This window comes from Bacillus sp. DE0042 (genome assembly GCF_007680225.1).
Classification (GTDB): domain Bacteria; phylum Bacillota; class Bacilli; order Bacillales; family Bacillaceae_G; genus Bacillus_A; species Bacillus_A wiedmannii.
This window is the reverse complement of record NZ_VEJP01000001.1, coordinates 1,007,322-1,064,992: the sequence shown is the minus strand read 5'-3', so window position 1 is coordinate 1,064,992 and position 57,671 is coordinate 1,007,322. Positions and strand designations below refer to the sequence as shown.

Here is a 57,671-nt window from a genome sequence, read left to right as displayed (position 1 = left end):
AAATCGCAATTAAGGAAGTTAAAACATTTTTCGAGGATCAATTAGCAAAACGTCTTGAACTATTCCGCGTATCTGCACCATTATTCGTAACAAAAAAATCAGGATTAAACGATCACTTAAACGGTGTAGAACGTCCAATTGAATTTGATATGTTACATTCAGGAGAAGAATTAGAAATTGTTCACTCACTAGCGAAGTGGAAAAGATTCGCATTACATGAATACGGATATGAAGCTGGTGAAGGTTTATATACAAACATGAACGCGATTCGTCGTGATGAAGAACTTGATGCAACACATTCCATTTACGTTGACCAATGGGATTGGGAAAAAATCGTTCAAAAAGAATGGCGTACTGTAGATTACTTACAAGAAACAGTACAAACAATTTATGGAATATTCAAAGATTTAGAAGACCACTTATTTGAAAAGTATCCGTTCCTTGGAAAGTATTTACCAGAAGAAATTGTTTTCATCACTTCCCAAGAACTAGAAGATAAATATCCAGAATTAACACCGAAAGATCGTGAACATGCAATTGCGAAAGAGCATGGTGCAGTATTCATTATCGGAATTGGTGATGCACTTCGTTCAGGTGAAAAGCATGATGGACGCGCAGCTGATTATGATGATTGGAAATTAAACGGTGACATTTTATTCTGGCACCCAGTATTACAATCTTCATTCGAATTATCATCAATGGGAATTCGTGTTGATAGTAAATCACTTGATGAGCAGTTAACGAAAACAGGTGAAGACTTCAAACGTGAGTACGATTTCCATAAAGGCATTTTAGAAGAAGTACTACCATTAACAATTGGCGGTGGTATTGGACAATCAAGAATGTGCATGTACTTCTTACGTAAAGCACATATTGGTGAAGTTCAATCTTCTGTATGGCCTGACGATTTACGTGAAGCTTGCAAGAAGGAAAACATTCATCTGTTTTAATAGAAGAGAGAGGATAACTCAAAGAGTTATTCTCTCTTTTTTATTGTGTAAACGAATGGTTTACAGTGAATTTTACCAATAGTTTCTTTCTTTTTTATCTCCTAATATGTAATAATTTGTTAAAGGAGGGGACGTTATGAGCTTAGGACAACAACTTAAAAAATTAAGAGAATCAAAAGGATTTTCACAAGAAGATGTTGCTAAAAAGATTGGTATAACGAGGCAAGCAGTGTATAAAGTGAAACTTTAATCAGTGGGCGATTTATCCTACTTATTATTAGTTGAACCAATCGGGCTTTTATAGGCAGTTAATCGCATCTGGCTGCCTTGATTGTGCTTAAAAGCTTTGATGAGATTTACTGCCTGTTAAAGCGGGGTAAGTGGGAAAATAATAAAAGTTGCCCTGATATTGAAAATTTAATTTTATTGAGCGAAATGTATAATGTTACGCTCGATGAGTTAATAAAAGGGAACCAAAATTTAAAAGAGAAAATACATATTGATGAAGATGAGGATTTTGAAAAAGAGAATGAGTTTGGTTTGCTAATTGTGATTGCTTTCATTGATTATGAAGGAATGCAAGAGATTTTATTAGGAATTGCACTATTCATGATGGTTTTTTACTCTGACGTGAAGAAAGTTATTTTGAATGAGTTCAGATCGTTTTTTAAAAGAAAAGATATATATGATAAGAAGTGAGAAGGGTCCGTTATATTTCCTAGGAAAGAGTATAACAAGTAATTGAATTGTTTTATAATGATTTCGGGATGTTGATAGTATGTTAAAAAGTTTAAACAAGCATAACCCCGTTCTAAAGCTAGGACGGGGTTCAAAATCTAAGTTTTATTAAGCGTAAAGTTCTTTCAAATATTTTTACTTCAGTAAAGACGTCTAATAAAACATTACTTATTTGTTACCGAGTTCTTCCGCTAAACCGATTAAAATTCCTTCGGTTCCACGAATGTAGCAGAGTCGATACGAGTTCTCATACTGAACTACTTCACCAACGAGCTGAGCACCATGCTTAGTCAGTCTGGATACCATTTCGTCAATGTCTTCAACGGTGAACATGACGCGCAAATAACCGAGGGCGTTTACAGGAGCTGTCCGATGGTCTGCTATAGTAGGTGAGGTGAGAAATCGAGAAAGTTCAATTCGGCTGTGGCCATCTGGCGTAACCATCATAGCAATCTCTACGCACTGAGAACCGAGTCCAGTTACGCGACCAGCCCATTCACCTTCAACAGTAGCTCGCCCTTCGAGATTCAAGCCAATCTCCTCGAAGAAAGAGATTGCGTTATCAAGTGATTCTACAACGATGCTGACATTGTCCATTCGTAGTAATCGGTTGTTTGCCATAGTTTTTATCTCCTTTTATGTATAAATTTATTATTTAATTATCCTCATAATTATACTAAAATCTTTTCTAAACAAAAAACATCTTGTCACAGTGTAGGAAAATGTGACAAGGTGTTTTCGGGCATAGTATATAAAATCTTGTTAACGAATAACACTTCGTAAACCCTTTACTATTGAAATATGCGCGAACTTTATTTCGTGAATGCTATCATTTCAAGAATTTGATACTGTAATTGCTATTCGATAGAATAACTTCGACTTTCCCACAAAACAGTCCTACCCTGTTTCTATTTATATAGGAAGGAAATAGATTCATATATTTTTTAAAGTTTTACCGGTGGAAATTAACTCATCTGCACTAAAGGCTCAATTTTTGCCATAAATGATTGATGCAGCGCCTCAACACCTGTTACTAAATGAAGGCGGTCAATAACGACAGATACTTTAATTTCTGATGTACTTACCATTTTAATATGAATATCTTCTTCTTTTAAAGTAGTGAACATATTCGCAGCAACTCCTGGATTAGAGACCATACCAGATCCTACAATGGATACTTTTGCTAAATGATTTTCATATTCTACAGATTCATAGTGAAGTGTTTCTTGATTTTGTTCTAATACCTCTAATGTTTCTTTTAAATCATTAGAATGGATTGAGAAGGAGAGGTGAACAGTTCCTTCATTTGTAATACTTTGAATGATGATATCTACATTAATATGTGCTGTTGCCAATGTAGAGAAAACTGTTGAGAGTGCACCTTGTTCTAATCCTTTCATTGTGACGCGTGTAATATTATCTTCAAATGCAATACCTTTAACGATTGATTGTTGTTCCATGTTACATTCTCCTTTTACAATTGTTCCGTTTTCTTGTTCCATACTTGAGCGAACTTCTAACATGACATTATGATTTTTAGCAAACTCAACAGCACGCGGGTGTAATACACCAGCACCGAGGTTTGCAAGTTCTAGCATTTCGTCATAAGAAATTTCATCTAATTTATAAGCATCTTTTACAACTCGTGGGTCCGTCGTATATACACCGGTCACATCCGTGTAAATATCACATTTTTTTGCTTTCAGTGCAGCAGCTAATGCAACAGCAGTTGTATCAGAACCACCGCGTCCAAGCGTTGTAATTTCATGTTCTTCACTGGCTCCTTGGAAGCCAGCTACAATAACAATCGTACCTTCAGTAAGATAAGATTGAATTCGATCTGTATGAATGTCAGTAATCCGTGCACTACTATGTACAGATTCTGTCGTAATACCAGCTTGCCATCCTGTTAATGAAATCGCGTTATAACCTTTTGCTTGTAGTGCCATCGTTAATAATGAAATAGTAACTTGCTCTCCTGTTGATAGAAGCATATCCATTTCGCGTTTACTCGGATTTTCTGAAATCGCGTTAGCAAGTGCTACGAGTTCATCTGTGCTTTTTCCCATTGCTGAAACGACAGAGACGATACTATGTCCTCGTTCATATTCTTCAATAATTAAATTTGCTACATGTTGGATGCGCTCAACGCTTCCAACAGAAGTGCCACCAAATTTTTGTACAATCGTTTCCATTACGAATTCCTTCTTTCATCCATTTTTAAGAATAGATTAGGACATATATAGATCCCAATATTCCTGTAGTTACCAGAGAAAAACAAAAAACACCATCTCAAATAAGTGAGGATGGTGCTGTTACAGGAAAAGGGAAACAGAAAACGGAGCTAATAAAAAAACCGCCAAAAAAGGAATACCATAAAAATGATATCTCTTTTTTGTAGATAGCTCTTCATACATACACTTCTGTACATATGACAGTTCTGTTTCTATTCGAAAACAGCCCCAATCGATAAATGCAGAGAAAATTATCGATTTCGGCAATACTTCCTTTCATCTAATTTCATAGACATCTCTGTGTCTCCATTAGAATAATCATAAGTATCGCAACCTCTATCTCACGTTTTAGGCGAGAGTGTTTGATTTATGAAGTTGTTGGTAACATTTGTTTTATAATAATTTAAATTTTTCGGGGAATCAAGTGTTTTGTATAAATTTTAAAAATTCTTTCTTTTCTTGAAGGAGTTTGTGAAAACTGTAGCAAAATAAATTCATAGCATGTACATTAAATTTATAGTGCATAGGAGGTGGAAGAATGAAGGGGAAAAAGCCTATTTATGTTTCGGCAGAAATGAACACAACAATGGAAAAATTATGGGTATATACACAGGAACCAGATATACATACAGAATGGGATGCTCGCTTTACTGAAATTTCGTATTTAAAGAAAAAAGAAGGAGAACCGCAGAAGTTTTTATATAAAACTAAAATTGGATTAGGACTTGAAATAGCTGGTGAAGGGGAATCGATAGGAGAAATAAGAAAAGAAACGGGTGAACGGATTTCTTCTTTAAAATTTTGGACAGATAATAAATTATCACTTATTCAAATAGGGCGTGGTTATTGGAAGTATACACCGCGTAAAGAACACATTCATTTTGAGACGCAATATGATTACGATACGAGGTTTGGTCGTATAGGAAATGTAATAGATTTCTATATGTTTCGTCCGTTATTAGGCTGGGCGACTGCTTGGAGTTTTGATGCTTTAAAATTATGGTTAGAAAAGGGACTTCATCCGAGATTACTAATTAGAAGAACAATGACATATTGGCTTGTATGTTTTTTATTTGCTTTTGTATGGATGTATCAAGGAATAGTGCCGAAACTAGTGTTTACTCATTCAGAAGAAGTAAAAATGCTATCTGTGATAATTGGTTCAACGGAATATAGTATTTTTGTACTTAAAATAATTGGATTATTAGAAATTATTTTTGGTGCCATATGGCTGTTGCCATTTCCAAAACGAAAAGTATTTATCGTACATATTTTTATGTTAATAGCCTTAACGATAGCGGCGGGTTTTACGAATATCGTAAGCTTTACAGAGCCGTTTAATCCAATTACATTAAACGTTCTACTTATGGGGTTATCGATTGTCGGTTATATAAATAGTTCTGATTTACCGAGTGCAAAAAATTGCAAGAGGAAGAGAAAGGAATAATGTATGGCTAATATGTATGAAAGACTATTAGGGGATTCTTATAAAAAACTTCATCCGAAATTACAGAAACGCTATGAGATCACGGAAGAAAATAGCTTTATTGGAGAAGGGGAAATGGATGAAATTTACGGAGGTTCTTTTTTCGTAAAATTAATATTAAAAATTGCATCGAAGTTTAGAATGTTTTTCTCTGAGCGGGGGAAGGAAGTGCCATTTACAATACATAATACCGCTGAGCGAGATGAACATGGAAATGAACTTGTGCGGTGGAATCGTACTTTTTATTTTCATAATAAGAAAAGATACTTTAACGCCATTATGCAGATGGATGAAGAGAATAATGAAATTTTAGATTATTTTGGTGAACCGCAAATACTTGTTTCTACATTGAATTTTCATATTGATGAGGTGGGGGCAATGCATATTTCTTCAAAGAAACAATGGTTTTACATGTTTGGAAGGAAAGTCCCGTTACCTAGGTTTTTATACGGAGAGGCCAACATTGTAGAAAGTTATGATGAAACACTACAATGCTTTCGAATTCATGTACAAGTAAGCAATCCGTTAATTGGTTCATTATTTTCATATAAGGGAACATTTGTAGAGAGGAAATAAATGATATGAAAAATATAATAGTTGGGTTTGCTTGTTATATTATTTTTCTAATATATGAGTGGTCAAATATAAACCCGGTGGAAGCAATTATTTTATTATCTATTTTGTTATTTATACCGATGTCATTTTGCATCATTGATAAGAAAACAAGAAATGGATCGTATGTATTCTTTTATAAATTTGTATCGCCGCTATATCCAATTGCAGCAATTAGTGCAACGTTAGCTTTCGTAACAAATCATTATTTCTTTGCGTTACTTTGGTTTGTATATACAGGAATTGTTGCGTTATTTGGTATAAGTAGATTGCTAGAAAGAGGATGGAAACCGTTAGAGGAGACAGCTATCGATAGTGCGTTTATGTATTTGTTTTTAGGTGGTTTCTGGTTTTTTGCTTCTGTAGCAAAGCTTTCCATTATGCACTTTAGTTCCGACATTGTTTTGCTTACAGCTGCACACTTTCATTATTCGGCATTTCTATTGCCGTTATCAGCTGGTTTAATTGGGAGGAAAAGAGAAAAGAGAAGTAAAGTATATGATGCTATTATGTTTGTCATCGTCATTTCACCTATGACAGTTGCAATAGGAATTACGTACTCGAGGGTATTTGAATTTTTTGCAGTGTTCCTATATTTATGTGCTATTTATAGTTATGGGATTTATGTTTGGCGTACGAAATTTAATGCTGTTAGTGCAAAAGTTCTCCTAATCATATCTTCTAGCACACTCATGGTAACAATTATGTTTTCACTTGTATATTCATATGGGAATTTGAAACATGTAATGACGATTACAATTGCTCAAATGGTTTGGATTCACGGTGTTGTCAATGGAATTGGAGTAGCGTTACCCGCATTTGTCGGCTGGATGATTGAAAAGAGTGCTCCGAATCATAAATATTACGGGAAACCAATGAGCAGGTTAATAGGAAATACGACAGTTGGTGAAGCATTTTTACATAACAGAAGTTTAATAGATAGCAAGGAATACAAAGGTTTAGTTGATAATATGAACGATTTTCATAGTGAGGGATTTGACATGGCGAAGATTCCTTTAAGTATTACTCGTTTTTATGAAAATACAAAAGAGTATGAGTTACAATCGCATATTAAGTGGGCTCGTTGGTTTCGTCCGGTTGCATTTTGCTATGAGAAAATGAGTAAGCGTGTAGGACAAATACATTTAGGAATGGGCGGTAAGTGGGAAACGATGCATGGCTCTATCGTCGGGATAATAGATGAGAAAGATGGAAGAGAGAATGTAAGGGCTTGGCTAAGAAAAAATGAAGCAGGAGAATCTATTTTTGTAGCTCTTTACTCAAAGCACACATATAAGAGCGAGACATATATGAATATTGCATTACCTTTACCATATTCGAATATGACGGGGGTTTTAAAATTATGTAATAAGAGTAATGATTTAATCATTACTAGTAAGCTGAGAAGAAATGGTAAAGGAGATGAGGGGATTTATTTACATACTCGTTTCTTTACAATTCGTTTACCGTTAGCAGAGACTTTTATTATAAAGGAGAACACGAATCACATATTAGAAGCTAACCATAGAATGTGGATATTTGGAGTTAAGTTTTTAGAAATTGATTATGAGATTAAGAAAATAGAAGGAAAGTGAAAAAAGCTTGGAGAGATACCAAGCTTTTTTTACGTATGCGTAATTGTCATAGCAACTTGTTTATCTAAGTCTTTGTCCCAAACACGTTGAATTTCAAACGTACCTATTTCAAAAAATAATGGGAATCTCTCTTTAAACCAATCTTGCATAGGAAGATGTAGTGCTGTATCGATTGCTACCCATGATAATTCGCCTTCAGGAGGATTCAAAAGGAGTTCACCTTCAAATGAATCTGTCCAATAGTTAAATACCATATATCGAACATTTTCTTTCGGATTTACGTATTCATCTAATCCCTTAAAAGTTAAATTTGAAACAAGTAATCCAGTTTCTTCTTTTACTTCTCGTTTAGCAGCTTGAACGATACTTTCTGGGAAATCTACTTTTCCGCCAGGAGCGATGTAGCCAGGAAAACCTCGATGATCGGGGCGTTTTATAAGTAAAACTTCATTATTTCGCTGGATCATACACATTGTATAGATGCGGTGCTCGATGTTATGAGAATTTTGAGGCATAATAATGTATTCTCCTTTATATTTATTTTGATAATTTTACCATAACATAATGGTTTCTTATATAATTGAAAAAGAATATTAGGAATTTTTAGTGATATATAATAAAGTCTATAATCATTTGAAAAAAAGGAGAGAGAAATGCAAGGGGAAGTACAAAGAGAAAAAGCTTTGGGGTATGCCGGCATTATCACCGTATTAATTCCATGGTTATTTAATGTTCATCATTTTGAAGCATATGTGTATGGATTAGGAATGGCATTCTCTGGTGTTGGAGCTGTAATTGCCGCCTAATATTTGGCGGGAGAGAACGGTGGCATAAGCGGGAATGACTTGCCTATGGTGGTGTATTAATAAGTGGTTATGCGCTTTTAATAATGCCGTTTATTGCTTGTGCACCTGCATTAATTGGATTAATGGCAATTGAAGGGTTCGGTATGATGATATTTGGACTCATTTGGGAAACAAGTTTACAAGAGCTTGTGCCAGAAGAAGCATTTGCAAGAGTGGCAAGCCTTGATATGCTAGGTTCATTTGCTTTATTGCCACTAGGTTATGTGGTTGTAGGATGGTTAGCTACTGTCATAGGTGGCGAGATAACGATTATAACACTAGCTATATTAGTACTTGTAACAATGGGAGTAGCATGATATGTACCAAGTATTCGACGATTTGATTGATGATATAAGGGAAAGGAGAATAACTTATATGATTATAGAAAACTTGAACGATATAGTAGCAAAGGAATTGGCCAGCCAATACACTTTGCAGGAAAAGGTTTTTGAAGCAAAAAATTTCACAGTCTATATCGCCACCCATAGAGAAAATAAGCTAACATATAATCAACTAGTATTAGTAAAACATCTTTGTAACGAAAAGCCTTCCGTACATATTTGGGACAAGAAAATTAGTACGGAAGCAACAGAACTAGAAATCACAGAAGAAGTAACGGAAGCGATTCAATCTGGTTTTGTAAATGAAGAATAAGCCCTAATCAAATTAGGGCTTATTCTTCATTAAACACAAATGTTTGTTTCATTTGTTCCTCCTCATTTACCGGATGACCGTTGTATGAGAAATTTTTTTCTTCCCAAGTAATGACGACTTTGAAATTATGGCTGTTAAAGTCTAATGGGAATACGATGTAGTCAAAGCTTGTCTGACTTTTTGAAACGTTGTTATGTAATGTAGTAGGATTAAAACTAGCTTTAAAGGTAGGAATGTTATCAACTATTTCTACAGCTACGTTTGACACATCATTGCCGATGTTTTTTACGAGTAAGCGATATGTATCGTATACACCTTGTTTTTGCTGCGCTGCTTGCTTGTTTACGTTATAGGATTTATCAATTTCGATATACCACTGTTTTGATTTTGATTCAATTGGTAGTGATTGGAATGTGTATGCACTAGCTTGTATTGGTAGTGCGAAACAGATTAGTGCAAAGAGAGAAAATATTATTCGTTTCATTTTTAGAGAGCTCCCATTCTGTAACGGATTTATTTATTAGTATCTTCTCTTTATGTGAGTATATACCATATAATGTAAGGTGGTATTTATGACACTCATGAATGTAATTTACATTTTAAATGCGAATACCAACTGCTGTATTCTTTATAAAAGCTGTGTAGAGATTTTTCTACACAGTTTTTTCTAATGTGAAAAAATTGCCAATAATATGTTAAAATAACATTGTCATACAACAAGGGGGATTTGTTTTATGGAAAATGGACACCTTGCTAAAGTAGATGTAACGAAAAGAATTGAATCGAAATCTAAGTACAATAAGAAACTTGAAAATTATCAAAGGCGCTTATTAGCGTTGCAGCAAATTGTAAAAGAGGAAAAAATCGCAGTTATGCTCGTTATGGAAGGCTGGGATGCGGCTGGAAAAGGCGGAGCGATTAAGCGAGTAACAGAACACCTTGATCCACGTGGGTTCCAAGTAAATCCAATTGGAGCACCAGCACCTCATGAAAAACGGCACCATTACTTGCAACGTTTCTGGCGGAAACTACCTCAGTACGGGCAAATTACTATTTTTGATCGCTCATGGTACGGCCGTGTGTTAGTTGAGCGTGTTGAAGGTTTTGCTACAAAGGAAGAGTGGACGAGAGCGTATGATGAGATTAATGATTTTGAAAAACTATTAACAGATGATCATTATATAGTCGGAAAGTTTTTCTATCATATTAGTAAAGATGAACAATTAAAGAGGTTTAAAGATAGAGAGAACAACCCTTTGAAAAAATGGAAAATTACAGACGAAGATTGGCGCAACCGTGAAAAATGAGATGAGTATGTTAAAGCGATGGAAGACATGTTTGAAAAAACAAATAAGCCAAATGCAAAATGGCAAATTATCGCGAGTAACGATAAATTATATGCTCGATTGAAAACGTTGAAAGTGATCATTTCATTAATTGAGGATTACCTTTTAGAACATAATATAGAATTACCTTCGTATTATTATGAAATGAAAGAGGGTAAGACAGAAGGTTTTGAAGCTAATCAAGATGAAGTTGTAAAATAGTACAAAGTTTGTATATGAAATATAAAGTAGAGCCACCCTGTAATTTTAGATAATAAAATTACAGGGTGTTTTTATTTAGAAACATTTTACAATTAACGGAATGAGGTATATAATCAATAATCATATTAACGTCGTTAATATGATTATTGATTATATATAGTATGGAGGTTTTATTTTGAAGGGAAGAGATGTTATTTTAGGCTTGTTAATGGGAAAAGAAATGTCTGGTTATGATATTAAAATTGTGTTCGAAGACGTATTTACTCATTTCTTTGATGGGAGTTTTGGAATGATTTACCCAACGTTACGACAGTTGGAAAAAGAGGGGAAAATAAAGAAAGAGGTTATTATGCAAGAAGGAAAACCGAATAAGAAAATGTACTTTATTACAGATGAAGGGCGTGAAGAGTTTTATCAGTACATGCAAACAGATGTAGAGAAAGATGTTTTACGTTCAGATTTTTTAATGAGGATGTATTTCGGTAATTATAGCGATGACAAGGCAATAAAAAAATGGATTGCGGAAGAAATTGAAAGGAAAGAAGCATATATTGCGGATCTTCGTTTGAAATATGAAAAGTGGAGAGAAGGTATTACTTTTGTTGAAGAAATTTCACTAGATGTAGGTATCGCATCGTATAGTGCTCAAGTAGAGACGTTGAAAAGAAAACTAGAGCAACTAGAAGTAAAAAAACACAATAAAACGGAAGAATGAAAAACACGTTCATAATAAATAAAGGGGTAGATGAACATGGAGCAATCAAAGGGTATTAAGATTGTCTTTTTAATGTGCTTAGGTATATTTCTTTGTATGATTGATACGACAATTATGAATATAGCTTTACCAGCCATACAAACGAGTGTAAATACTTCATTAGAAAAGATGTCTTGGATATTAAATGTTTATACGATGACGATTGCAGTACTAGCCATTCCACTAGGACGGATAGCTGATATTTTTGGGAAAGCAAAGATGTATATTCTTGGTTTGATAATTTTTGGTGGTGGATCAGTGCTTTGTGCTTTTGCCAATACGGGCGATTTTCTTATCTTTTCTCGTTTTATACAAAGTATTGGTGCAGCAATTTTATTTCCGACAAGTATGGTAATCGGCGTATCAGCAATGCCATTAGCAAAGAGGCATGTTGCACTTGCAATTTTAGGGGTAACACAAGGGCTATCAGCTGCAATGGGACCAGTAATAGGTGGAATTATTACACAAAATTTCGGTTGGAGATGGGTGTTCTTCGTAAATGTTCCAATTTGTATTCTTGGAATAATTTTATGCTGCATTATGCTGCAAATAAAAAATGAAGAACGTATTATCTCGAAAATAGATTGGGTAGGACTACTATTAAGTAGCGCAGCAATTTTTTCTTTTACTCTCATATTAGTAAAAGGCAATACATGGGGATGGCAAAGTAATATTGCTTTGTCTTGTTATGCAATTAGCACTATTTCTCTTATTCTATTTGTTTTAGTAGAACGAAAGATTCATAATCCAATGGTGAATTTAAAGTTATTTCAAGATCGAATGTTTGTCGGAGCGTCTATCGTTGTCATATTAAGTAATTTATTTTTAATTGGAGTAACTGTATTACTTCCAACGTTCTTGACGAAAATACAAGGTCGAACGGAAATTGAAGCAGCTTTTTTAGTGACACCTATTTCAGCAATGATATTTTTTGTCTCACCAGTTGCAGCAACTTTAATTAAAAAACTCGGAAAAGTAACTATTATTTTGTCAGGCTTTCTTGTTATGGGTTTCTCTTATTATTGGTTGCAAATGATTGATGTTAATTCAACAAATATAGAAATTATTATTCCATGTATGATATTAGGTGTTGGGTATGGTTTAGTAGTAGGTCCAATTACAGTTTTAAGTGCTTCTTCGTTTGAAGGAGAATTATTAACCGCTTCTCAAAGTGTTGTCTCGATGTTGCGGCAAGTAGGAATTGTATTAGCAGTTGCAATATTTGTATCTAACTTAACGCACAATTTAGCTGTAAATAAAGAGAATGTATATCGTTATGCAGAAGAAAAAGTGCATAATATTCATGTGGATAGCTCACAGCAAGCTGAAATACTACAAGTAACAAAAGAAAAAATAGAGAACCAAAGTATAGAACCAAGTGTAGAAAAGCATCAAAATAAAACATTTGTAGGGTTAAATAAAGAGAAAAAAGATGCATTAATTCACCAAAAAGTGGATGAAGTATTAAGAGAAATTCCAGTAGAATATAGAGATGTAAAAAGAGAAGAAGTTATGAATCAAGTGACAAATGAAGTTGAAAAACAAGAGGAAAGTATAAAGAAAGAAGTACGTGCATTTTCGAATGATGTGAATCATTATGCTAAGAATCAGATGGCTATGAGTTTTACAGATTTATATAAAGCAAGTGTGCCAATTATTTTAATTTGTGCTTTAGTAAGTTTGTTATTTTCGGAAAGAAAGGCTTTGAGTAAAAAGAGAAGGGAAAGAGTAGTAGAGGAAGTGTAAAGATAACAGGCTATTAGCAGCCTATTTTTTATTGTTTTCTCCTTGCATATTGTGAATAATAGTATTTTTAATATAGCATGGGAGAAGTCGAGTTTGGTTAGAAAGTTTTTTAGAATGAAAGAGATAAATGGAAAACAGCATTGAATATGTAACGTTAAACATAGTACATTAACAAGAGGATTTAATTTTAAAGGGAGGATGAGGAATTGTTAGATAGGGCGGGGGCTTTAAAAAGTAATCGTATGTATACAGAAGAAGAGCAACGAAAATTATACAAACGAACATTACTAATCGTAAGCATTTCACAAATGTTCGGCGGAGCAGGGTTGGCTGCTGGGATTACAGTAGGTGCACTCCTTGCGCAGCAAATGCTTGGGACAGATGCATATGCAGGATTGCCGGCAGCTATGTTTACAATGGGATCTGCGGTAGCAGCTTTCTTTGTTGGGAAGTTATCGCAAAAACATGGTCGCCGCATAGGGCTTGCAGGAGGTTTTATAGTAGGTGGACTAGGGGCTATTGGAGTTGTGGTGGCAGCTTTAACAAATAGTATTATTCTTTTACTAGTTTCTTTACTTATATATGGCGCGGGCACAGCTACGAATTTACAAGCGCGTTATGCTGGAACAGATTTAGCGAATAAGAAGCAAAGAGCAACCGCTATTAGTATTACGATGGTAATGACGACTTTTGGTGCAGTCGCAGGTCCAAATTTAGTAGGTGTAATGGGAAGGTTTGCTCATTCAATTGGAATTCCTGAACTTGCTGGTCCGTTCATATTATCAGCAGCTGCATTTATACTGGCGGGTCTTGTCCTTTTTGTTATGCTTCGTCCAGATCCGTTACTTATTGCAAATATGATAGAAACATATAAACAAGAACATACAAATAAAGGGCAAGCAGTAACAGAAGAAGCGACAGAAAACAAACGAGGTATTACTGTTGGAGCTATCGTAATGATACTTACACAAATCGTGATGGTTGCGATTATGACGATGACACCGGTTCATATGGGGCATCACGGTCATGGATTAAGTGCAGTAGGACTTGTGATTGGTTTTCATGTAGGTGCAATGTATCTTCCATCTCTCGTTACAGGAATGTTAATTGATAAAATTGGCAGAACTACGATGAGTATAGCTGGTGGAGTAATTTTACTAGCAGCAGGTGTCATAGCTGCGATAGCGCCGAGTGATTCTTTAATACTATTAATTGTTGCTTTGTCTTTACTTGGATTAGGATGGAACCTTGGTTTAATAAGTGGTACGGCTCAAATTGTTGATGCAACTATACCTTCCACACGTGCAAAAACACAAGGGAAAATAGATGTGTTTATTGCGCTAGCTGGAGCTTCAGGCGGAGCGATGTCAGGTATGGTAGTAGCGAATTCAAGTTATGCGGCACTGTCATTAGCTGGAGGAGCTTTAGCTTTCATGCTGATTCCTGTTGTGATATGGGATCGGACAGGTAAATAAAATTAAGATAAAAAAAAAGCTGCGTTCAAAGAGAGGTAACCAATCTTTGAATGCAGCTTTTTTGTAGTTAGTTGTTTAAAAGAAAAATTTCAGTTTAAATCCCACTCCACAATAAGGCCTAAATGCGTAAGACCACCACCAAATCCGTATAGTAAAAGTGTGTCTCTGTTGTTTAATTTCCCTTCTTTTCTAGCTAAATCTAGAGCGAGTGGAATGGAAGCTGAAGATGTATTCCCCATGTATTTTACACTCGTTAAAGTTTTTTGAATTGAAATTTCGGTTTTCTCACAAATAGATTCAATCATTCGTAAGTTAACACTGTGTGGTATGAACCAGTCTATATCATCTATTTGCATATTTGCAGTATGTAATAGTTCTTTTATACCTGCTGGCACCGTACGTGTTGCCCATTTATATACTTCTCTCCCATTTTGCACGATTTTTTCATTTGTTTGCAGTTGTGTGCCATTCATAGTAGTAGATAAGTTTGTTCGGTATAGATGAATACCACCGTGCCCATTTGTTCCCATATGAGCAGCAATAAAGCTCGGTTTGTTTTCATCTCTTTCTAATAAAATAGCTCCAGCACCATCGCCGAATAAAATGCAGGTCGTTCTATCGGTGTAATCAGTAACTTTAGATAATGTCTCTGTCGCTACGACTAGTACTTTTTCATGTGAGCCAGAAGTAATCAAGCTATTCCCAACGTGCAGACCATATGTGAAACCAGCGCAAGTTGCATTTAAATCAAATGCTATTGTATGAGGTATGTTGAAGTGTTGTTGTATTTGACATGCGACACTAGGAAAAACATAGTCAGCGGTTGTTGTAGCGACGATGATACAGTCTATATCTTCTAAGTTCTTTTTAAAAGTTGTACATAAATTTTCAATTGCTTTAATGGCTAAGTGTGAGGAGTATTCGTCTTCGCTCGCAATTCTTCTTTCCTTCATTCCTGTTCTTTGTACAATCCATTCATCATTCGTATCGATCATTTTTTCTAAATCATTATTAGATAACATTTGATTTGGAACATGAGTACCAATTGCAGTAATACGAGATTTAGAATTCATAGGAACAGCTCCTAACTTATTTTTATAACTTGATACTAATACCAGGTGGCAAAATAGTCAACAGGTTATGAAATAATTTAATATCCTTATATAAAAAATGAGCGAAAAGGGATATGAGAAGGGATGTCAAAATAATATACAGAAAGCTTCTGAAATTGATAATGAAAGGGTCTGAGATTCTTGAAAAGAATCGTTTATTTGTTGTCTCTTGTTTTGATTTGTAGTTTTATTTTTTCAGATAAGTCTTATGCGTGTGATTGCACTAAAGTATCCACAGAAGATGCATTTCAAAAAACAGATGTAGTGTTTGAAGGTAAGGTGTTAGAAGTTCAAGAGAAGGACGGAAAAATGAAAACATTATTTGAAGTGAAGAAAATTTGGAAAGGGACAAGCTCTTCGCAAATTATTATATATACAAGTTTTGGTAGCTGTACATTTCGTTTTGCAGAGGGAGGAGAATATTTAGTCTTTTCTTCTTATAGAGGGGAGGAAAAATTAGAGACATCTATGTGCAGTGGAACACAGAGATTAGATGAGGCAGAGCTGAAGAGAAACGCCTTAAGTCATATTGCAAAAGAATCTGTTCCGACGAAGAAAGTCGATTTAAAAGGTGGCATGTTGAACGGTTTAAGCTGGTGGCAAGTTGTTACTCTGTCTGTAGGTCTGTTACTGATAGTAGTTCTTGTGATTTTTAGTGTAAGAAAAACGCGCAAAAAATGACGCTTAAAGTAAAAATATAAAGAATTTCTTTAGCGTGAGATAGGTTGTTAAATCTTGTGAAAGCGAATTACTTATGCTACACTTTATGTAACTTAAAATGAACGGAGGGGCTTCCTTTGATCTTAATCAGATTACGTCTCAATACTTTGTGCAAATAATTGAATAGCGCTCAAAGGCTCTGTCTGTGTGCAGAGTGAACGGGATTGGTCTGCCTATTTTAAAGGAACCCTTTATTAAGCTTATATGTGAAAAAGAGGGAGGGACGAATACGCCCTCTTTTTGTTTTGCCTTTATAAATAGAATGAGATCGTATAGGTGAACACTTATTGTGGATGCGTATATGATCATGGGACTTTTTGACTATGAGATAGGATGAAAGTATAACTTTCTTCTATTTCTTTGGTAAACCCTTATCCGTTTACGAAAACACAGGCAGTAACCTGTGTTTTTTATTTTACGTAATCGAAATGGAGGAATAAATATATGGAAGAATTATTACAAAGAGCAGTTTTAGTTGGAGTAAATTTAGGTAATGAAGATGATTTTGCATATTCAATGGAAGAGCTAACAAATCTTGCAGAAGCTTGTGATGTAGAGGTAATTGGGCAAGTGACGCAAAATTTACAACGAGTAAATCCGTCCCATTATATTGGAAAAGGAAAGATTGAAGAAGTAGCAGCTTATGTAAATGAAGTAGATGCGAATATGGTAATCTTTAACGACGAATTATCTCCTTCACAAATTCGAAATTTAGAAGCGGATTTAGATTGTAAAGTAATTGACCGTACCATATTAATTTTAGATATTTTTGCGCAACGTGCGAAAACGAAAGAAGCACAGTTGCAAGTAGAGGTAGCACATCTTCAGTATATGATGCCTCGTTTAATCGGTCTTCGTGAATCGTTAGGAAGACAGAGCGGCGGAGTTGGTACGAAAAATAAAGGTGTCGGTGAGAAGAAATTAGAGTTAGATCGTCGTAAAATTGAAGAACAAATTTCAGTTTTAAATAAAGATCTAGAAGCACTTGTTGCCCAGCGTCAAACGCAGCGAAAGCAACGTAAGAAAAATGAAGTACCAGTTGTAGCATTAGTAGGCTATACGAACGCCGGAAAGTCAACGACGATGAATGCGATGCTTGAAATTTACAATGGTACTGAAGAAAAACAAGTATTTGAAAAAGATATGTTATTCGCGACGTTAGAAACATCTGTGCGAAATATTGATTTGCCAGATAACAAATCATTCTTATTAACGGATACAGTTGGATTTGTAAGCAAATTACCGCATCACCTTGTGAAAGCGTTCCGTTCAACGTTAGAAGAAGTAGCGGAAGCAGACCTACTTATTCACGTTGTAGATTACGCGAATCCAAATTATGAACAATTAATTGATATTACAAATGAAACGTTAAAGAAAATTGGAGTAGAAAATATTCCAACCATTTATGCTTATAACAAATCAGATATGGTAGATGTTGAAATTCCGAAAGTACAAGAAGATCGCGTTTATTTATCGGCGAAGAAACATGTTGGAATGGAAGAGCTTGTAGAAATGATTCGCTCACACATCTATAAAGAGTATACGAAGTGTGAAATGTTAATTCCGTATGATCAAGGACAGGTAGTTTCTTATTTCAATAATCATGCGCACGTTTTATCTACAAGTTATGAAAACGAAGGTACGAAACTAGAAGTAGAATGTAAGACGAGTGATTACGAAAAGTATAAGCGTTTTGCAATTTAATAAAGAAGGCGATCCTAATATATGTTAGGATCGCCTTTTTCTTATTCTGTAATAGAGGCCCACTTATAAGAATAAATTCCTGCAAATGGACGAATGACAACATCTTTTACTGTTGGACGTTCTAAATATACAAGCCCTGATTGGAATATTGGAGCGATAGCTGCATCATCTTCCAGTAAAATTTTCTCTGCATCTTGGAACGCTTTCCAACGTGTTGGTAAATCAGTTGCTAAAGTAGAGCTCGTTTTCTCAATTAATTCGTCGTATTGTTTGTTTGAATAGCTCATCTTATTAAACGGTCCGTCAGTGACAAACATATTTAAGAATGTTGTAGGATCAGGATAATCTGGTCCCCATGTAGAAAGTGAAATTTCATAGTCACCATTTCCTTCACGATCTAAAAATGCTTTTACTGGAAGGGGCTGTAATGTGATTTTTAAGCCAGGTAAGTTTTTCTCCAATTCACCTTTTAAAAACTCGCTAATTTTTTTATCGTTAGACTCATCAGTTGTTATGATTGAAAGTGAAGCGTTTTGTAAGTTTGTTTCTTTTTTTGCAGTTTCCCATAGTGTTTTAGCTTCTTTCACATTTGTTTCTACTTTTACATTACTTGTACTGCGAAAATCTTTATTATCAGGTCCTTTTACGAATCCTTTCGGAACAAATGCATTCGCAGGTATAGAACCATTATTTAAAATCGTTGTTGCGATTCCTTGTTTATCAAAAGCAAGCGAAATAGCTTTTCGAGCATTCTTGTTTGCTAATAAAGGATTCTTTTGGCTAAATCGGAAAAATGTCATAGAAGGCCGTTCCATTTTCTTTAAGCTCGGATCTTTTTGATATTTATCAACAAACTCTGAATTAATCGTAATTCGGTCTACTTGTTTGCTTTCAAATAAATTAACGGCTGTGGAAGTATCTTTTACGATATTTACATTAATTTCACTTAACTTCACATTTTTATTATCCCAGTAGTTCGGGTTTTTTGACATTTTATAACTTGTATCATGTTTCCATTCACTTAATTGAAACGGCCCGTTATAAACTACATTTGCAGCTTCAAGTCCGTAATTTTTCCCTTGCGCTTCTGCAACTTTTTTGTTTTGAGGATAAAATGTTGCAAATCCCATTAACCCTAAAAAGTATGGAACAGGGTGTTCTAACAGTACTTCAAGCGTTTTATTATCAAGCGCCTTTACACCAAATGAATCAATTGGTAATTCTTTTTTATTTATTTTTTCAGCGTTTTTAATATCGAACATAATATGTGCGTATTCAGAAGCAGTTTCTGGATTTATAGCACGTTTCCATGCATATTCAAAATCATGAGCAGTCACTGGATCACCATTTGACCATTTTGAATCGTGTAATGTGAATGTATATGTTTTTCCGTCTTCGCTCAGTTTGTATGATTCAGCTGCCGCGGGAACAGGTTTATTGTCAGGACCAGGCATATATAATCCTTCCATTACGTTGTTTAATGCAGCGTAAGAAAATCCATCAGTTGCGATAGATGAATCAAGTGTAGAAATTTCCCCAGCTTCTACAATGTTTAATACTTGTTTTGAAGATTCTTTTTTCTTTTCTCCGGTAGTTGTTGCCTCTTGTTTTTGACCACATGCTGTTAAAAACATAGATAATGTGATTGAGAGTACAACGATTCCTTTTGTTTTTTTCTTCATAGTTGTCATCCTTTCCTTCATCTCTGTCCTAGTATAAAAGAAAATATAGAAAATTTCTATAAATAAATCCGATAAAACATATAGAAAAAATATATTATTAAAGAAGTGATATTTCTGGAAAAAGAAATGAAACCAGTATAGAATAGAAATGTTTTAAAAGTCAGAATTTATCGAGGTTAAAGTTTTACTTTATTACACTTGCTGTAATAAATATATATTTTGTACAGGAAGGAGAAATACGCGTATGCAGGCAGTTTCGCAAAAAAACACTGTTGAAACACCGACGATATATCGAATACTATTTGCGATTAGTTTCGGTCATTTTTTAAATGACTCGATGCAAGCAGTCGTGCCGGCATTGTTTCCTATTTTGGAAAAAACGATGAATTTATCCTATATGCAAGTAGGGTGGATAGCGTTTGCATTAAATATGACGTCATCGATTATGCAGCCGGTTTTTGGTATGTATTCAGATAAGAAGCCATCACCATTTTTATTACCGCTCGGTATGTTTTCGAGTATGCTTGGGATGATTGGACTTGCGTTTGCACCGAACTTTATTATTGTTATTATCTCTGTTTTATTTATCGGATTAGGTTCCGCAGTCTTCCATCCAGAAGGTGCTCGTGTTGCTTATATGGCAGCCGGTGCAAAACGAGGTTTAGCGCAAGCAATTTATCAAGTGGGAGGAAATACAGGGAATTCTCTAGCTCCTATTTTTACAGCGTTAATTTTCGTTCCGCTCGGCCAAATTGGCTCTTTAGGTTTTACAGCTTTTGCGGCAGTAGGAATTGTATTATTAATTTTCGTATCAAATTGGTATAGGAATGAATTAGCAACTGGCGCTGTGAGAAGGAAAAAGAGGGCTGCGCTTGAGGCGGAAAATGCGATTGTAAGTACACATATTAAATTTGTTATTATACTTCTTGTTTTTCTTACTTTTGTACGTTCTTGGTACGGTGCTGGTATCGGGAATTTTTATCAATTTTACTTAATTGAACATTACGGTTTATCTATAAAAAATGCCCAGTATTTCGTATTTGCATTTATGATTGCCGGTGTATTAGGAACTTTCTTTGGTGGACCGTTAGCAGATCGATTTGGAAAGAAAACAATTATTGTATTTTCAATGATAGGTTCGGCACCACTCGCCCTTTTATTACCTCACGTTTCGCTCGTGTGGGTTGTACCGCTATTTTTATGTATCGGTTTTATTAGTTCAAGTAGTTTTAGTGTAATTGTTGTTTATGCGCAAGAGCTTGTTCCTGGAAAAGTAGGGATGGTATCTGGATTAATTGTAGGGCTTGCGTTTGGACTAGGAGCTTTAGGATCTGTAGTACTTGGGAAATTGGCGGACATATATAGTCTACAATTCATTATGTTACTATGTAGTTGTCTACCATTAATTGGACTTACTTCTTGGTTATTACCAAGTGATAAGAAAACGATAGAATAGGGGATGCACTATGAAATTATGTGAAAATGTTACAGAATTAATAGGAGATACACCTGTCGTCCGATTATCTAAATTTATTCCAGAAGACGCAGCAGATGTGTATGTGAAACTAGAAATGTTTAATCCGTCACGCAGTGTGAAAGACCGTGCTGCCTATAATTTACTGCACGTTGCAGAAGAGAATGGTCTCATCAAACCAGGAGATACAATTATTGAACCGACAAGTGGAAATACAGGAATAGGCTTAGCGATGAATGCAGCTGCGAAAGGATATAAAGCGATTTTAATTATGCCAGACAATATGTCAAAAGAGCGTATAAATTTATTGAAAGCATACGGCGCAGAAGTAGTTTTAACACCGGCAGAACAAAGAATGCCAGGAGCAATTGCGAAGGCGATAGAACTGCAAAAGCAAATACCAAATAGTTTTATTCCGCAACAATTTGAAAATCCAGCAAACCCGAATATTCATCGTTATACGACCGCCCTTGAAATTTATGAACAAATGGATGGCGAGCTTGATGCATTCGTAGCAACGGCAGGAACTGGTGGAACTATTACAGGTACTGGGGAAACGTTAAAAGAGAAGCTACCAAACTTATATATTGCAGTAGTAGAACCGAAAGGATCTCCCGTTTTATCAGGCGGTGTTCCAGGTCCTCATAAACTAGTAGGAACAAGTCCAGGGTTTATCCCGAAAAACTTAAATACAGAAGTGTATAACGAAATTATTCAAATTGCAGACGAAGAGGCTTTAACGACAATGAGAAACTTAGCTAGACAAGAAGGTTTATTAGTTGGGCCATCGTCTGGAGCATCTGTTTACGCAGCAATTATGATAGCGAAACGTCTAGGCGCAGGTAAAAAAGTTTTATGTATTGCACCTGATACAGGAGAACGTTATTTGAGTATGGGATTATTTGAATGAAATTGATAGAAACAGCTTAATCGTGAAATTGTCACGATTAAGCTGTTTGTTTTAGGTTGTAAAGAGGGGGAGAATGAAAATGAAACTATTAAAACCAGCAAATGAATATAGCGAACAAATTATAGAGTATCGGGAGGCATTTTTACATACGGATGAAAAACCACATGGTAGTAGTTCTTTACAAAATTTTGATTCTCTCGATAATTGGTTTGAAAAAGTGAGTAGACAGGAACTAGGAGAAAACTTACAAAGTAATCGAGTACCGTCTAGTCAATTTTTAAGTTTTGAAAAAGGGGAACTTATAGGTTTTGTGAATATTAGACATCGACTAAACTCAGAATTATTGAGGGAAAGTGGTCATATTGGATATAGTGTACATCCAAATAAACGTCGTCAAGGTTACGCTACGAAACAACTACAACTTGCATTAGATGAAGCACAAAAGTTAGGGTTACAGAAAGTGTTAATAACTTGCGATAAAGTTAATATCGCTTCGGCTAAAACGATTCAAAAGGTTGGCGGTATGTTAGAAGATGAAGTAGTTTCTGTTCATACTGGGGAAATTGTTCAGCGTTATTGGATAGAAATATGATTTAGTGGGACATTGAAAAGGGAATGCAATGCATAATATCGAAATAGATAAATGAAAAGGTAACTGTGTACTGCAATTATAGGGGGAAATGAAGTGGGATTAAAAGAGAAAGCAATAGAAATGTCGGAGATTTATAGGAGAAATCCGAAAGTAGAGACTATTATTTTAGCGGGTTCAGTAGCTAGAAAACTAGAAGATGAACATTCAGATATAGAATTACATATTTTATGGTCAATGCCACCAGAGGACGAGGATCGTAAAGAGCCTATTAATCATATTGGTGGAACAATTTTGTCATATTATCCTTACGAGGAAGAAGAATGGTCGGAAACGTATTTGACAAAAGAGGGAATTAAATTAGAGATTAGTAACTTTTTAACTGAAACAGTAGAGAAAGTTATTTCGGATGTGGTGGATCAATATGATATAAGTTATGAAAAACAATGTATCGTATCATCCGTTCATGATGGTGTTAGTTTGTATGGAGAAGAGAAAGTACATGAATTAAAAGATAGAGTGGTGGCATATCCAGAAGACCTAGCGAAACGGATGATTTCAGAAAATCTTTGGTTAAGTAATCGCTGGCATAATCGAGTGGCGCTTTTAAAACGAAAAGACTGGCTTATGTTATATGATGTTATTTGTGAAGTGCAAAGAAATATATTTGGGGTCTTATTTGGTTTGAATAAAATGTATGTACATCACCCGGCATTTAAATGGATGCCACATAATGTGGAACGAATGATTATTAAGCCTGAAAATCTATACGAGCGTATGGCAAATACGTTAATAGGGAAACCGGAGTATAGTGTACAGGAGTTAGAAGTGTTAATTGAAGAGCTATTACATTTAGTAGAACACCATGCGCCAAAATTACATATTGCGGAACAACAAAAACGTATTCAATATGCGAAGTAAAAAAGAAGGGATGTAACAATGAGTTACCTCCCTTCTTTTTATTTGACTAATTTACCTAGTATGGGTAATCGTTGAAGTCTATCACCGAGAATATGTGAAGCAAGTCCACTCGTTAGGACGAATAAAAGATAAACAATCCCTCCTACAGCGCCGCATATAAAGACAATAAGAAGTGATTCCATATAGGATTGTCCAGGAATCATCCATTTTAAAATCGCTTTTAATGCAATTACAACAGCAGACATTGCAGCGGAGTAAATTGTAATAAGAAGTACTGTTTTTGCTGTCTCACCAATTTTAAATTTCGCAAACTTAATGATGCAGTACAACATAATAGCATTGGAAACGAGGTATCCAAGAATTGTTCCAAGTACAGCACCGTGTCCGCCAAATAAATGTAAGAGCGGTGTATTTACTAAAACTTTAACGAGAATACCGACTGAGAAAGCGATCATCGTTTTTCTTTGATAATCGATTCCTTGTAATATAGCTGCTGACACTGTGAAAATCGCACTTAATATAGCAGAAGGTGCAAAAGAAATTAAATATTGTGATCCACCAAGTGCAATTTCAGGATTTACATAAACCATACGGAATGCATCGTAAGCGATGCTAGCAAGACCGAATGCAGCTGGGATAGTGAAGAATAATAAGACTTGAAATATCTTTGCAATTTGTTCTTGTAGTTCTTCTAGTTTCCCGCTTGTATAAGATTTCGTTATAGCCGGAATGATCGTTAATGAGAATCCAGTTGCAAGAGAAGCTGGAATCATAATTAACTTTTGGGCGTAGTTCGTTATATAAGCGAAAACTGCATTCGCTGTTTCTAACGGCTCGCCCATCGCCCTAAGGACATCAGCTACAGTATATTGATCTACTAACGTGTAGAGTGGAATTGCAATACCGACAAATACAATTGGGATTGCATATCGAAGTAATTCCATATAAATATTTTTTAATGGAATATTGGATGCTCTTGACTTTAATTCTCCTTCGGGAGGCTTTAATCTGTTATATTTTTTCCAGTACAACATTAAAATCGAAACGCTGGCAAGCGCTCCGATAACAGCGCCAAACGTAGCAACTGCAACAGAAGAAGCTACGGAACCCCCTAATAGTTTTGAAATGATAAAACTACCAACTAAAATGAAAACAACGCGTGCAATTTGTTCTACAACTTGAGAAACAGCACTTGGTTTCATATGCTGAAATCCTTGAAAATAACCACGTGTAACACTCATAGCTGGTACGATAATAAGTGCGAAACTTAATGCTCGCATCGTAAGTGTTACGTCGGCGATAAATTGAGGGTCTGGCGTTTTCGAGCGAATAATAAATTGTGATATGTATGGTGCCCCAATAAATAAACTTAAAAATCCTAAGAAGCCCATAAACAGCATTAATTTTACACTAGAGTTGTATAATTTTTTGCTTGTACTATAATCACCGAGCGCATTATGCTTTGCAACAAATTTGGAAACGGCAATAGGAATACCAGCTGTTGAGAAGCTTAATAAAATACCGTACCAAGAGTATGCATATCCATATAAAGCGACCCCTTGTGTTCCGACTAATAGTTGAAAAGGGAAGAAGTATATAAAACCTAATATACGTGAAATCATTGTTGCACCACTTAATAAAGCAGTACCTTTTAAAACTTTTGAAGTAGACAAAATTCTTTCCTCCTACTCGTGCTGTCTTGCATTTATCGTATACTACTATAAACCTGTTAGAGAAGTTAATATAGTATGGAACATAAATATTCTAATATTATTCATTTAAAAGTCATATTTTACATTTTTTAAATAGAATGTAATACATAAAAATTCAAAATATAAGTTGACACTATTTTTAATGTGTGATAAAAATGATAGTAATCAATTCGGAAAATAATATTTGGGCAATGAAAGGGTATAGTAGTGAATATCTCCCTATTTCAGAGAGCTGATGGTTGGTGTGAATCAGTATATAGATTATTCATGAAGTTCGTCCTGGAGCATCTTTCATAAATCTCACATTGTGAGGAAATGAAAGACGGTAGTTTATACCGTTATCAAATAAAGTGGTGAAGATTGTTTCACAACTAGGGTGGTACCGCGATATTTATCGTCCCTACGTATTTACGTAGGGACGTTTTTTATTTAGGTCCTAACTTTGTTGTGGCTTCATAACTAGGGTGGTACCGCGATAATTTATCGTCCCTACGTATTTGCGTAGGGACGTTTTTTATTTAGGGCCTAACTTTGTTGTATCTTCATAACTAGGGTGGTACCGCGATATTTTTGTCGTCCCTACGTATTTACGTAGGGGCGTTTTTTTATGATTAGGGAGGAAGTGAACGTATTCGAAAAGAGTATTGATAGAACAATATAAATACTGAACTGAAACAAAGAAAAAGAGACAGAGAGGAGATTAACAAATGAATTCACAGCAATGGACATCGAAATTAGGTTTCGTATTAGCTGCAGCAGGTTCAGCAATTGGCCTTGGGGCGATTTGGAAATTCCCCTATATGGCCGGCATCGGAGGAGGCGGGGCGTTCTTCCTTATTTTCATCGGTTTCACATTATTAATTGGTTTACCGCTATTATTAGCTGAATTCGTTATCGGAAGAAGTACACAAAAAGAGGCTGTTGATGCATATAGAGAAATCGCACCAAAAACATTATGGCCATGGTTAGGGAAATTAGGGATTGTAACTTGTTTCATATTACTTTCTTTCTACAGTGTTGTAGGGGGATGGATTTTATTATACTTATGGAATGCAATTACAGGTAGACTATGGGAAGGAAATGGCGCATACGAAGCTACGTTTGGTGAAATCATTTCCAATCCTTATTTAGCAGTAGGAGCACAGTTATTATTCATTCTTATTACTATTTTTATCGTAAGTAAAGGCGTACAAAACGGTGTTGAAAAAGTAAATAAATATTTCATGCCAGCGCTATTCGTTTTATTCTTTGTATTAATTGTTCGTGCTCTTACATTAGACGGCGCGGGAGAAGGAGTTCGTTTCTTCTTACAACCTGATTTCTCACATGTAACATCAGAAGTTATTTTATATGCGATGGGTCAATCGTTCTTCTCATTATCGGTCGGTGTAGCAGTAATGGTAACATATAGTTCATACTTACCGAAGGAAGAAAGTTTACCGCGTTCAGCATTTTCTATCGTAGCTTTAACATTAGTAATTACATTACTTGCAGGACTTGCAATTTTCCCAGTTGTATTTGCATTTGGATTAGAACCATCTCAAGGACCAGGATTATTATTTATCGTATTACCTGCTATTTTCAGTAAAATGGCGTTCGGAAAAGTGTTCTTCGTTATTTTCTTATTGCTGTTCTTCTTCGCAACGATTACATCTGCTATTTCTATGCTAGAAATTAGTGTTGCGTCGTTAACATCAAAAGGTAAAGGCAAACGTGAAAAAACGGCCTTAATCGTAGGGTTATTAATCTTCGTTGTTGGAGTACCATCAGCATTATCATTTGGTATATTAAGTGATCTGAAGATTTTCGGAAAGACAATCTTTGATTTAGCGGATTATGCAGTGAGTAACGTACTAATGCCACTTGGTGTTTTATTAGTTTCCATCTTTGTTCCTTTAAAAATGAAGAAAGATGTATTAATGAAAGAACTTGGTGTAAGTAAAAATAAAGGCTATAAACTGTTCGTATTATGGTTATTCTTACTTCGCTTTATCGCACCAATTGCGATAATTATCGTATTCTTAAATGTACTTGGCATTATTTAAAAAGAAAGGTAGCGTATCGCTCTATGATACGCTACTTTTTATTTTGCTCTTTTTTGCAGTTCGTTTACTGTTACGAACTGATAGCCCTTCTTAGATAAAGAGTCTAAAATACCTTTAATCGTTTGTAAATTTTCATTAGAATCATCGTACATAGAGTGCAGTAAAATGATAGAACCTGGTTTTACATTTTTATTAACATATTCAATTTTATCAGCCGCAGATTTATAAAAAGTATCAGGTTCAAGGTCCCATGTGATTGTTTCGATATTGTTTTTATTTAAATAATAGGGCAGACCAATTAGCTTTTTCCCGTTAGGTGGTCTAAAATCAATTTCGTCTGTAAATCCTGTTTGGCGGATGAATGAATTCGTTTTTTCTATTTCTTCTTTAATAAAAGAAGGTGTTTTAAAAACCATTCTGTTATGAGAGTATGTATGGTTTCCAATTTGGTGTCCAGATTGTACGATATCTTCTCCTAACGATAAGTTTTTCTCTAATTCATTTCCGATTAAAAAGAATGTAGCTTTTGCATTGTATGTCTCTAGTAGCGGTAATATTTGTTTTACATTGTTCGTAGGGCCATCATCAAAAGTTAAAGCAATCACTTTTTCATTTGTTTCTACTCGGTTTGTTACATCTCCAAATAATTGAAAACTTCTTGCGTTCATCAATTTGTATGTTCCAAATAATGCTACAGTAATAATGAATAATGTAACGATTGTAATGATTATTTTTTTCTTCATAACGCAACCTCACTATACTTTTTGATTGGACTAAAAAGTATTATATCAAACTAAGTAATTTCATGCTTAAAAAAGGATGTGGATGCAAGGGGAAGGAATTTATCATATAATAAAATACAAAAGGTATATTAGGAGGTGTTTATATGGCGATTATAATTCAATTGCCAGACACTGCAGCGTCTCATGCAAAGCCAAGTATGGAAATGGCGATACTTTGCGTGAGGTAGACAAGTAATATACAATCGCCTAAATGAGCTCGTATCATTTTTTATATTTGGCTTTGCACCTTATTGAAATGAACCATAAAAAATAAGGGGCGAGCAGAAATGAAATACGTTAAAGCTGCGACGGTTTTACCAGAAAGTTTAATTACTGAAATTCAAAAGTATATACAAGGTGAAACAATTTACATTCCAAAACAAGAAACGAAACATTATAAATGGGGTACACGATCTGGAGGAAGAAAACAACTAGATGAAAGAAATAAAGCAATTAAAGAAGCGTTTAAAAGCGGAATTTCCATTCATCAACTTGCGGAGGAGCATTTTCTTTCCGGAGAAACGATTAAAAAGATTGTGTACTCTAAATGAAGATAAAAGAGTCTAGTTCAATTATTAAATTGAACTAGACTCTTTTTGCTTTGTATCTACTGGATATGAATGGGCATGATAATAGCAATATTGTGCCGTTTTTTTACTAAATAGTATACATAGTATTTGAGTGAAAAGCAGAAAGGTGAACATATATGAATCATATTGGACAAATAACTATAGAACTTTTAGTTGGATTTTTTGTTCTGTTAATTGCTACGAAAATATTAGGGAAAACACAAATATCTCAGCTGACGCCATTTGATTTTATTTCTGCTATCGTTCTTGGTGAGCTTGTTGGGAATTCAATATATGACCCTAAAATTAAAGTGTGGTCTATTTTATATTCAGTATTTGTATGGGTGGTTTTAATTTATACAATAGAAGTGATAACACAAAAAATAAGAGGAACAAGAAGGTTTTTTGAAGGATATCCTTCCATTATTATCCGTAATGGAAAGATTGACCGAGAACAATTAAGTTCAAATCATTTGGATATTAATCAATTACAACAAATGCTAAGACAACAAAAAGATATATTTTCAATCCGAGAAGTTGAATATATGATTTTGGAACCTAATGGAAACATAAGTGTTCTGAAAAAGAGCAAATATGAATCTCCCACTATAAATGATTTAAGCTTAAAACATAAGCCTGTATACTTACCGATTTCATTAATTAGTGATGGAAAAGTAGTGAAAGATAATTTGAGAGAAGCAGGCTTTGATGAAGGATGGCTTTATAAACAAATAAAGCAAAAAGGGATTACTAAATTTGAGGATGTATTATATGCAGAATGGAAAACAGACGATGGTTTCTTTTGTCAGGAAATGAAGCGGTAGAACATAATCGGAGTATGTAATATTTGTTTCTAAGTTATCTTTTACATATCAAAAAGCTGAATCATTGTATACAATAAGACTAGATCAACAATTTGTATGGAGTGATAAAGATGGAAGCTTTTATTAGAAGTGATCAATACAATTTTATAAAATCACAAGCTTATATTTTAGCAAATGGGCATGCAACGGCAAATGATAGAGGTGTAATTCAAGCATTAAAATCACTTGCGATTGAAAAAATAATACATGTATTTGAAAATTTAACAGATGAACAGAAAGAGTTAATTGATACGGTATTAACAGTTCAAAATAGAGAAGATGCAGAATCGTTTTTAATGAAAATAAATCCGTATGTCATTCCGTTTCAGGAAGTTACAGCGCAAACATTAAAAAAATTATTTCCTAAAGCGAAAAAGTTAAAACTTCCTGATATGGAAGAACTGGACATGAAAGAATTATCTTATTTAAGCTGGATTGATAAAGGGTCAAGCAGGAAATTTATTATAGCGAAAAATGATAAAAATAAGTTTGTTGGTCTGCAAGGAACGTTCCAAAGTTTAAATAAAAAGAGCATTTGTTCATTATGTCATGGACATGAAGAAGTAGGGATGTTTTTAGTTGAAATTAAAGGTGATGTACAAGGAACTTTCGTTAAAAAGGGAAACTATATTTGCAAAGATGGTGTAGCTTGTAATCAGAATATGAAATCACTTGATAAATTGAACGATTTTATTGAACGATTGAAGAAATAAAGAAAAAACCTCTAGTATTGAAACTGGAGGTTTTTATTTTTTGAAGAAGTAATAATAGGCTTCTTTTGTAGCTGTAAATTTATAAAAAAAGTCGGGTCATTTATAATGAAATTAGATAAAAATATCTATTTGGATACAGTTGCTTATATGCAAGGAGGTAAAACATGAATTACATTTCACCGAAAGAAGAAATGTTAAAAGTGAAACGGTGGCCTAAAGGTACGATAGCGGCAGGTCGTGGTCATACAGTTGCTCTTAAATCGGATGGCACGGTTGTGGCAGTGGGGCGAAATAAAGAAGGAGAATGCAATGTAAGCGGTTGGTGTGATATTGAAGCAGTCGCAGCGGGCAATGTTCATATGGCGACGAACACGGGTAATGCTCATACAATCGCTCTGAAAAGTGATAATACTGTGGAAGCGGTGGGGTGGAATAAGCATGATCAATGTGATGTAAACGAATGGCATAATATTGTATCGGTTGCGGCGGGATGGCGTCGTACCATTGGTCTTAAACCGGATGGCACGGTAATAGCGGTGGGGCGAAATAAAGAAGGAGAATGTAATATAAGTAGCTGGAGAAATATTGTGGCGGTCACGGTGGGTGATTGGCATACAGTCGGTCTTAAATTGGACGGCGCAGTGACGGCAGTGGGGAATAATCGATATGGCCAATGCAATGTAAGTGGATGGCGTGGTATGGTGGAGTTGGCGGCAGGTTACCTTCATACTGTTGGTTTGAAATCGGATGGCAAAGTGATGGCCGTGGGTAATAATAAACTTGGTCAATGCGATGTAGGCAGCTGGAAAGATATTATGGCAATAGCAGCTGGTACAAATCATACAATCGGACTTAAATCAGACGGTACCGTGGTGGCAGTAGGCTGGAATGAGTATGGTCAATGTAATGTAAGTGATTGGCGCGATATTGTAGCGGTAGCAGCTGGTTGTGCGCATACGATCGGTCTTAAATTAGATGGCACCGTGGTAGCAGTAGGTGATAATACATACGGTCAATGCGATGTAGGTAGTTGGCGCAACATCCGATTGCCTGGCAAATAGTTAATGTACAACAAATCATTAGTAATATTATTCTATTTTAGGAGTAATTATAGTAAAGGATATGTAGAAAATAATCAAATTTGCATTTGATGAATAAGAATCTCTTTTCAAAAGGGGTTCTTATTCTTTTTGCGTAAAATGAGTGTCTAAATAGAATTTTTAAACAAGCTTTATTTCAAAGCTACAGTAGAAGAGATAAATAAGACATAGGAGAGCTGAAGAAATGCTTAAAAAGTTTTTGCTTTCTTTACCGGATGTTTTACTTGTATGCGTTGTTCTCTACATAACATACACAACTACTTTTAGTTTTGGACAGACGTTAGTAATTTCAATTGCAATCGGAATCATTGGTGGTCTTGTTATAAGAATTTGTACGGATGTATTCACGTATATAAGATGGACAATTAAACAGAGGAAATCTTGAATATGTTGTATTGCTATTAGGAGGGAATGAAATGACTAAGAAGAAGAGTAGAGTGAAAAATGAAATCGCACTTTGGACATTGACAGCGGTTGTTCTCATCATTGCATGGCACTTTTTTCAAAGATAAAAATGCATCGTACTTAAAAGGTACGATGCATTTTTATTATTTTTTTTGCCAATTTTCTTTTATAAAGTCTTCACGGCCAGATTCTTTTTGCTCATTAGCATATTTTTCTGGGTTCTTTTTATAGAAATGTTGATGGTATTCTTCAGCCTCATAAAAAGGTGCAGCCGGGCGAATTTCAGTTACGATTGGCTCTTTAAACATACCGCTTTCTGCAAGAGCTTGTTTTGATTTTTCAGCAAGCTCTTTTTGTGTTTCATTATGATAAAAAATAGCAGTGCGATAAGAGGGACCACGGTCAAAGAATTGTCCGCCATCATCAGTTGGATCGATTTGTGGCCAATATAAATCTAGTAATTTTTCATATGGAAAAATAGAAGGATCGAATGTAATTTGTACAACTTCTAAATGACCAGATGTACCAGCTTTTACTTGTTCATATGTTGGGTTTTCTACATGACCACCTGCATAGCCAGAAAGTGCTTTATGAATACCAGGAAGTTCATCAAATGGCTTTACCATGCACCAAAAGCAACCGCCTGCGAAGGTTGCGAGTTCGTATGTTTTTTCGGACATTGTTGTAATCCTCCTAAATGTATATGTTTTATATAGTATTATACATTTTTTTTTATTGCGCAATAAAAAAGATTTAGAAGTAAAGAAAAATTGAAATATATTTCTTTATAAAGTCTTTAAAATTCCTTCAAAGTTTCTTTTTTTCTGAGTGTTATGATGTAAATCGAAGTGAATATGTGAGGTGATAGGCAATGAATCCACATATGAAAATTAATAGTTTACAACAAAAAATGAAAGAGAGACTAATATGAAAAAGGAATTTATACAAAGCGATTTAAGAAATATATTAATTGCGGCATGCTTACTATTAGGGTTGGTTATTTTTGGATATTTTTTAATAAATAATTACCCAGGTACAAATGAAAAAAAGAAGTTAACAGATGCAACATCTACTTCAGAATCAATTACATCTATTGCTAATTCAGATGCCAAAAAAAGGGTTACAAAAACTTTTAATATTACGGCGAAAGTAGCAAGTTTAGATTTGGGAGATGGGAAAAAGGTAGATGCATGGACCTTTGATGGAACATCACCGGGTACTCAAATTCGAGTTAAACAAGGTGAACGTATTGTTGTAAATTTGAAAAATGAATTGCCAGAACCAGTTACAATCCATTGGCACGGATTAGATGTTCCTGCGGTGGTAGACGGTGTTCCAGGTGTTACGCAAAATGCTATAAAACCAGGTGAAACATATACATACGCATTTAATGCTGATCAGGTGGGGACATATTGGTATCATTCACATCAAAAAAGTGCAATACAAACGGAGCGGGGACTATTTGGAACCATTGTTATTGAACCGAATAAACCAGCTGTAAAATATGAAAAGGATTATACAGTGGCGATCCATGAATGGAAAACAGGAGCCATAAAAACTCGTAAGCATAATGGCGAACAAGATAAAGATTGGGATAGCTACCCTAGCAATCATATTCGAAATGAAAAGGCGCAAACTTTAGAAGGCCCGTTAATGATGCCAAGTAATGATCAACTCAAAGATTTATCTGATGGAGATGATTACGATGTATTTACATTAAATGATACAAGTGAGGGTCTACGATTGGATGCAAAACCAGGTGAAACAGTACGCCTTCGCTTAATTAATGCTGGGAATAATACGCATTTAATGACATTAGTTGGGGCGCCATTTCAAATTATCGCATTAGATGGTCGTGATATAAAAGGTGGGGACGAGCTAGATAAAGCAATTCTTCCGATGGGAGCTGCACAACATTATGACCTTGTTTTTAAAATGCCGGAAACAACGAGTGTAAAACTTATTAATGTGGATCCATCTAAGAAAATGAATCAAATGTTAACGGCGACTATTGGGAATGGTTCTTTGCCGAAAAAACCTATTGATATAAAGAGTTATCCATGGTTTGACTTTACGAAATATGGAGAAAAAGAAGTTGGCAAGTTTACGATAGATTCAAAGTTTACAAAGGTCTATGATATGGATTTGGCAGAAGGTGTGAAAGATGTAAATGGACAAGAAAAATGGGTGTATACGATTAATGGAAAGACATCACCTAATATTCCACCCATTAAAGTAGAGAAAGGAGATAAAGTTAAGATTCGCTTTAAAAATAAGGGAGAAGAAATTCATCCAATGCATTTGCATGGACATACATTCCAAGTTATTTCTAAAAATGGTAAACCAATGGAGGGAAGTCCGATTTACTTAGATACAGTTAATGTTTTTCCGGGAGAAGAATATGAAATTGCTTTAGAGGCAAATAATAGTGGACTATGGATGGTTCATTGTCATCATCTCGTTCATGCGGAAAAAGGAATGCATACGATGATGAATTATGAGGGGGTAACTACTCCATTTTCTACCGGGGATCACTCAGGTAATCATCCAGAATAATAATACGGAGGTTTTCATGCTTTATAGAATGATAGTATTTATTTTAACAAGTGTAAGTATATTTTTATTTTCTCATAGTAGTGTATTTGCTCATACAAGTGTTGTAGGAGCCACCCCTAAAGAGGGGGAGGTTCTTACAGTACAACCGGAACAGATTATTCTTGAATTTAGTGAACCAGTTACAGGAAATGTAGTCAATATTGAACTGCTAGATCCAAGTGCAAAGAGAGTGCAAGTATCAAAGGTTGAAATATTAGATAACCCAACAAAAATAAAAGTGAAATTACCAAACTTAAATAATGGTACTTACACAGTAAGGTGGTCTATGATTTCTGCAGACGGACATCCGAGTGAGGGAGGCTATCCCTTTTCAATTGGAGAAGAAGTACAAACTAATGTAGTGGTAGAGGGAAATGCGAGTGGGAGTGGCTCAGTATTTTCAGATGTTATGATAGTAACACTACGCTATATTGTAGAGGGAATGATTTTAATTGGAGCAGGAGTAAAGTGGCTCGATATGTTTGTAAAACGTTATAGATTACCTTCCATATTGCAAAGAATGAAGAATATGAAAAAGATTTTTTTCTCTATACTTGTAGTAGGATTAATAGCCGAATTAATAGTGTATAAGTCAATTATTCCGAAGGAGAGTTTACTTATTCATTCGCCATTTTCAGTTATTATTATGATTCAACTGCTATTATTAGTTCTTATGTCTTTGCAGCATATGGGGAACGAATGGTATGCGCTAGTTTGGGGATTTCTTGTTGCGAGTTTTTCTTTCACAGGTCATGTATGGATTACTAATCCAAATTGGGCAGCAGTTATAATTAGAATGGTCCATGTTATGAGTATTGCAGTGTGGCTAGGAGCACTTATTTATTTAGCTCTTGTTATAGCGTGGACAACATTATACAAAATTACATTTGATCAAAAGCGTTTCCGTAAACATTTTAGTATTATTGCTGGTATTTCATTTATTTTAGCATTTCTTTCTGGGGAATTAATTGTGTTTTTACAGACAAGGAATTGGGTGCTTTTTAATTTTAATTCAATATGGACGAACCTTTTAAATATAAAGATTCTTACTGTATGTATAATTACAATTGTAGCATGGAGACAAACGAAAACATGGGGTAACGATATTGGAACAGTTAATCGCCGTTTATTGCTCTTAGAAATTGTTCTAGCTATACTCGTATTATTAGTTGGTATTTGGATGAGTCAAGTTTCGTTTCCGGTGAATTCTGTAACAAGCTAAAATTATAATGTTCATAGGAGTTCTGTAATGTCAATCCGTATTAGATTGCTGTTGTCGTATGTTGCGATGGTAATTATTCCAATCGTTTTTTGCGGTATAGCAGTTATGTTAATTAGTGTTACTTTATTTGGTGATATTCGTATTGCAAAAGCAATCATTGGTCTTAATCAAAATAGTCATTCTCTCATTGATAAAGAGCAGGAGGGAGCTATTCGTACAAAAGAAGATGAAGATGATATTTTTAGTAGGTTGAAAATTCTTTCATCGTATGCTCCAGATAAATTGGAGGATATAAATTTTTTAAAGGAAACTGATAAAGAATTAAACGATAATCAAGCAGGATTACTAATTCGAAAAAATGATGAGCTTACATATTCATCCCCATATTTTAAAATCTCTTCGTTTGATAAATACCTACCCGCATTTGAAACGGAAGGACAAAGAAAAGGAATGGATGTGAAAATAGAGGATAATTCTTTTTACTATAAGCAATTTGATTACTACGATGAAGAGAAGGATAAGGTAAGTATTTTTGTATTTGAGTATGTAAATCCTTTAGAAGAAATGATTAGAGAATTTTTCCCGTATTTCGTATTCTCTTTAATACTTGGGTTAATTATTACGAATGGAATATTAACATATTTTATATCACGGAGTATTATTAAACCATTGCATTCATTAAAGCAGGCAACGGAAAGAATTCAAAAGGGTGATTTAGATTTTCAAGTAAAGCCACTTGCGAAAGATGAAATAGGTGAATTAAGTTTATCGTTTGAAGAGATGCGTGGCAGGTTGAAGGAATCGGTCGAGCTGCAAATGCAATATGAAAAAAATCGTAAAGAGTTGCTTTCAAATATTTCTCATGATTTACGGACGCCAATAACGGCTATTAAAGGTTATGTACAAGGAATTAAAGAGGGTATCGCTCGAACTCCAGAACAATTAGATAAATATTTAACGATTATTTATCATAAAGTGTTTGATATGGATCAATTAATTGACGAGCTTTTTCTCTTTTCAAAACTTGATTTAAAAGAGGAACCGTTTCAATTTGAAGAGGTTGAAATTAATCAATACTTATCTGATTGCATAGAAGAACTACAGCTTGAATTACAAGATAAGGGAATTGCAGTGAGATGGGATGCTCAAAAGGATACTTCTATTTTGGTAAAAGGTGATCGTGAAAAATTACGTCGTGTTATTACAAATATCATTTGGAATAGTGTGAAGTATATGGATAAAGAAGAAGGATATATAGGAATTCGCATGACCGAATCTATTGATTATGTAACGATTTACATAAAAGATAATGGGGTAGGAATAGAAGAGAAGGCGTTGCCTCATATATTTGAAAGGTTTTATCGTGCAGATCATTCTAGAAATTCTAAAACAGGTGGAAGCGGACTTGGTTTGTCAATTGCACATCAGATTATCACACAACATGGTGGTGATATTTGGGTAGAAAGCAAAAAAGGTAAAGGAACGACGCTGGCATTTACATTACAAAAAATCAATTAGAAAAAGGAGAGCATCTTGAAAAGAATTTTAATTATTGAAGATGAAGCTATTATAGCAGAGTTAGAAAAGGATTATTTAGAGGTTGCTGGGTATACAGTAGATATTGATTACTCTGGCGAAAAAGGTTTACAAAGAGTTCTTCTAGAGGATTATGACTTGTTAATTTTAGACATAATGTTACCGGGAATAGATGGATATGAAATTTGTAAACAAGTTCGATTGGAAAAGGACATACCAATACTTATGGTGTCCGCAAAACAAGAGGAAATCGATAAAATTAAAGGGTTAGGTTTTGGAGCAGATGATTATATTATAAAACCGTTTAGCCCGAGTGAAATGGTGGCACGTGTAAATGCTCATCTAGCTCGTTATGATCGTTTAACAGGAAAACGAGAACTAATAAAAGATGAAATTCGTATTCGAGGATTGTTTATTGATAAATCGGCCCGACGTGTATTTGTAAATGGAACTGAGGTCATGTTAACCGGAAAAGAATTTGATTTATTAACTTGTATGGCAGAACATCCAAATCAAGTATTTAGTAAAGATCGTCTCTTTGAAACTGTATGGGGGATGGATGTAATTGGTGATGCAGCAACGGTTGCTGTACATGTGAAAAATATTCGTCAAAAAATTGAACTCGATCCATTCGATAAATCATATATCGAAACAATTTGGGGAGTAGGATATCGTTTTACACAGTGAAAAAGGCCAGCAAAAATGCTGGCTTTTTTTGCGTAAGTAGATTAAGAAATTACAAACAAGATCCTCCGCTAACATCAATTAATTGTCCAGTAACCCAGCGGCTGTCTGGAGAAGCGAGAAATGCCGCGGTATCGGCAATATCTTCTACTTCACCTAAGCGATTAAAAGCGGAAATGGTAGTAGCGTACTGTTTCATCATTGGGTCGCTCAAGAGTTCCACATTCATATCTGTTTTAATAAATCCAGGAAGTATTGCATTCACTGTTATTCCTCGTGCTCCGAGCTGTTTTGCTAGTGTGAAAGTCATTGTATTAATAGCGCCTTTCGTCATACTATAGGCAACGAAATCAGGTAAAGAAATACGAGTGGCAGCGGATGAAATATTAATAATTCGGCTATTGTCACGTAAACGAGATAGAGCTTGTTGGATAATAAAGAATGGTGCTTTTGCATTAACTGAAACCATTCTATCAAAAAATTGTTCAGTCGTTTCTTCAATAAAAGCACCAGGACCAATTCCAGCGTTGTTTATTAAAATATCAAATTTAGTACTACCAGTTTTTTTTTGTAATTCGCTATCTAAAGAACTATAAAGGGTTTCTACACCATGTAAAGATTCAAGGTTTGCACCGATAGAAAAAGCAGATCCGCCATTTGATTGAATTTCATAAATAGTTTCTTCAGCATCTTCTTTTCGATTTCCGTAATGAATAGCAACTAATGCACCGTCGTTTGCTAAACGTTTTGCAATAGCACGTCCAATTCCTCGGCTTGCTCCTGTAACTAATGCCACTTTTCCTTTTAACATAGTTTTCTCATCTCCTCATAAAATTTTATATGTTATTAAGTTGTTTTTTTATGTAGTAATGCGAACATACTTAAGTAATATATGAGTATGTGTAAGAAGTTCATTCCGATTTTGTTTTGAGAAAAAATAAATAGACTTCTCTTGAATTGATTGAATTTTATTTTTTTTTTGGAAAAACATGTTGACAATGAAAAGAACAACGTCCTATAATACGTTTAACAAATAAAAGTTAATTAAGAATTTTCTAACTTTATATGTTGCATATGCAAAGAAGAGGAAAGTAGATGGTTATGATCGTTTCAGAGAGCTGCTCCTAGGCTGTGAGAGTAGTAACAATCGAATCATTGAAGATCACCTCGGAGCATCGCTTGCGAAAGGGAAACTGAGTAGAGGGCGACGGCATCGTCTCCGGTAAAAGGACGGGGGTCTAATTGGACCTACAAAGCTTATATTTCGCGAGAAGTATAAGGAAGCTGAGTGGTACCGCGAAACTCTCGCCTCAGCAATCAAAGCTACTAAATTGTAGTAGTTGATTGCTGAGGCGAGAGTTTTTATTTTAAAAAATCGAATAAGAGAATGCGTAGAAGAGGAGAGTAAATGATAAAAATTGTTTCAGAGAGCCGCCTAGAAGCTGTGAGGGCGGTAACAATTTCATCATTGAAGATCACCTCGGAGCACTACTTTTGAAACTAGTAAAAAGTAGCGGAGTTGTTTCCGATAGAAAAACAAAAGTCTAATTGGACTTGCAGAGCTTATATTTCGTGAGAAGTGTAAGGAAGCTGAGTGGTACCGCGATTCCCTCGTCTCAGCAATGGATTGCTACAAGTATGTATGTATGTATGTAATCGATTGTTGAGACGAGTATATTTTTAAGGTTTATATACTGAATATTCTGTTAAAAATACTCATCTCAGCAATCGATATAGAAATAGATTGCAAAAATAGAGAGAAAAAAAGAGGAGCGATGTGAGATGGGAAACCAGTACATTTATATGAATGGGGAATTTGTAGAAAAGGAAAAGGCAGTTGTTTCAGTATATGATCACGGTTTTTTATACGGAGACGGTGTATTTGAAGGAATTCGTAGTTACGGTGGAAATGTATTTTGTTTAAAAGAACATGTAAAACGATTATATGAATCGGCAAAATCTATTTTACTTACAATCCCATTGAAGGTTGAAGAAATGGAAGAAGCGGTTTTACAAACGTTGCAAAAAAATGAGTATGCGGATGCTTACATTCGTTTAATTGTTTCACGAGGAAAAGGTGACTTAGGGCTCGACCCTAGAAGTTGTGTGAAACCGAGCGTTATTATCATTGCAGAACAATTAAAGTTATTCCCTCAGGAATTTTACGATAATGGATTAAGCGTTGTATCTGTTGCATCAAGACGTAATACGCCAGATGCACTAGATCCACGCATTAAGTCAATGAACTACTTAAATAACGTACTTGTAAAAATTGAAGCGGCGCAAGCAGGAGTGCTAGAGGCACTTATGTTAAATCAACAAGGATATGTTTGTGAAGGATCTGGAGATAATGTTTTCGTTGTGAAAGATGGAAAAGTGTTAACACCTCCTTCTTATTTAGGAGCGCTAGAAGGTATTACGAGAAATAGTGTTATCGAGCTATGTGAGCGACTTAATATTCGGTGTGAGGAAAGACCGTTTACTCGTCATGACGTATATGTAGCTGATGAAGTGTTTTTAACAGGAACGGCAGCAGAATTAATTCCGGTTGTAAAAGTTGATTCAAGAGAAATTGGAGATGGGAAACCGGGAAGTGTAACGAAACAATTGACAGAGGAATTTAAAAAGTTAACGAGAGAAAGAGGCGTACGTGTTCCAGGACTGGCGGAGAGCTTACTGTAGATAGGGAGAGGAGTTAATTAAAATGGAGCAGCATACAACACGTGAGAAGTTACAGTGTGAAAATGTGACAGGTGCCGGACACGTTATTCAATGTTTGAAAAAATTAGGTGTAACGACTGTTTTCGGTTATCCGGGCGGAGCGATTTTGCCAGTATACGATGCGTTATACGGAAGTGGTTTGAAGCACGTTTTAACTCGTCATGAACAAGCTGCCATTCATGCGGCAGAAGGATATGCGAGAGCTTCTGGAAAGGTCGGGGTAGTCTTTGCTACCTCTGGACCAGGGGCGACAAATTTAGTTACGGGTTTAGCAGATGCTTATATGGATTCGATTCCTTTAGTTGTTATTACAGGGCAAGTTGCAAAACCTCTCATCGGAAAAGACGGATTTCAAGAAGCAGATGTTGTCGGGATTACAGTACCTGTTACGAAGCATAATTATCAAGTTCGTGATGTGAATCATTTATCACGTATTGTACAAGAAGCCTTTTACATTGCCGAAAGCGGGCGCCCGGGACCAGTATTAATTGATATTCCAAAAGATGTTCAAAATGAAAAGGTAACAAGTTTTTATAATGAAGTAATTGAGATTCCAGGATATAAACTAGAGCCTATGCCAGACAGTAGGAAGCTTAGAGAGGTAGCTAAAGCAATTTTCGAAGCAAAACGTCCACTTCTTTATATTGGAGGAGGGATCATTCATTCGGGTGGTTCTGATGAACTTATTCAGTTTGCGAGGGAAAATCGTATTCCTGTCGTTTCCACTTTAATGGGACTTGGTGCATATCCGCCGGGAGATTCGTTATTTTTAGGAATGCTCGGCATGCATGGAACGTATGCTGCAAACATGGCAGTAACAGAATGTGATTTACTACTTGCTTTGGGTGTTCGCTTCGATGATCGTGTAACAGGAAAATTAGAACTCTTTTCTCCGCATTCGAAAAAGGTACATATTGATATAGACCCTTCAGAGTTTCATAAAAATGTAACTGTGGAATATCCGATTGTTGGAGATGTGAAAAAAGCGTTACACATGTTGTTACATATGCCAATTCGTACACAAACAAATGAATGGCTTACGAAAATAGAGGAATGGAAGGAGGAATATCCTCTTTCCTACAATCAAAAAGAAGGTGAGTTAAAACCACAGCATGTTATTAGTCTAGTAAGTGAATTAACGAACGGTGAAGCGATTGTTACGACAGAAGTAGGACAGCATCAAATGTGGGCTGCGCATTTTTATAAAGCGAAAAACCCACGGACTTTTCTAACATCTGGCGGACTAGGAACGATGGGGTTTGGTTTTCCGGCGGCAGTTGGTGCTCAGCTTGCGAAAGAAGAAGAACTCGTCATTTGTATTGCAGGCGATGCTTCTTTTCAAATGAACATTCAAGAATTACAAACAATTGTTGAAAATAACATCCCTGTAAAAGTATTTATTATAAATAACAAATTTTTAGGGATGGTAAGGCAATGGCAAGAAATGTTTTATGAAAATCGTTTGTCAGAATCAAAAATTGGATCGCCAGATTTTGTGAAAGTGGCAGAAGCTTATGGAGTGAAAGGATTAAGAGCGACAAATTCAACCGAGGCGAAACAAGTGATGTTAGAAGCATTTGCTCATGAAGGTCCTGTCGTAGTTGATTTTTGTGTAGAAGAAGGTGAAAATGTATTTCCGATGGTTCCGCCAAACAAAGGGAATAACGAAATGATTATGAAGAGGTGGGAAGAATGAATCATACTTTTTCACTCGTTATTCATAACGAGCCAAGCGTCTTATTACGTATAAGTGGGATTTTTGCTCGGCGTGGTTATTATATTTCTTCTTTACATTTAAACGAAAGAGATACTAGTGGTGTTTCTGAAATGAAACTCACAGCAGTTTGTACTGAAAATGAAGCGACATTACTTGTTAATCAGTTGAAAAAATTAATTGATGTACTGCAAGTAAATAAATTATAGGGAGTGTATGGAATATGAAAACGTATTATGAGAAAGATGCAAATTTAGAGTTATTACAAGGGAAAACAATTGCGGTAATTGGTTATGGATCTCAAGGTCATGCGCAGGCACAAAATTTACGTAATTCTGGTGTGGAAGTTGTAGTTGGTGTTCGACCTGGTAAGTCTTTTGAAGTAGCAAAAGCAGATGGATTTGAAGTAATGTCTGTTTCAGAAGCTGTTCGAACCGCGCAAGTTGTACAAATGCTATTGCCAGATGAACAGCAAGCACATGTGTATAAAGCAGAAGTAGAAGAGAATCTCCGTGAAGGACAAATGTTACTTTTCTCACATGGATTTAATATTCACTTCGGACAAATTAACCCGCCAAGTTACGTAGATGTAGCGATGGTCGCGCCAAAAAGTCCAGGTCATCTCGTTCGGCGTGTATTTCAAGAAGGAAATGGTGTTCCGGCATTAGTAGCAGTACATCAAGATGCAACAGGAACAGCATTAAGTTTAGCTCTTGCGTATGCAAAAGGTGTAGGCTGTACACGTGCAGGCGTAATTGAAACGACATTCCAAGAAGAAACAGAGACGGATTTATTCGGTGAGCAAGCAGTGCTTTGCGGCGGGGTAACGGCACTTGTGAAAGCTGGTTTTGAAACATTAACAGAAGGCGGATATCGTCCTGAAATTGCATACTTTGAATGTTTACATGAATTAAAGTTAATTGTTGATTTAATGTACGAAGGTGGTTTAACGAACATGCGCCATTCTATTTCCGATACGGCAGAGTTCGGAGATTATGTAACAGGGTCGAGAATTGTTACAGATGAAACGAAGAAAGAAATGAAACGAGTACTTACAGAAATTCAGCAAGGTGAATTCGCGAAGAAGTGGATTTTAGAAAATCAAGCTGGGCGACCAACGTATAATGCGATGAAAAAAGCAGAACAAAATCATCAGTTAGAAAAAGTAGGAGCAGAGCTTCGTGAAATGATGAGCTGGATTCACGCACCGAAAGAATTAGTAAAGAAATAGAATAAGAGATTATAAGTGAAAAATACGTAAGAGGGGATTTGACAAGATGAGAAGTGACATGATTAAAAAAGGTTTTGATAAAGCGCCGCACCGTAGTTTATTAAAAGCAACTGGTTTGAAAGATGAAGATTTTGATAAACCGTTTATAGCTATCTGTAATTCTTTTATTGAAATTATTCCAGGTCATAAGCACTTAAATGAGTTTGGGAAACTTGTTAAAGAAGCAGTGCGTGCAGCAGGTATGGTTCCATTTGAATTTAATACAATTGGAGTAGATGACGGTATTGCGATGGGGCATATCGGTATGCGTTATTCGCTTCCGAGTCGTGAAATCATAGCAGATTCAGTAGAAACGGTTGTAAATGCACATTGGTTTGATGGTATGATTTGTATTCCAAACTGTGACAAAATCACACCCGGTATGATGATGGCTGCACTTCGTATTAACATTCCAACTGTATTCGTTTCAGGTGGTCCGATGGCGGCTGGAAAAACATCTAAAGGAGAAGTTGTCGATTTAAGTTCTGTTTTTGAAGGAGTAGGAGCTTATCAATCTGGTAAAATTTCAGAAGAAGAATTAAAGGATATTGAAGATCATGGCTGTCCATCTTGTGGTTCTTGTTCCGGTATGTTTACAGCGAACTCTATGAACTGTTTATGTGAAGTATTAGGTTTAGCTCTTCCGGGTAACGGAAGTATTTTAGCCATCGATCCAAGACGCGAAGAATTAATTAAACAAGCAGCAGAGAAATTAAAGATTTTAATTGAAAGAGATATTAAACCGCGAGACATTGTAACGGAAGAAGCAATTGATGATGCGTTCGCACTTGATATGGCGATGGGCGGTTCAACAAATACAGTGTTGCACACATTGGCGCTCGCGCAAGAGGCTGGATTAGATTACGATATGAACCGCATTGATGCCGTTTCAAGACGTGTACCACATTTATGTAAAGTAAGCCCTGCTTCCAATTGGCATATGGAAGATATTGATCGAGCGGGCGGGATTAGTGCAATTTTGAAAGAGATGAGCCGAAAAGAAGGGGTACTTCATCTAGACCGAATAACGGCTACTGGGCAGACGTTAAGAGAAAACATTGCTCATGCAGAGATTAAAGATAAGGAAGTTATTCATTCTCTCGAAAACCCTCATAGTGAAGAAGGGGGATTACGTATATTAAAAGGAAACCTTGCGAAAGATGGGGCAGTTATTAAAAGTGGGGCAACAGAAGTAAAACGATTTGAAGGACCTTGCGTTATTTTTAATTCACAAGATGAGGCGCTTGCGGGCATTATGCTTGGAAAGGTTAAGAAAGGCGATGTAGTTGTTATTCGCTATGAAGGACCAAGAGGCGGCCCTGGTATGCCGGAAATGTTAGCACCAACATCAGCGATTGCTGGTATGGGATTAGGTGCAGATGTTGCGCTATTAACGGATGGTCGTTTTTCTGGAGCTTCACGTGGTATTTCGGTAGGGCATATTTCGCCAGAAGCAGCTGCGGGCGGAACGATTGCACTTCTCAAGCAAGGGGATATCGTTTGTATCGATGTTGAGGAAAGATTGTTAGAAGTAAGAGTTAGTGATGAAGAATTAGATAAGCGTAAAAAAGAATGGAAACGACCAGAACCGAAAGTGAAAACTGGCTGGCTTGGACGTTATGCACAGATGGTAACATCGGCGAATACAGGTGCAGTTCTAAAAATCCCGAATTTTGATTGAGCCAATTTAAAAGAGATAAGGATGATATGAAATGGTGCAGAAGGTAAAGGAGAGAGTGAAAATTGAAGATATCTTAATGGCTCATAATTGCATGAAAGATATCGTTATTAAAACACCGTTACAACGTGATACAGTTTTATCTGAGAAATATGATTGTGACGTTTATGTAAAAAGAGAAGACTTACAATTAATTCGCTCTTTCAAAATCCGTGGTGCGTACAATTTAATTCAAAGTTTATCGAAAGAACAATTACAAAACGGTGTTGTTTGTGCAAGTGCAGGTAATCATGCACAAGGAGTTGCTTATACGTGCAATTTATTGAAGATTCCGTCAAAAATCTTCATGCCAACAACGACGCCTAAACAAAAAGTATCGCAAGTACAATTTTTCGGTGGTGATTTTGCAGAAATTGTATTAGTTGGTGATACATTTGATAGCTCTTTCCAAGAAGCGCAGCGCTATTGTGAGGATAATAGAATGACGTTTGTTCATCCGTTCGATGATCCGTATGTTATTGCTGGTCAAGGAACAGTGGCAGTTGAAATTATGCATGATATGGAGAAACCAGTTGATTATATCTTTACAGCAATCGGCGGTGGTGGATTAGCATCAGGTGTTGGTACATATGTTAAAGGTGTTAGTCCTGCTACAAAGATCATTGGTGTAGAGCCAATGGGAGCTGCATCTATGAAAGAGGCTTTTCTTCAAAATGAAAATGTCGCATTGGAGAAAATAGATAGTTTTGTTGATGGGGCAGCTGTTAAAAAGGTAGGGAAGTTAACATTTGAAACTTGTAAAGATGTAATTGATGATATTGTTTTAGTACCAGAAGGAAAGGTTTGTACGACGATTTTAGAACTGTATAAGAAAAATGCAATTGTAGCTGAACCGGCTGGTGCACTATCTATTGCAGCGCTTGATTTATATAGAGATGAAATAAAAGGTAAAACAGTTGTATGTACGCTAAGTGGTGGAAATAATGATATTGATAGAATGCAAGAAATGAAAGAACGTTCGCTCATTTACGAAGGGTTAAAGCATTATTTTATCATTGAATTCCCGCAGCGTTCAGGTGCGCTAAGAGAATTTCTTGATAAAGGGTTAGGGCCAGAAGATGATATTACGCGCTTTGAGTATATTAAGAAGCATAATAAAGAAAATGGCCCAGCACTAGTCGGAGTAGAGTTAAAACATAAAGAGGATTATGAGCAATTAATTACTCGTTTTAAAGAAAATAATATTCAATTTATGGAGCTTAATAAAAATCCTGTTTTGTTTGATTTACTTATTTAATAGAAGGAAAGAGTTAGCACCCAAATAAAAAAGATAGATACAAGCGGGGAAATATAATGCTTGTTCTATCTTTTTTAAAGTTAAACTAGATACTCATTAAATTCAAGAAGAATAAAGCTAGCTAACCAAAAAAATATTGCAATGCGAATAATTGCATACATTGTAAATTCAAAGGTAGTAAGCTTTCGTTCACGTTTTATTTTTTTTAGAAGTCTAACAGAAAAAAATGAACATAAAAGTAGAACGGCTATAGATATTTTATAAATATTCTCTAACAAACTTACATTTTCTAATAAGTCTTTCAGCATGTTCATCACCTATTCTGTAAAGTATGTTACAGAGAAATAGATCTTGCGCTGTCTAGTTTCGTTTGTTTTTTATGTTCCCTGTATCATCAATTTCTACATCAGTTGAAATCGTTTGTAAATATTGTAGAGCTTTTTTCTTTTCTTCCTCATTTACAGGGGAAACTTGGTTGTTGCGAATGATGTAAGGATTGAATGACATTTGGACATCCTTTCCTTTAAAAGTTAAAGTTAATACGCCAGTTTCGGCGCTTTTCCCGCTCACATAACTTGGGAATAAAAAGTTTCCTAATGAGTAAGCGATAGGAACTTTATTATAATACTCAAACCCTTGTAACCAATGTGGGTGACTTCCGACAATCGCGTCAGCTCCTGCTTCAACCATTTTAGGAACATATTGTTTTTGGTATTCTACCGGACGATTTGATTTTTCAACGCCCCAATGCATATAGACAATTAAATAGTCTGCATCTTTCTTTTGCTCTTTAATTGTTTTTGTTACGAGATTTAAATCATAACCATTCGCAACACCAGGTTTATTGTCGCCAGCTACCCAATTCGTATCAGGCATAAATCGAACGAAGGAAAGAAATTTGAACTTTTTCCCTTTCACAGTCATTTCTCGTGCTGTATATGCATCTTTTGCATTTTTCCCGGCTCCAATGTATGGGAACTTTAATTTTTCTACGTGAGAAATCGTGTCTAATAATCCATCTTGCCCATAATCAAGTGTATGGTTATTCCCGATATTTACGATGTCATATCCAGTGTTTTTTATCGCTTGTAGTGTGGATGGATCACTTTTAATCCAAAATAGTTGCCCAGGTGCTTTTTTTTCTCTCGTTGTAAATGCTGACTCTAAATTAACGAAAGAAATATCAGCTTTTGTTATTTCTTCTTTTACATGTTGGAATGGATAATCAGCCCCGTTTTTTTCGATTACAGGACGTAATTGCCAATCGAACATAGTATCACCAGAGAAGGTGAGTGTAATTTCCTGATCTTCTATTTTCTTTTCACTTGTTGAAGCGGTTTTACTAGATTTGTTTTGTAAATCGGATTTGTCTTTCGCTTTTGAAATAAAAGAGTAGTTGATTAATAAAACAATTGGTGTAATGCAAAAGGCTATTAACAGAAATCGTTTTAGTAAAGTTTTCATAAATACCGTCCCTTTTGAGTTTATACCGCAATTTGTGGGCAGTAAAACTCGCGCTAGTTAAAGTTTCACTTTATGTATAACTACAAAAAATTGCGGTTTATGTAGTGAAAAACATTTGTTAATATTCTCAATATTAAGTTAACATATAGATAACCTGTAAATCAATGTATAAACCAAAATATAGAAATAAAGAATTCGAAGGGTGAAGAATGAGAAATGGTTATATTAGGAGCAGTTGTAAATGGGGTTTGTATTATATTTGGTACTTTACTAGGTAAATTATTTAGTAGGATTCCAGAAAGTATGAAGGGAACAATTATGCATGCAATCGGTTTAGCGGTTACTGTGCTTGGACTTCAAATGGCATTGAAAAGTGAAAATTTTCTTGTTGTCATACTAAGTTTAGTTATTGGTACCGTCATCGGGGAATGGCTACAATTAGAGGGGAAATTAAAACAGTTAGGAGATTGGCTAGAAAATAAAGTTGGATCGAAAGGGAAAGGGAGCATATCAGAAGGTTTTGTAACAGCTACTTTAATTTTTGCAATTGGTGCGATGGGGATACTTGGTGCACTCGACAGCGGGATTCGCGGCAATCATGATATTTTATTTACAAAGGCGATTATCGATGGATTTATTTCTATTATATTAACGACAACTTTAGGAATTGGTGTAGTATTTTCGGCGATTCCAGTTATTTTATACGAAGGAGGGATTGCGGTTTTTGCAACACAAATTAATAGTTTGGTCCCGAAAGAATTAATGAATCAATTTATAGTGGAAATGACAGCTACAGGTGGTATTATGATAGCCGCTATTGGATTGAACTTACTTGGTATTATTAAAATTAAAGTGGCAAATTTACTGCCAGGTATATTGGTAGTTGGAATAATTGTTTCACTTATTTATGGTTACGGTTTAATAGTAAAGTAATAGGAGGTGGAGATACATATGGAGGAGTATAAATTTACAAAACGTGTTCATAACATATTGAAGATTGCAGCAGAAGAGGCAGAAAGTAATATCATTCAACCAGCTCATCTGCTTATAGGCATGTGTAAAGAAGGTGCTGGAGTTTGCAGCGAGTTGTATATGTATTTGTTTCGTAACGTGGGTACGGATTTTTTAGAAAAACTTTCATTACGAAAACAATACGATTTAACGGATCAAGAGTATAAAAAAATAGGACAATATAAGGTATCTTATAAGGTGCTAGAAATTTTACAAATAGCGAAGAAACGTATGGAACGTTTTCAGCAAGTAATAATGAATGAAGGGCATGTTATGTATGCACTATTCCGCACGGATACGTTTATTGAAAATGCACAAATACAAAAAGATATATTACATATTATAGCTGAGCCAAGAGATTTAGCGGTTGATCTAAAATGTTTTGTTCCTACTTATAATGATTTAACTTGTACTGTTAGAAAGGCTAGCTCTTCTGATTTCGAAAAATTAGCAAGTTTTGTTGAGGCGGAATTTGGTGAGCGTTGGTTACATTCGATAGAGTATGGATTTCGTACATATAAAGAAAATGTCCCTATTTATATAGCAGAACAAGAAGAAGCGATAGTAGGCTTCGCTTGTTATGATGTAGTGAGAGGAAAGAAGGGATTGTTTGGTCCAATGGGCACAGCGAAACAAAATCGAGTGAAAGGTGTAGGGAAGCAATTGTTACATCGTTGTTTACATAGTATGAAGCAAGAAGGATATGAATACGTAATTATTGGACAAGCAGGTCCGATTGAGTTTTATGAGCGAAATTGTGATGCGCGTTTAATACCGTTAGAGAATAAGTAACCAACTCCAGATAGGGGAGTTGGTTTTTTTATGAAAATAATGTAAAGATGTAGTGATTTTTACTAGAAAATAGCGGGTTTTGTAGTAAATCTTACAAATAAAGCAAATTACTAAACTTTTTACAAGAAAGGGTGTAGAATGGGTATCTAAAGAAAGAAGGTGTGAAAATGGCCAGCTGGAAACGAAATTTAATGATTTGTTGGCTAGGTTGTTTTACCACTGCAGCCGGTATGAGTTTAGTAATTCCTTTTTTATCTTTTTATATTGAGGAATTAGGAGTAACTGGCACTTCTAGTATTGCACAGTGGTCGGGACTTGCATTTGGTATAACATTTTTAATGGGTGCGATCGTATCACCAATATGGGGAAAGCTTGGTGATATACATGGACGGAAATTGATGCTGATTCGTGCGAGCCTTGGTATGGCGATCATTATGACGCTTATGGGGTTTGTAACGGATGTGTATCAACTAGTCGCACTAAGGTTTTTGATGGGAGCAGTATCTGGTTTCCTTTCAACGGCGATGACATTTATTGCAGCAGAAACTCCGAAAGAACATTCAGGTTGGGCAATCTCCACAATTTCAACAGGTGGCGTGAGCGGTTCTTTACTTGGCCCATTACTTGGTGGTTATTTGTCTGAGTTAATTGGAATGCGCCATGTTTTTCTTGTTACAGGAGCTTTTTTATTCCTTTCTTTTCTCATCGTTTTTTTCTTCCTACATGAAGAGAATCACTCCGCTCAAGCAAAAAAAGTACAACCGAAAAAAGTATGGACGATGGTTCCAGCAAAGCACTTAATTATTAGTTTATTTGTAACAACATTTATTATTCAACTTGCGAACATGTCAATTCAACCTATTATTACATTGTATGTAAAGAATTTAGAAGGCCCAGGAACAGCTCATATTGAAATGATTGCAGGCGCAGTCATGTCTGCGACAGGTTTAGCTATTATTATGGCAGCTCCTAAGTTAGGGAGATTATCAGATCGTATTGGACCTCAAAAAACGTTAGTTGTGGCGTTGTTTGCGGCAGGAATTATTTTTATTCCGCAAGCATTTGTAACCTCAGCTTGGCAACTATTAATTCTTCGCTTTTTATTAGGTATTGCACAAGCAGGACTATTACCTTCCGTACAAACTCTACTAAAACAACATACACCAACCCATGTAACGGGAAGAATATTTGGGTATAATCAATCGTTTCAGTTTTTAGGAAATATGATTGGACCAGTACTTGGTGGACAAATTGCAGCACATGCGGGCTTCCAATATGTTTTCTTTTCTACTTCATCACTATTATTTATTGCGTGCATTTGGGTTTATTTTCACAATAAGAACGAAGAGGTATCAGAGAAACGACATTTGGAAGTTAGTTAACTAAGTGAATGAAAAAAGGATGAAGCAATGATTGCTTCATCCTTTTATTTAAAATTGAAGACAAAGATAGCTTAATGTACCAAGCTCGTAACTGCGGTGAATGACTTCACCGTTATTATCGCCACTTCCCATAGCGATAAATAAAGGAACAAAATGCTCTGCTCTTGGTACTGCTAGTTGTGCATGAGGGGCATTTTTCTCCCAATTAAATAATGCATCTTTATCAGTAGTCTGCATATGTTTAATAATCCAATCATCAAACTCAATTGCCCATTGTTCGGGTGTAGTTTGATTCCATTTTAAAGCTCGTAAATTATGAACGGTAACACCGCTCCCGATTACTAAAATATCTTCTTGTCCAAGTCCTTTTAGTGCTTCTCCAATTTCAAATTGTTCTTTTGCAGGAAGGAATGGATTGACTGATATTTGGACGACAGGAATATTTGCTTCTGGATACATGCGGTGCAAGAGTGTCCATGAGCCATGATCTAAACCTCTCGTCATATTATGATGGACTGGAATACCTTTGTTTTTAAATTTTGTTTCTAACATAGATGCAATGTTAGAAGAGCCTTTCGCACGATATTTAATTTCATATAACTCAGGAGGAAAACCTCCAAAATCATAAATTGTTTCATATTCGTTATCTGATGAGGAAATCGTTAATACTTCACTTTCCCAGTGAGCAGTAAAAATAACAATTGCTTTCGGTTTATATGTTTCTCCAAGTGTTTTTAAAAAACTTGTATATTCTGTATCTTGAATAGCAAGCATCGGTGATCCGTGTGCTAAAAATAATGATGGCATCATAATAGAAACCTCCCAAAAATATAATAATTACTTTATGTAAGTTACTATATAATTTTATTTCGAGTTCGTCAACATAATAGTTATAGAGCTAATTGGAAAAGTGCAGCATTTGTCATAATGAAAGCAATTGCATATAATACATTATAAGAATAATGAATGGATATTCATTTTTTGATATACATAATAGAGTTGGGGGCTGACGAAATGAACGTACAGGAAAGTTTCGTTACGGCATTGGATGGATCGGAAATTTATTTACGTAAGTGGCTACCAGAAAGAGATCCGCGAGGGATTATTCAAATTGCACATGGTATGACAGAACATGCAGGTGTTTATACAGACTTTATTGCTGCTTTATTAGAAGCAGGGTATGGTGTTTATGCGCATGATCATAAAGGTCATGGGAAAACAGTGAAAAGAGAAGAAGATTATGGTCATTTTGAACCAAATGTAGGTTGGAATGAGGCTGTGTCTGATGTTATTTTTGTATCAGAAACGATAAGAAAAGAGCAGACATGCCCGTTGTTTTTACTTGGACATAGTATGGGTTCTTTTTTATCAAGACGTGCTGTACAACTTAAAGGTGGATTATATGATGGATTCCTTATTTCAGGAACTGGTGGGAACCCGGGATTCTTAGGAGTCATTGGTCATAAAGTAGCGACAATCGAGATGAAACTACGCGGGGCAAAAACGAAAAGTCCGATGCTAAACTTTTTATCTTTCGGAAATTTCAATTCGCACTTTAAACCAAATCGTACGAAATTTGATTGGTTATCTTCAGATAATAATCAAGTTGATAAATATATTGCGGATCCTTTATGTGGATTTATTTGTACAACAAGTTTTTATCGTGAATTATTTTCTGGGGTATTAGAAGTAAATAAACTAGAAGAGTTTAAGAAAACACCGAAAAACCTTCCAATACATATTTTTTCAGGAAATCGTGATCCTGTTGGGGATATGGGGAAAGGTGTAAAAGAAGTATATGAAAATTATAAAAAATGTGGCGTGAAAGATGTAACATTGCGTCTATATGAAAATGGAAGACATGAAATGTTCCATGAAGTAAATCGAGATGAAGTATTTCAAGATTTGATTTCTTGGTTAGATGGACATATTGTATGAGAAGAAACCTCACTTTTTTCAAGTGAGGTTTCTTTAAGGAGACGGAGGAATAGTTATGAGTGAATTTGTAAATAAAGAGTATATAGAAATAGATTTTCAAGATGTTTTGATTAAAGAAGAGGAATTGAAAAATTGTACTTTCATAAAATGCCGTTTTAGAGGGATAGATGCATCGGAAGTTTCTACTGAAAATTGTAATTTTATAGAATGTGATTTTACCGGTGCTCTATTTAACGCTTCTATCCATCAAGGAACTACATTTGCGAATTGTAAGTTTGTTGGTGTGAATTTATTCGTATCGAAGTTTGAAGAATGTAAAATGACTGGCTCTGATTTTGAAGATGCGAATTTAGATGGAATAACTATAATATCGGGCGATTGGTCATATACGAATTTAAGGTTCGCGAACTTAAGTAAACAAATGTTAAAGGGTATACGTTTAATTGAAGCTGACCTATATGAATGTAATTTAGAAAAAGCAGATTTACGTGAAGCAGATTTAACAGGTGCACAATTAGGTAAGGCGAAACTTAGTGGTGCAGATTTAAAAGGGGCGGTAGTTGATAGAATTGATTTTACAAGTTTTGATTTAAAAAATGTGAAATTAGATATAGCGCAGGCAGTTGCAGTAGCAAGATGTTATGGGGCTAAGGTGAACTAAATAATCTGTAAAACCGTTCAAATTGCTGAACGGTTTTATAAATCATAATAGTAAATGAGGTGTTAATAATATGGAAGATAAAACATTAGGTATACTACTAGATGTTGTTGGGGAATTATTTTCAGATGAAATATCAATCGCCGTTTCAAATACGAAAGAATATATTTACTATCGACCAAGCAAACGAATTGATTTAAAGATTAGCACCGGGGATCCTATTAAGGAAGGGACGATTGCTCATAAAGCAATGATAACGAAGCAAAAAGCCTCTGAGTTTATTAACCGAGATGTTTTCGGTATTCCTTATCATGGAATGGCCGTACCTTTTTCAAATAATGGCAAGATTGAAGGTTGCGTGACGGCAATTTATCCCGCTTTAACGGATGGTAAGTCGGTCGTTACTTTAAAAACAACAGACGGCTGGGTTCCAGTTCCTTTCTCAAAGGTCATGTATTTAGAAGCTAAAGATAAAAAGACGTATGTGAATTCAGAAGAGTTAACAGGAACACATAAGTACTCGCTACAAGAATTCGAATACTTGCTGCCGAAAGATTCTTTTATTAGATGTCACCGTTCTTTTATTGTAAATGTTAATCATATTAAAGCGATTTACCCTGATACGCATTCTACTTTTTTACTTTCTATGGATAACGGAGAGAGGGTACCAGTGAGTCAATCATATGCTAGCTATTTTCGTAAGCTTCTAGGATTCTAAATGTTTCTGCTTTAGAACCTAGATTCGCTGTTTTATCTGAATTTTCGGCATTGTGTAAGAAAATCCCTATTTTGATACTGTTAATGTGTAAAATAATTATGAATATTCATTAAGAGAGGGATTACATATGGAGAATAATTTAGATAGAATTAGGGATCAACGTTTAAAAGATCGAGTAGTTACACCTGAAGAAGCAGCTTCATGGATTGAAAGTGGAATGACTTTAGGTTTAAGTGGATTTACACGCGCTGGGGATGTAAAAGCAGTCCCATTTGCACTTGTAAACCGAGTGAAGAATGATAAATCTTTTAAAGTGAATGTTTATACAGGGGCTTCCTTAGGTTCGGATGTAGATAAATTATTTGCTGAGGCAGGAATTTTAGGGAAAAGATTGCCCTTCCAAGCTGATGCGACTATGCGAAAAGGAATTAATAACGGAGACTTTTTATTTGTGGATCAGCACTTATCTCATACAGCAGAGTTACTCCGTGCTGACGTTATGGATATAGATGTCGCTATTTTGGAAGCGGTTGCGATTACTGAAGATGGCATGATTATTCCAACCACTTCAATTGGAAATTCCTTAGCATTCTCCTTAAATGCTAAGTCCATTATTATTGAAATGAATATGGCTCAATCTACGCAACTAGAGGGGCTACATGATTTATATGAACCAGGTAAACAAGGGGAAAGACTCCCAATTCCGCTCGTAAAAACGGATGATCGAATTGGAACAATCGGTATTCCGATTGATGCTGAAAAAGTGAAGGGAATTGTGTTTACGAATCAACTGGATTCGCCATCGACAATTGTTCCTCCAGATGAAGAAACTGTCATTATGGCACAGCATTTAATAGAGTTCCTTCGAGAAGAGGTTAAAGTAGGCCGATTAACAAATCGTTTAGCACCGTTACAATCGGGAATTGGTTCAGTTGCTAATGCAGTATTGCATGGCATGCTAGATTCGGAGTTTGAAGATTTAGAAGTGTATTCTGAAGTTTTACAGGATGCGGTCTTTGATCTAATGGATGCTGGGAAAGTTAATTTTGCTTCCTGCTGCTCCATCACGCTTTCTGAAGAGAAAATGCAACAAGTATTTTCTAACTTTGAAAAATATCGTGACAAATTAATGATGCGCCCGCAAGAGATTTCTAATCATCCTGAAATCATTCGTCGCCTTGGATTAATCTCGATTAATACTGCTTTAGAATTAGATATATACGGAAATGTTAATTCTACTCATGTTTTAGGTACAAAAATGATGAATGGTATTGGTGGTTCTGGCGATTTTGCAAGAAATGCGCGTTTAGCTATCTTTGTTACTAAATCGATTGCAAAAGGCGGCAACATTTCAAGTATCGTTCCTTTCGTTTCGCATGTAGACCATACGGAACACGATGTAGATGTTATCGTCACTGAACAAGGGTATGCGGACTTAAGAGGACTAGCGCCAAGAGAAAGAGTGGAACTAATTATTGAGAATTGCGTACATCCAATGTATCGTGACCAGCTAAGAACTTATTTTGAAGAAGCACAAACAAGAGGTGGACAAACTCCTCATGTTTTAGAAAAAGCTTTTTCTTGGCATACGAATTATGCTAAAAATGGAACAATGCTTGAAGCGGTAGTAGAAACTGTATAGAAATGTAAGAGTGATTCTTAAAATAATATGCCATAAAGGTTAAAAGAAAAAGAACGTCAATTTTCAGGAATGGCGTTCTTTTTCTTTTAAAAAATTGTTACCTATAATAAAGATTTATAAAAGTAATCTCTTATTTACGGAAATAAGAGGTTTTTTAAATTACTTTTCGAATCATTTTAAGAGTTTATATATTGAATGTGAGGAGAAAGAATCATGAAGATAAGAAAAGCGTTATTAAGTGAAGTAAATGAATTAAGTGAACTCGCACTACATTCAAAAGCAACGTGGAACTATAGCGAAGAATTCATACTTGCTTGTAAGGAAGATTTAACAATTACCGATGAGTACATAAAAAATAATTTTGTATATGTTTTAGAAAACGATAATACGATGATTGGATTTTTTTCATTTTTACGTAATGAAAATGCTCTTGATTTTTTATATATTCATCCTCGTTACAAAGGGAAAGGATACGGGAAAATACTTTGGAAGTATGTAATAGAAAAAGCAAATGAACTAGGGATAAAAAATTTTACAATTGATAGTGACCCGAATGCAAAAGGGTTTTACTTGAAGATGGGAGCGAAGTTAATCGGGGAAACACCATCAACGGTTTTTAAGGGGCGATTACTGCCTCTTTTGAAATATGATGTGTAAAACAATTAATAGTAGGAGAAGCTGAAAATGGATCATATAAAGAGAAAAAGAATATATGAAGCACTAATAAAATCGTGGTCGATTGAAACGAGTTCAAAGTGGACAAGTGAAAATCCAGCAAAGGGACAGTGTGGTGTAACGGCTTTAGTCATTCAAGATATATGCGGAGGGCAAATCAAGAAGACAAAAATAGGAGAGGTGTGGCACTTTTATAACTGTATAGATGGGAAGAGGTTTGATTTTACAGGGGCTCAATTCAATAGAGAATTGGATTATATGGATGAGAAATCAAATCGGGAAGAAGCATTTGCAGATACAAATGAAAAACAATATAGCATTTTGAAGGAAAAGATAATGAAAGAATTCAAATTATCTTTTGACTCTTAATCTTTAATAAGTTACTATAATGGTGGTAACTTATTAAAGGGAACTTCATAGAGTTGAAAGGGGAAATACTTTTGAAAACAACTTATGTAAACGCTACAATCGTAACGATGAATGAACAAAACGAAGTGATAGAAAATGGATATATCATTGTAGAAAATGATCAAATTATAGATGTAAAGAGCGGAGAATTTGCTGATAATTTTGAAGTAGATGAAGTAATTGATATGAAAGGAAAGTGGGTTTTACCAGGGCTTGTAAATACACATACACACGTTGTAATGAGTCTCTTAAGAGGGATTGGAGACGATATGTTATTACAACCGTGGCTGGAGACGAGAATTTGGCCACTTGAAAGTCAGTTTACGCCA

General features: G+C 35.4%; 54 protein-coding genes, 3 pseudogenes, 1 riboswitch and 3 other annotated features (2 of these 61 cut by a window edge). Of the genes and pseudogenes, 44 read left to right on the top strand and 13 right to left on the bottom strand.

From position 1 onward, the window contains the following. The 3 genes and pseudogenes from asnA to FS802_RS05120 form a co-directional block, all read left to right on the top strand. Window positions 1–950, top strand: partial view of an aspartate--ammonia ligase gene (gene asnA / locus FS802_RS05130; protein WP_098707255.1) — the 3' portion only. It extends 34 nt beyond the left edge of the window; 950 of the gene's 984 nt are visible here — the last part of the coding sequence; its start codon lies off the left edge, out of view; the stop codon is at window positions 948–950. A 136-nt stretch (window positions 951–1,086) separates the two neighbouring features. After that, window positions 1,087–1,200: a helix-turn-helix transcriptional regulator gene (locus tag FS802_RS05125; RefSeq protein ID WP_000052039.1), complete on the top strand. Its 114-nt coding sequence runs from the start codon at window positions 1,087–1,089 to the stop codon at window positions 1,198–1,200. Window positions 1,201–1,328: 128 nt separating this feature from the next. Continuing rightward, window positions 1,329–1,649 (top strand): annotated as a pseudogene (locus tag FS802_RS05120) (helix-turn-helix domain-containing protein); the annotation flags it as partial. Window positions 1,650–1,856: 207 nt separating this feature from the next. On the opposite strand, the gene FS802_RS05115 reads toward FS802_RS05120, so the two are convergent. Together FS802_RS05115 and FS802_RS05110 are read right to left on the bottom strand one after the other, a co-directional pair. Further along, complete coding sequence (locus tag FS802_RS05115; protein WP_098707253.1) at window positions 1,857–2,309, bottom strand: VOC family protein; 453 nt, start codon at window positions 2,307–2,309, stop codon at window positions 1,857–1,859. Window positions 2,310–2,653: 344 nt separating this feature from the next. Next, window positions 2,654–3,883 carry an aspartate kinase gene (locus tag FS802_RS05110; protein ID WP_098654422.1) on the bottom strand — a complete coding sequence of 410 codons (1,230 nt, stop codon included), beginning with the start codon at window positions 3,881–3,883 and terminating at the stop codon, window positions 2,654–2,656. A 199-nt stretch (window positions 3,884–4,082) separates the two neighbouring features. Further along, window positions 4,083–4,269, bottom strand: a riboswitch (Lysine riboswitch). A 191-nt stretch (window positions 4,270–4,460) separates the two neighbouring features. Here FS802_RS05110 and FS802_RS05100 point away from each other — a divergent pair. From FS802_RS05100 to FS802_RS05090, 3 genes are read left to right on the top strand one after another with little or no spacing between them, the layout of a single operon-like run. Beyond that, window positions 4,461–5,369, top strand: coding sequence for a DoxX-like family protein (locus FS802_RS05100; RefSeq protein WP_000676666.1), 909 nt, complete (start codon window positions 4,461–4,463; stop codon window positions 5,367–5,369). A 3-nt stretch (window positions 5,370–5,372) separates the two neighbouring features. Next, window positions 5,373–5,984 carry a DUF4166 domain-containing protein gene (locus tag FS802_RS05095; protein ID WP_088082886.1) on the top strand — a complete coding sequence of 204 codons (612 nt, stop codon included), beginning with the start codon at window positions 5,373–5,375 and terminating at the stop codon, window positions 5,982–5,984. A gap of 5 nt (window positions 5,985–5,989) precedes the next feature. Then, window positions 5,990–7,615 carry a YndJ family protein gene (locus tag FS802_RS05090; RefSeq protein WP_098707252.1) on the top strand — a complete coding sequence of 542 codons (1,626 nt, stop codon included), beginning with the start codon at window positions 5,990–5,992 and terminating at the stop codon, window positions 7,613–7,615. A 29-nt stretch (window positions 7,616–7,644) separates the two neighbouring features. Here FS802_RS05090 and FS802_RS05085 read toward each other — a convergent pair whose 3' ends face one another. Further along, window positions 7,645–8,130: an 8-oxo-dGTP diphosphatase gene (locus FS802_RS05085; protein ID WP_098654420.1), complete on the bottom strand. Its 486-nt coding sequence runs from the start codon at window positions 8,128–8,130 to the stop codon at window positions 7,645–7,647. Between the two features lie 174 nt (window positions 8,131–8,304). Between FS802_RS05085 and FS802_RS05080 the strand changes: the two are divergent. Together FS802_RS05080 and FS802_RS05075 are read left to right on the top strand one after the other, a co-directional pair. Then, window positions 8,305–8,777: pseudogene (locus tag FS802_RS05080) on the top strand (MFS transporter); the annotation flags it as partial. 58 nt (window positions 8,778–8,835) lie between these two features. Beyond that, window positions 8,836–9,114 (top strand): hypothetical protein, encoded by a 279-nt coding sequence (locus FS802_RS05075; protein WP_000582862.1) that lies wholly within the window; start codon window positions 8,836–8,838, stop codon window positions 9,112–9,114. Window positions 9,115–9,133: 19 nt separating this feature from the next. Here FS802_RS05075 and FS802_RS05070 read toward each other — a convergent pair whose 3' ends face one another. Next, window positions 9,134–9,598 carry a hypothetical protein gene (locus tag FS802_RS05070; RefSeq protein ID WP_098654419.1) on the bottom strand — a complete coding sequence of 155 codons (465 nt, stop codon included), beginning with the start codon at window positions 9,596–9,598 and terminating at the stop codon, window positions 9,134–9,136. A gap of 250 nt (window positions 9,599–9,848) precedes the next feature. Between FS802_RS05070 and FS802_RS05065 the strand changes: the two are divergent. The 4 genes and pseudogenes from FS802_RS05065 (at window position 9,849) to FS802_RS05050 (ending at window position 14,636) form a co-directional block, all read left to right on the top strand. Further along, a pseudogene (locus FS802_RS05065) lies at window positions 9,849–10,661 on the top strand (polyphosphate kinase 2 family protein). Between the two features lie 175 nt (window positions 10,662–10,836). Further along, window positions 10,837–11,376 carry a PadR family transcriptional regulator gene (locus FS802_RS05060; protein ID WP_098654417.1) on the top strand — a complete coding sequence of 180 codons (540 nt, stop codon included), beginning with the start codon at window positions 10,837–10,839 and terminating at the stop codon, window positions 11,374–11,376. A gap of 36 nt (window positions 11,377–11,412) precedes the next feature. Then, entirely contained in the window at window positions 11,413–13,161 is a 1,749-nt protein-coding gene (locus FS802_RS05055) for an MFS transporter (RefSeq protein WP_098707251.1), read from the top strand. Window positions 13,162–13,367: 206 nt separating this feature from the next. Further along, the gene (locus tag FS802_RS05050; RefSeq protein ID WP_098654416.1) at window positions 13,368–14,636 is read left to right on the top strand and encodes an MFS transporter; all 1,269 of its coding nucleotides are present in this window, start codon (window positions 13,368–13,370) and stop codon (window positions 14,634–14,636) included. An 89-nt stretch (window positions 14,637–14,725) separates the two neighbouring features. Here FS802_RS05050 and FS802_RS05045 read toward each other — a convergent pair whose 3' ends face one another. Beyond that, window positions 14,726–15,709, bottom strand: a complete 984-nt coding sequence (locus FS802_RS05045) for a ketoacyl-ACP synthase III (protein WP_001086324.1) — start codon at window positions 15,707–15,709, stop codon at window positions 14,726–14,728. Between the two features lie 180 nt (window positions 15,710–15,889). Between FS802_RS05045 and FS802_RS05040 the strand changes: the two genes are divergently transcribed. Beyond that, window positions 15,890–16,429: a cobalamin biosynthesis protein CbiN gene (locus FS802_RS05040; RefSeq protein WP_098707249.1), complete on the top strand. Its 540-nt coding sequence runs from the start codon at window positions 15,890–15,892 to the stop codon at window positions 16,427–16,429. Between the two features lie 483 nt (window positions 16,430–16,912). Beyond that, entirely contained in the window at window positions 16,913–18,172 is a 1,260-nt protein-coding gene (gene hflX, locus FS802_RS05035; protein WP_048561180.1) for a GTPase HflX, read from the top strand. A gap of 41 nt (window positions 18,173–18,213) precedes the next feature. On the opposite strand, the gene FS802_RS05030 is transcribed toward hflX, so the two are convergent. Beyond that, window positions 18,214–19,854 carry a peptide ABC transporter substrate-binding protein gene (locus FS802_RS05030; protein ID WP_098654415.1) on the bottom strand — a complete coding sequence of 547 codons (1,641 nt, stop codon included), beginning with the start codon at window positions 19,852–19,854 and terminating at the stop codon, window positions 18,214–18,216. A gap of 244 nt (window positions 19,855–20,098) precedes the next feature. On the opposite strand from FS802_RS05030, the gene FS802_RS05025 reads away from it, so the two are divergent. The 4 genes from FS802_RS05025 to FS802_RS05010 all read left to right on the top strand — a co-directional run bounded on the left by FS802_RS05025 (window position 20,099) and on the right by FS802_RS05010 (window position 23,748). Continuing rightward, entirely contained in the window at window positions 20,099–21,310 is a 1,212-nt protein-coding gene (locus tag FS802_RS05025) for an MFS transporter (protein ID WP_001149418.1), read from the top strand. 10 nt (window positions 21,311–21,320) lie between these two features. Continuing rightward, window positions 21,321–22,238 carry a cysteine synthase A gene (cysK, locus tag FS802_RS05020; protein WP_098654413.1) on the top strand — a complete coding sequence of 306 codons (918 nt, stop codon included), beginning with the start codon at window positions 21,321–21,323 and terminating at the stop codon, window positions 22,236–22,238. A gap of 79 nt (window positions 22,239–22,317) precedes the next feature. Continuing rightward, window positions 22,318–22,830 (top strand): GNAT family N-acetyltransferase, encoded by a 513-nt coding sequence (locus FS802_RS05015; protein ID WP_098654412.1) that lies wholly within the window; start codon window positions 22,318–22,320, stop codon window positions 22,828–22,830. A 93-nt stretch (window positions 22,831–22,923) separates the two neighbouring features. After that, on the top strand, window positions 22,924–23,748 hold the full coding sequence (locus FS802_RS05010) for a DUF4037 domain-containing protein (protein ID WP_144524912.1): 825 nt from the start codon (window positions 22,924–22,926) through the stop codon (window positions 23,746–23,748). A 38-nt stretch (window positions 23,749–23,786) separates the two neighbouring features. Here the strand turns inward: FS802_RS05010 and FS802_RS05005 are convergent, their stop codons facing one another. Next, the gene (locus FS802_RS05005) at window positions 23,787–25,421 is read right to left on the bottom strand and encodes a putative polysaccharide biosynthesis protein (RefSeq protein ID WP_000107876.1); all 1,635 of its coding nucleotides are present in this window, start codon (window positions 25,419–25,421) and stop codon (window positions 23,787–23,789) included. Window positions 25,422–25,642: 221 nt separating this feature from the next. Then, window positions 25,643–25,865 (top strand) — a binding site (T-box leader). Between the two features lie 302 nt (window positions 25,866–26,167). Here FS802_RS05005 and FS802_RS05000 point away from each other — a divergent pair. After that, window positions 26,168–27,505: a sodium-dependent transporter gene (locus FS802_RS05000; RefSeq protein WP_001088179.1), complete on the top strand. Its 1,338-nt coding sequence runs from the start codon at window positions 26,168–26,170 to the stop codon at window positions 27,503–27,505. A 38-nt stretch (window positions 27,506–27,543) separates the two neighbouring features. Here the strand turns inward: FS802_RS05000 and FS802_RS04995 are convergent, their stop codons facing one another. Continuing rightward, window positions 27,544–28,248 (bottom strand): polysaccharide deacetylase family protein, encoded by a 705-nt coding sequence (locus tag FS802_RS04995; RefSeq protein WP_098654411.1) that lies wholly within the window; start codon window positions 28,246–28,248, stop codon window positions 27,544–27,546. A gap of 326 nt (window positions 28,249–28,574) precedes the next feature. Between FS802_RS04995 and FS802_RS04990 the strand changes: the two genes are divergently transcribed. The 5 genes from FS802_RS04990 (at window position 28,575) to FS802_RS04970 (ending at window position 31,917) form a co-directional block, all read left to right on the top strand. Beyond that, window positions 28,575–28,838, top strand: coding sequence for a CD3324 family protein (locus FS802_RS04990; RefSeq protein ID WP_000878309.1), 264 nt, complete (start codon window positions 28,575–28,577; stop codon window positions 28,836–28,838). 155 nt (window positions 28,839–28,993) lie between these two features. Then, window positions 28,994–29,680, top strand: coding sequence for a DUF421 domain-containing protein (locus FS802_RS04985; protein ID WP_098654410.1), 687 nt, complete (start codon window positions 28,994–28,996; stop codon window positions 29,678–29,680). A 110-nt stretch (window positions 29,681–29,790) separates the two neighbouring features. Then, a complete protein-coding gene (locus FS802_RS04980) occupies window positions 29,791–30,432 on the top strand; it encodes a FusB/FusC family EF-G-binding protein (RefSeq protein WP_000387068.1) in 642 nt (213 codons plus the stop codon). Between the two features lie 164 nt (window positions 30,433–30,596). Continuing rightward, on the top strand, window positions 30,597–31,493 hold the full coding sequence (locus FS802_RS04975; RefSeq protein ID WP_144524910.1) for an RCC1 domain-containing protein: 897 nt from the start codon (window positions 30,597–30,599) through the stop codon (window positions 31,491–31,493). A gap of 223 nt (window positions 31,494–31,716) precedes the next feature. Further along, complete coding sequence (locus FS802_RS04970; RefSeq protein ID WP_000913390.1) at window positions 31,717–31,917, top strand: hypothetical protein; 201 nt, start codon at window positions 31,717–31,719, stop codon at window positions 31,915–31,917. Window positions 31,918–32,080: 163 nt separating this feature from the next. Here FS802_RS04970 and msrA read toward each other — a convergent pair whose 3' ends face one another. After that, on the bottom strand, window positions 32,081–32,617 hold the full coding sequence (gene msrA, locus FS802_RS04965; protein ID WP_078183626.1) for a peptide-methionine (S)-S-oxide reductase MsrA: 537 nt from the start codon (window positions 32,615–32,617) through the stop codon (window positions 32,081–32,083). A gap of 247 nt (window positions 32,618–32,864) precedes the next feature. Here msrA and FS802_RS04960 point away from each other — a divergent pair, with 247 nt between their 5' ends. Genes FS802_RS04960 through FS802_RS04945 form a run of 4 tightly spaced genes read left to right on the top strand, consistent with a single transcriptional unit; the run spans window position 32,865 to window position 37,977 of the window. Continuing rightward, window positions 32,865–34,493: a multicopper oxidase family protein gene (locus FS802_RS04960; protein ID WP_098654408.1), complete on the top strand. Its 1,629-nt coding sequence runs from the start codon at window positions 32,865–32,867 to the stop codon at window positions 34,491–34,493. 16 nt (window positions 34,494–34,509) lie between these two features. After that, window positions 34,510–35,754, top strand: coding sequence for a copper resistance CopC/CopD family protein (locus FS802_RS04955; RefSeq protein ID WP_098654407.1), 1,245 nt, complete (start codon window positions 34,510–34,512; stop codon window positions 35,752–35,754). 27 nt (window positions 35,755–35,781) lie between these two features. Then, the gene (locus FS802_RS04950; RefSeq protein ID WP_098654406.1) at window positions 35,782–37,272 is read left to right on the top strand and encodes a sensor histidine kinase; all 1,491 of its coding nucleotides are present in this window, start codon (window positions 35,782–35,784) and stop codon (window positions 37,270–37,272) included. A 15-nt stretch (window positions 37,273–37,287) separates the two neighbouring features. Further along, window positions 37,288–37,977: a response regulator transcription factor gene (locus FS802_RS04945; RefSeq protein ID WP_000821645.1), complete on the top strand. Its 690-nt coding sequence runs from the start codon at window positions 37,288–37,290 to the stop codon at window positions 37,975–37,977. Between the two features lie 49 nt (window positions 37,978–38,026). On the opposite strand, the gene FS802_RS04940 is transcribed toward FS802_RS04945, so the two are convergent. Then, entirely contained in the window at window positions 38,027–38,785 is a 759-nt protein-coding gene (locus tag FS802_RS04940) for an SDR family oxidoreductase (RefSeq protein ID WP_098654405.1), read from the bottom strand. Window positions 38,786–39,044: 259 nt separating this feature from the next. Beyond that, window positions 39,045–39,290: a binding site (T-box leader), on the top strand. A gap of 67 nt (window positions 39,291–39,357) precedes the next feature. Beyond that, window positions 39,358–39,596, top strand: a binding site (T-box leader). A gap of 160 nt (window positions 39,597–39,756) precedes the next feature. Between FS802_RS04940 and ilvE the strand changes: the two genes are divergently transcribed. From ilvE to ilvA, 6 genes are read left to right on the top strand one after another with little or no spacing between them, the layout of a single operon-like run. After that, window positions 39,757–40,656, top strand: coding sequence for a branched-chain-amino-acid transaminase (gene ilvE / locus FS802_RS04935; RefSeq protein WP_000528128.1), 900 nt, complete (start codon window positions 39,757–39,759; stop codon window positions 40,654–40,656). Between the two features lie 22 nt (window positions 40,657–40,678). Next, a complete protein-coding gene (ilvB, locus tag FS802_RS04930) occupies window positions 40,679–42,391 on the top strand; it encodes an acetolactate synthase large subunit (protein WP_078183624.1) in 1,713 nt (570 codons plus the stop codon). Further along, window positions 42,388–42,618, top strand: a complete 231-nt coding sequence (locus FS802_RS04925) for an ACT domain-containing protein (RefSeq protein WP_144524909.1) — start codon at window positions 42,388–42,390, stop codon at window positions 42,616–42,618. The genes ilvB and FS802_RS04925 overlap by 4 nt, the downstream gene beginning before the upstream one ends. Before the next feature lie 14 nt (window positions 42,619–42,632). Continuing rightward, window positions 42,633–43,640 (top strand): ketol-acid reductoisomerase, encoded by a 1,008-nt coding sequence (ilvC, locus tag FS802_RS04920; RefSeq protein ID WP_000861121.1) that lies wholly within the window; start codon window positions 42,633–42,635, stop codon window positions 43,638–43,640. 46 nt (window positions 43,641–43,686) lie between these two features. After that, window positions 43,687–45,360: a dihydroxy-acid dehydratase gene (ilvD, locus tag FS802_RS04915; RefSeq protein WP_064476429.1), complete on the top strand. Its 1,674-nt coding sequence runs from the start codon at window positions 43,687–43,689 to the stop codon at window positions 45,358–45,360. A 31-nt stretch (window positions 45,361–45,391) separates the two neighbouring features. Beyond that, window positions 45,392–46,654, top strand: a complete 1,263-nt coding sequence (gene ilvA / locus FS802_RS04910) for a threonine ammonia-lyase IlvA (protein ID WP_000250345.1) — start codon at window positions 45,392–45,394, stop codon at window positions 46,652–46,654. A gap of 80 nt (window positions 46,655–46,734) precedes the next feature. Here ilvA and FS802_RS04905 read toward each other — a convergent pair whose 3' ends face one another. Continuing rightward, window positions 46,735–46,962 carry a hypothetical protein gene (locus FS802_RS04905; protein WP_087980167.1) on the bottom strand — a complete coding sequence of 76 codons (228 nt, stop codon included), beginning with the start codon at window positions 46,960–46,962 and terminating at the stop codon, window positions 46,735–46,737. 52 nt (window positions 46,963–47,014) lie between these two features. Next, complete coding sequence (locus FS802_RS04900) at window positions 47,015–48,118, bottom strand: CapA family protein (RefSeq protein WP_098654403.1); 1,104 nt, start codon at window positions 48,116–48,118, stop codon at window positions 47,015–47,017. A 216-nt stretch (window positions 48,119–48,334) separates the two neighbouring features. On the opposite strand from FS802_RS04900, the gene FS802_RS04895 reads away from it, so the two are divergent. From FS802_RS04895 to FS802_RS04885, 3 genes are all read left to right on the top strand, one after another. Beyond that, window positions 48,335–49,051 (top strand): DUF554 domain-containing protein, encoded by a 717-nt coding sequence (locus FS802_RS04895; protein WP_064476426.1) that lies wholly within the window; start codon window positions 48,335–48,337, stop codon window positions 49,049–49,051. Window positions 49,052–49,069: 18 nt separating this feature from the next. After that, window positions 49,070–49,921, top strand: coding sequence for a GNAT family N-acetyltransferase (locus FS802_RS04890; protein WP_098654402.1), 852 nt, complete (start codon window positions 49,070–49,072; stop codon window positions 49,919–49,921). Window positions 49,922–50,088: 167 nt separating this feature from the next. Then, window positions 50,089–51,303 carry a multidrug efflux MFS transporter gene (locus FS802_RS04885; RefSeq protein WP_088092025.1) on the top strand — a complete coding sequence of 405 codons (1,215 nt, stop codon included), beginning with the start codon at window positions 50,089–50,091 and terminating at the stop codon, window positions 51,301–51,303. Window positions 51,304–51,351: 48 nt separating this feature from the next. Here FS802_RS04885 and FS802_RS04880 read toward each other — a convergent pair whose 3' ends face one another. Continuing rightward, window positions 51,352–52,113: a DODA-type extradiol aromatic ring-opening family dioxygenase gene (locus tag FS802_RS04880; protein ID WP_000982936.1), complete on the bottom strand. Its 762-nt coding sequence runs from the start codon at window positions 52,111–52,113 to the stop codon at window positions 51,352–51,354. Between the two features lie 204 nt (window positions 52,114–52,317). On the opposite strand from FS802_RS04880, the gene FS802_RS04875 reads away from it, so the two are divergent. The 7 genes from FS802_RS04875 to FS802_RS04845 form a co-directional block, all read left to right on the top strand. Further along, on the top strand, window positions 52,318–53,241 hold the full coding sequence (locus FS802_RS04875) for an alpha/beta hydrolase (RefSeq protein WP_001102603.1): 924 nt from the start codon (window positions 52,318–52,320) through the stop codon (window positions 53,239–53,241). A gap of 55 nt (window positions 53,242–53,296) precedes the next feature. Then, on the top strand, window positions 53,297–53,902 hold the full coding sequence (locus FS802_RS04870) for a pentapeptide repeat-containing protein (protein ID WP_144524907.1): 606 nt from the start codon (window positions 53,297–53,299) through the stop codon (window positions 53,900–53,902). 70 nt (window positions 53,903–53,972) lie between these two features. After that, entirely contained in the window at window positions 53,973–54,617 is a 645-nt protein-coding gene (locus FS802_RS04865) for a LytTR family DNA-binding domain-containing protein (RefSeq protein WP_000389704.1), read from the top strand. A 127-nt stretch (window positions 54,618–54,744) separates the two neighbouring features. Then, on the top strand, window positions 54,745–56,259 hold the full coding sequence (locus tag FS802_RS04860) for a succinyl-CoA:acetate CoA-transferase ScpC (protein WP_098654401.1): 1,515 nt from the start codon (window positions 54,745–54,747) through the stop codon (window positions 56,257–56,259). A 213-nt stretch (window positions 56,260–56,472) separates the two neighbouring features. Continuing rightward, window positions 56,473–56,916 carry a GNAT family N-acetyltransferase gene (locus FS802_RS04855; RefSeq protein WP_000702237.1) on the top strand — a complete coding sequence of 148 codons (444 nt, stop codon included), beginning with the start codon at window positions 56,473–56,475 and terminating at the stop codon, window positions 56,914–56,916. 27 nt (window positions 56,917–56,943) lie between these two features. Then, window positions 56,944–57,303 carry a YunG family protein gene (locus FS802_RS04850; protein WP_000349591.1) on the top strand — a complete coding sequence of 120 codons (360 nt, stop codon included), beginning with the start codon at window positions 56,944–56,946 and terminating at the stop codon, window positions 57,301–57,303. 53 nt (window positions 57,304–57,356) lie between these two features. Next, a protein-coding gene (locus FS802_RS04845; protein WP_141545868.1) for a bifunctional S-methyl-5'-thioadenosine deaminase/S-adenosylhomocysteine deaminase crosses the window boundary here: on the top strand, window positions 57,357–57,671 show its start. It continues 1,011 nt past the right edge of the window; only the first 315 of its 1,326 coding nucleotides appear in the window; it begins with the start codon at window positions 57,357–57,359; its stop codon lies off the right edge, out of view.

Coding starts and splice junctions, on each gene's coding strand:
- FS802_RS05070 (WP_098654419.1), bottom strand. CDS start 9,598: ATGAAACGAATAATATTTTCTCTCTTTGCACTAATCTGTTTCGCACTA.
- FS802_RS04900 (WP_098654403.1), bottom strand. CDS start 48,118: ATGAAAACTTTACTAAAACGATTTCTGTTAATAGCCTTTTGCATTACA.
- FS802_RS05075 (WP_000582862.1), top strand. CDS start 8,836: ATGATTATAGAAAACTTGAACGATATAGTAGCAAAGGAATTGGCCAGC.
- FS802_RS04850 (WP_000349591.1), top strand. CDS start 56,944: ATGGATCATATAAAGAGAAAAAGAATATATGAAGCACTAATAAAATCG.
- FS802_RS04995 (WP_098654411.1), bottom strand. CDS start 28,248: ATGAAGAAAAAAATAATCATTACAATCGTTACATTATTCATTATTACT.
- FS802_RS04975 (WP_144524910.1), top strand. CDS start 30,597: ATGAATTACATTTCACCGAAAGAAGAAATGTTAAAAGTGAAACGGTGG.
- FS802_RS04875 (WP_001102603.1), top strand. CDS start 52,318: ATGAACGTACAGGAAAGTTTCGTTACGGCATTGGATGGATCGGAAATT.
- FS802_RS05095 (WP_088082886.1), top strand. CDS start 5,373: ATGGCTAATATGTATGAAAGACTATTAGGGGATTCTTATAAAAAACTT.
- FS802_RS04950 (WP_098654406.1), top strand. CDS start 35,782: ATGTCAATCCGTATTAGATTGCTGTTGTCGTATGTTGCGATGGTAATT.
- FS802_RS05000 (WP_001088179.1), top strand. CDS start 26,168: ATGAATTCACAGCAATGGACATCGAAATTAGGTTTCGTATTAGCTGCA.
- ilvD (WP_064476429.1), top strand. CDS start 43,687: ATGAGAAGTGACATGATTAAAAAAGGTTTTGATAAAGCGCCGCACCGT.
- FS802_RS04870 (WP_144524907.1), top strand. CDS start 53,297: ATGAGTGAATTTGTAAATAAAGAGTATATAGAAATAGATTTTCAAGAT.
- FS802_RS05015 (WP_098654412.1), top strand. CDS start 22,318: ATGAAACTATTAAAACCAGCAAATGAATATAGCGAACAAATTATAGAG.
- FS802_RS04925 (WP_144524909.1), top strand. CDS start 42,388: ATGAATCATACTTTTTCACTCGTTATTCATAACGAGCCAAGCGTCTTA.
- FS802_RS04880 (WP_000982936.1), bottom strand. CDS start 52,113: ATGATGCCATCATTATTTTTAGCACACGGATCACCGATGCTTGCTATT.
- msrA (WP_078183626.1), bottom strand. CDS start 32,617: ATGTCCGAAAAAACATACGAACTCGCAACCTTCGCAGGCGGTTGCTTT.
- FS802_RS05090 (WP_098707252.1), top strand. CDS start 5,990: ATGAAAAATATAATAGTTGGGTTTGCTTGTTATATTATTTTTCTAATA.
- ilvE (WP_000528128.1), top strand. CDS start 39,757: ATGGGAAACCAGTACATTTATATGAATGGGGAATTTGTAGAAAAGGAA.
- FS802_RS05100 (WP_000676666.1), top strand. CDS start 4,461: ATGAAGGGGAAAAAGCCTATTTATGTTTCGGCAGAAATGAACACAACA.
- ilvC (WP_000861121.1), top strand. CDS start 42,633: ATGAAAACGTATTATGAGAAAGATGCAAATTTAGAGTTATTACAAGGG.
- FS802_RS04860 (WP_098654401.1), top strand. CDS start 54,745: ATGGAGAATAATTTAGATAGAATTAGGGATCAACGTTTAAAAGATCGA.
- FS802_RS05055 (WP_098707251.1), top strand. CDS start 11,413: ATGGAGCAATCAAAGGGTATTAAGATTGTCTTTTTAATGTGCTTAGGT.
- FS802_RS04955 (WP_098654407.1), top strand. CDS start 34,510: ATGCTTTATAGAATGATAGTATTTATTTTAACAAGTGTAAGTATATTT.
- FS802_RS05115 (WP_098707253.1), bottom strand. CDS start 2,309: ATGGCAAACAACCGATTACTACGAATGGACAATGTCAGCATCGTTGTA.
- ilvA (WP_000250345.1), top strand. CDS start 45,392: ATGGTGCAGAAGGTAAAGGAGAGAGTGAAAATTGAAGATATCTTAATG.
- FS802_RS04990 (WP_000878309.1), top strand. CDS start 28,575: ATGAAATACGTTAAAGCTGCGACGGTTTTACCAGAAAGTTTAATTACT.
- FS802_RS04890 (WP_098654402.1), top strand. CDS start 49,070: ATGGAGGAGTATAAATTTACAAAACGTGTTCATAACATATTGAAGATT.
- FS802_RS05030 (WP_098654415.1), bottom strand. CDS start 19,854: ATGAAGAAAAAAACAAAAGGAATCGTTGTACTCTCAATCACATTATCT.
- FS802_RS05025 (WP_001149418.1), top strand. CDS start 20,099: ATGCAGGCAGTTTCGCAAAAAAACACTGTTGAAACACCGACGATATAT.
- FS802_RS04985 (WP_098654410.1), top strand. CDS start 28,994: ATGAATCATATTGGACAAATAACTATAGAACTTTTAGTTGGATTTTTT.
- FS802_RS04940 (WP_098654405.1), bottom strand. CDS start 38,785: ATGTTAAAAGGAAAAGTGGCATTAGTTACAGGAGCAAGCCGAGGAATT.
- FS802_RS04970 (WP_000913390.1), top strand. CDS start 31,717: ATGCTTAAAAAGTTTTTGCTTTCTTTACCGGATGTTTTACTTGTATGC.
- FS802_RS04885 (WP_088092025.1), top strand. CDS start 50,089: ATGGCCAGCTGGAAACGAAATTTAATGATTTGTTGGCTAGGTTGTTTT.
- FS802_RS04855 (WP_000702237.1), top strand. CDS start 56,473: ATGAAGATAAGAAAAGCGTTATTAAGTGAAGTAAATGAATTAAGTGAA.
- FS802_RS04980 (WP_000387068.1), top strand. CDS start 29,791: ATGGAAGCTTTTATTAGAAGTGATCAATACAATTTTATAAAATCACAA.
- FS802_RS05085 (WP_098654420.1), bottom strand. CDS start 8,130: ATGCCTCAAAATTCTCATAACATCGAGCACCGCATCTATACAATGTGT.
- FS802_RS05045 (WP_001086324.1), bottom strand. CDS start 15,709: ATGAATTCTAAATCTCGTATTACTGCAATTGGTACTCATGTTCCAAAT.
- FS802_RS05110 (WP_098654422.1), bottom strand. CDS start 3,883: ATGGAAACGATTGTACAAAAATTTGGTGGCACTTCTGTTGGAAGCGTT.
- FS802_RS04905 (WP_087980167.1), bottom strand. CDS start 46,962: ATGCTGAAAGACTTATTAGAAAATGTAAGTTTGTTAGAGAATATTTAT.
- cysK (WP_098654413.1), top strand. CDS start 21,321: ATGAAATTATGTGAAAATGTTACAGAATTAATAGGAGATACACCTGTC.
- FS802_RS05125 (WP_000052039.1), top strand. CDS start 1,087: ATGAGCTTAGGACAACAACTTAAAAAATTAAGAGAATCAAAAGGATTT.
- FS802_RS04960 (WP_098654408.1), top strand. CDS start 32,865: ATGAAAAAGGAATTTATACAAAGCGATTTAAGAAATATATTAATTGCG.
- ilvB (WP_078183624.1), top strand. CDS start 40,679: ATGGAGCAGCATACAACACGTGAGAAGTTACAGTGTGAAAATGTGACA.
- hflX (WP_048561180.1), top strand. CDS start 16,913: ATGGAAGAATTATTACAAAGAGCAGTTTTAGTTGGAGTAAATTTAGGT.
- FS802_RS04865 (WP_000389704.1), top strand. CDS start 53,973: ATGGAAGATAAAACATTAGGTATACTACTAGATGTTGTTGGGGAATTA.
- FS802_RS04895 (WP_064476426.1), top strand. CDS start 48,335: ATGGTTATATTAGGAGCAGTTGTAAATGGGGTTTGTATTATATTTGGT.